Genomic DNA, 57,671 nt, shown 5'->3' on the forward strand with positions numbered 1-57,671 from the left:
GGTCGAACCAGTGCCGGTGCAGGCGCCATTCGCTGCCGGGGTCGATCAGGCGGTACGCCACCAGGGTCTTGAGGACATTTAACCAGCGTGTGCCCTTGCGGCTGGGTGGCAGTCGCGACGCCCAGAAGGTGTCCAGTTGCAACAGATCCCACAGCCCACACGCCACCCAGCACGCGCCCCACTGCCGCGGCCGGCGCAACTGCAATTCGCTCAGCTTGACCTGGACCACCGCACAGGCCAGCTCCGGCGCCTGGCGATCCTCCGGAAACAGGGCCAGCTGGGTGGCGGCGCCCGCGTCCTCGTCAAAGACGGCAATCGAACGGCACCAGGCCGCTCGCTGGGCGTCGTTGATCTCCCCGAGGTACAACACGTGGCGCTGTACGACCCGCCCGTCCGCCACGCGGCGGTTCTCCACCACGCTCCAGTAGCGGTGCTCTTTGCCGTCTTTCTTGCGGGTCTTGGATCGCAGAAACATGCCGAATAGTGTCAGAAAAACGGCCGCCCGGATCAAGGACCAAAGTCGGCACTACAGCCGTTTTCGCGCGCCATGGTCTCGCTTGCTCAGGTACTTACCCTAGCATCAAGAGCCAAAATGGCCCCAAAATGGCGGAATCCTGGGTCGAATAGTCGAAGTCGGGCTAGCATTCTGTGTTCCGGCTATCTTCAAGTATCGCAGAACGAGCTAATCGGGGGTCGGCCATTCGTCGCTATGCGACACACCGTGTCGCGTGGTTCCGTTATCCTCTGTAGACGCTTCAGCACAGGAGTACATCGATGCAGCGGTTTCTTGCCGGTCACTGCCGGCTTGGTTGGATGGTGTTGATCCCGCTGGCGAGTCTCGCCGATGGGGGCATGACACCACAACCGGTGGTCAAGCTTGGCACCTGTCCGAGCGGTTACAGCACCAGCGGTCAGTATTGCATCCCCGGCCCCCGGGCCCGTCTGGCTCTGGAAAAGCGGGGGCGTTGTCCAAGTGCCTATGGGACCAGCGGGGCCTACTGTCTGGCAGGTTCACAGGCGCGGCCGGCGCTCCCGAAGATCGGCGCGGCCTGCCCGTCCCAGTGGTCAACGAGCGGCGATTATTGCCTGTTGAATCATTGACCGCCAACCCGTCCGCACCGTCATACCTCATTGACAACAGCACCTTGGGTATCCGCACATGCACCGACGTCAGATTCTGCAAGCCTTCGCGATGGGCGCCACGCTGAAGGTTACCGGCGGACTGGCCGACATCATCGGCGAACCGGGCAAACTGGTCCCGCCGCCGGCATCCGCAGCGCCGACCAAGACCGAGGCTTGGCTCGCGAATCTGGGACCCTTCGATGATAGGCCGCCAGCACCGGCTTGCATCGCGCTGGGTCCGGAAGCGGATGCGGTGATCGATGCCTTGCGCGTCCGGGCCAAGTCGTCCTGGGACGCCGCCAGTCACATGACAGGCTGGGATGTCGACTGTTTCCGCACCGGCCGGGATGATCCGGCGGGGCTCGATCGCTGGATCGAGACGCGCCTGCGTCCCTGCGATCTTATCGCGCTGGTGGTCGATGCCAACGACCCCGCAGCGCGCGCCCAGACACCCGGACCGCCTGGCCGGACTGAAGGAGGCGGCCCTGCGCATCGCGTTCATCGTCGGCGATGACGCCCGCGACCCCGACGCACCTTGGCGCGCCCCCCTGCACTCAGCCCTGGATCGCGTGTTCGATATCAGCCCCCAGCGGGGGTTCCTGCGCGCCGCGGCGATCACCACCCATGTCGATGGCCTGCTGCGGTCCGTCGGCGCGTGCCGGGGCGCGATGCGCCGACCGGCGCGGGCTCAAACGCCCGTCAGCGCTCCGGTCGCGGCGATGCCCGCCGCGCCGGTCCAGTAGCCGTCCACCAGCCCACCCGGTGCCAGGTCGCGCAACCTGACCAAGCCGTTCGCGGTGGAGAGGTCGCCGCTGAGACAGGCGGCATAGGTCCTGACGATCTCCGCGGTGTCGTGGGATTGCGGGCTGATGCGCAGCAGGTCGATGCCCAGTGCGGTCACGTCATCGAGTGACGCGAGCAGGCTGTGGGCCGCGGCGGATTGGGTCTGGATGCCGTTGAGTGCCAGGAAGGGCTGACCCTCCTGGGTGGTGATCAGCAACCCGTCCGGGTGCTCGCCGCAGCGGAATTCGCACTGGTCCTTGCCCTGGCCGTTGTTGTAGGCCGTGAAGCAGCGTGCCGAGTAGGCGAGCGGCAGCCGACCGAAGGCGAAGACCTCGCACTCGACACCGGCCGGCCGGACTCTGAGCAGCTCAATCGCCGTTGCGCGGCCCAGTTCGACCGGCAGCACCCAGCGCTTGAGACCGCGCGCGGCCAGGAAGCTCAGCGTGCGCTGGTTATAGAGATTGATGGACGGACCGGTGACGAACGGACGGCCCTCCAGGAAGTCCAGGGCGGCCAGGTCGTTGGCTTCGATCAGGAAGCGGCGGTCGGCACACTGCCGTTCCAGGGTCTTGAGTTCCCCCTCGGATTCGATCAGGGCGAGGGTGGAGATCACGGGTTCGCGCCCGCTGGCGGCCACGCGCTCCGCCAGGTCCCACCAGTCTTCCGGGCGCAGGAGGCGGCGTTTGGAGCAGATGGTCTCCCCCAGGTAGATGACCTCCACCGGGGTCTCGATCATCTCCGCGTAAAAATCCAGCACCTGCTCGCGCGGCCAGTAGTAGAGCAGCGGCCCGAGCGACAGGCGCGGACGCGGTGGGGTGGCTGAGTGGATGTCCGTCGGCATGGCGTTCGCTCGATGTTGACTGTACTTTGAATTCGGGGTGAAAACGGAACCGGCCGCGCGCGGTGTCGGCCGGCTTGCGGCTGGCCGGCCCGAGCATGCGGAGTGGTCTCGCCGGCGCTTGGGGCTGGCAGCGGCGCCCTCAGTGCCAGGTCCGCTCGTAAGGTCCGATGGTCGTCTGGGTGCCTTCGGAGACCCGCGCCAGGGTGTCCATCCAGTCGGCCTTGGGCTTGAAGGCCGCGGGGTTGCGCCGGCAGGAATCGATGGCGTCGCGCCACACCCGGGTGACGTCCGACACGTAGCGCGTGCTGCGCTGACGGCCTTCCAGCTTGATGGCGGCGACCCCGGCGCTCATGATCTGCGGCAGCAGATCCAGGGTGTTGAGGCTGGTGGGCTCCTCGATGGCATAGCGGGTCTCGCCCTCGACCTCATAGCGGCCTTTGCAGATGGTCGGGTAGCCGGCCGGTTCGTTCCGGTCGCGCCGCTCGATCAGGATGCCGCCCAGGCGGGTCTCCTGGCCCGCCGGGGTGTCGCTCCACTGCACATGCGCGGCGGGGGAGCAGGCGCCGAAGGTGTTGGGCGACTGGCCGGTGGCGTAGGAGGACAGCAGGCAGCGCCCCTCGACCATCACGCACAGACTGCCGAAGCCGAAGATCTCGATCGGCACCGGGCTCTCTTTGATCAGATGGGCGACCTGGGCGATGGACAGGACGCGCGGCACCACCACGCGGCGGATGCCGAAGTGCCGGTGCATGAAGCGGATCGCCGCCGGACTGGTGGCCGACGCCTGCACCGACAGATGCAGCCGCAACTCCGGGTGGCGCTCCGCCGCGTAGTCGAGCACCCCCATATCGGCCAGGATCAGGGCATCTACGCCCAGGTCGGCCGCCCGATCGACGGCATTGGTCCAGCGTTCCCAGCCCTGGGGCTGGGCGTAGGTATTGACGGCGACGAAGACCTTGACCTGGTGATCGCGGGCATAGCGCAGACCCTCCTTAATCTGCTTGTCGCCGAAGTTGAGTCCGGCGAAGTGACGGGCGTTGGTGTCGTCGCGAAAGCCGATATAGACGGCGTCGGCGCCGTTGTCCACGGCAGCCTTGAGTGAGGGCAGATTGCCGGCGGGGCAGACGAGTTCCATGATGATTCGGTTCTCTGAATGAATGGAGAGAGTCAGGCGGTGCGGGCCAGCAGGGGCTGCGACGGTGGTGCGCAGCGTTCTCCCTGGCGCGTGCCGCGGCGGTATAGTTCGGCCTCGATACGGTTCAACACCGCCCATTTCAGTGCGCACCAGTCCGGCGCCAGCAGAATCGACCGGGCAGCGGTGCCGGTCAGGCGGTGGAAGATCACGTTCGGCGGCGTATGCTCGATCAGGTCGGCGCAGATGGCGACGTAGTCATCCAGTTCCAGCGGGCGGTAGTCCCCATGCTGCCACTCCAGGGCCAGGCGGGTATGCCGGACCACATGCAAGGGGTGCACCTTGAGACCTTCCACCCCCAGTTCCAGCACGCGTTCCAGGCTGTACATGGCGGCGTCGCGGCCCTCGCCGGGCAGCCCGATGATCAGGTGGGCACACACCGGCAGGCCGCGCCGATGGGCCGCGCGGGTGGCGGCGCGGAACTCGGCGAAGCCGTGGCCGCGATTGACTCGCGCCAGGGTGCGGTCGTCGGCCGATTGGAGGCCGAGCTCCAGCCACACTTCCTTGCCCTGGCGGCGGTAGCCGGCAAGCAGGTCCAGCACCGGTTCCGGAACACAGTCCGGGCGGGTGCCGACCGAGATCCCGATCACGTCCGGCAGTGCCAGCGCCTGGTCGTAGCGTTCACGCAGCCGCTCGATGTCGTCGTAGGTGTTGGTATAGGCCTGGAAGTAGGCGATGAAGCGGCGCGCTCCGGTGCGGCGGGCGAGCACGGCGCGTCCGGCGGCAATCTGATCCGCGACCGACGGCGCTTCCTGCGCGTGGGGGCTGAAGGATTGGTTGTTGCAGAAAGTGCAGCCGCCACGCCCTTTGGAGCCGTCCCGGTTCGGGCAGGTGAAGCCGGCATTGATCGCGAGCTTGTGCACCCGCTGACCATAACGCCGCAGCAGGTCCTGTCCGAGGGTGTTAACTCGCGCGCTCAGGATGCGCGCAACGGGGAACGCATTCGGATGGGCATCCGAGTGTGCGTCGGGACGAACGACGGTAGGGGCGGGATACATCAGCGGAAAGCTACCCCGTCGAAATGACTCGTGTCAATCGGCGGATCGCGGCGCCGTGCCGACGGGCGGGCAAGCGTCACCGCGCGGGTCGGTTGGGTGTCGTTGCACGTGACTTGCATCCAGTGGTTCGTGTAAGCTTTCAAGTCATTGTTTTCGCTGTTTCGTCGAATGGCGTCTCGGCATCTTGAACATCACCCGCCGCGGGTCTGTCGGCGCGGCCGAGGGCGACTGAATTGGGCTACTTTTACGTTTTTCTCGGACTCGGAGTGCTGGTGCTCCTGGCCTTCATACTCAGCTTACGCAAGCGTCTGGGGCGTCGCTATCGGTTGCCGTACGTGGTGGATGAATTCCTGTTTCCCCCGGCACAACGCGCCTTCCTGGCGGTGCTCGAACGCGCGGTGGGCCGTGATTACCGGGTCTACGGCCGGGTGCGGGCGGTTGATGTGATCGGTCTGCGGCGTCGTCCGCGTCTGGATCGGCGCAGCCGGCGGCGCGCCCTGGAGCGGCTGTGGAACTGGCACTTCGATTTCCTGATCTGTTCGGCGCAGACCGGTGCCATCCTCTGTGCCGTCAATCTGGCGCCGCGCTCGCGACTGCGCCGCGGGCCGCCCCGCACTGCCTTGGATCAGATCTGCGCCGCTGCCGAGTTGCCCTTTGTGCGCTTTTCCGAGGCCGATACCTACCGGGTGGCCGACATAGCGCCGCCGGTCCTCGCGGCGATCCGGTCCCGGCAGCCGCGCGCGGCCAAGGTCGAGGTGCCGTTGCCCGCGGAGGTCCCGGGCGAGTTGCGGGAGGTCCTGCATGGTCTGTCCCAGGTGATGGTAGACGACGCCCGGCAGGCGCGCGACGAACCGCTGCCCGCGCCGGCCAAACCCACGCAGCGCACCACGCAACCGCCGGGCACGCCCCTCGAGGTCGTGGTGTCGCGTCGCGAACCGACCCTGGTCGGCGACGGGGATGTCGACCTGGGGCCGGAATTCAGTATCGACGACGACCTGCACGAGGACGAGCGGCCGGTGCGGGTGCGGCGGTTCTGAGCGTTTCAGCTGGCGGTCAGGCTGACCCGATTGCGGCCCGATCGCTTGGCCACAAACAACTGGCGATCGGCCGCGTCAATGAGATTGACCGGCGGCTCGTGTCGCGCCGGTTGGCAGACCGCGGCGCCGATACTGACCGTGACCCAGGGGGAAACGGCTGACGCGCCGTGCGGGATCTGAAGCGCCTCGATGTCGGCACGCAACTGCTCGGCCACCACCGACAACCCTTGGGCATGCGGGCCGATGAGTAGGCAGATGAATTCCTCTCCGCCGTAGCGGGCGATGAAGTCCCCGGCCCGCTTGATGTCCTGGCTAAGGGCGTCGGCGACCCGGCGCAGACAGTCGTCCCCGGCCAGATGACCGTGGCCGTCGTTGTACTCCTTGAAAAAGTCGATGTCGACCATCGCCGCCGCCAACGTCTGACCGGAACGGAGCATCCGCCGCCATTCCTGATCGAGCCGTAGGTCGAAGGCCCGTCGGTTGGGGATGCCGGTCAGGCCGTCCAGACGGGACAGTTGGTCGAGGAGGTCCCGCTGGCGTTTGAGTTCCAGGTGGGTGCGCACCCGCAGTCTGACGATGGCCTCCTTGAACGGCTTGGTTACGTAGTCCACCGCTCCCAGCGCCAAACCGCGGGTCTCGTCCTCGGCATCGGCCAGGGCGGTAATGAAGATGACCGGGATCATGCTCAGCAGGGGGTCGGCCTTCAGCGCCGCGCAGGCCTGGTAGCCGTCCATCTCCGGCATCATCACATCCAGCAGAATCAGGTCCGGCGCACAGGACTCGGCGAGCTTCAGCGCCTGTCGGCCGTTGGTGGCGGCGGAGATCTGGTGCCCCTCGTCGGCCAGCATCCGGCTCAGCACCCGGATATTGTCCGGAACATCGTCTACGATCAGTATGCGCACGCGCGGCTCCAGGGTTGCGTTACAGCGGGGTGCATGAGAACTCGTCGATCGCCTTATCATATCGCTCAATAACGCAACCATGGCGCTGGATTTCGCATCAATGTTCCACCGGGTCGGGTCAGTGATCCGCCGGTGCCGTCCGAACCAGGGAGCTGGCCTATGCTGTCCAAAGTGACTGATCCGTGGTCCGCGCGGCGGATGTTTCAGGTCTTGCCCTGGCTGATCCTGGCCGGCGGTTTGGCGCTCACCTGGCTGTTGGGATCGCAGTTGCGCCAGCGGGAGATCGCGATCGAGCGGGCCGAGTTCGCGCTGCGCGTCAACGAGGTGGTGAGCGGTTTACAGCACCGGATGACGGCCAACGCCCAGATCCTGCGGGGGGTCGCCGGTCTGTTCGAGAGTACCGGCGAGGTCAGCCGCGAGGGCTTCCGCCGCTATGTGGAAGGGCTGCGGCTCGATCGATACTATCCCGGCATCCAGGGGGTCGGCTATGCCGCTGTCGTGCCGGCCGCCGACCAGGCGCTCCATGTGGCCCAGATGCGCGCCCAAGGCCTTCCCGACTACGCGATCCGGCCGCCCGGCGACCGCGATCCTTACTCGGCGGTGATCTATGTCGAGCCCTTCGATTGGCGCAACCAACGCGCCATTGGCTTCGACCTGTTGACTGAGCCGGTGCGGGCCGCGGCCGCGGCCCGCGCCCGCGACCAAGACGGGGAGGCCATGTCCGACCGGGTGACGTTGAAACAGGAAGCGGACGGGGAGGTGCCGGCGGGGGTCCTGCTCTTCGTGCCGGTCTATCATACCGGTCTCCCACTGGATACCGTCGCGCAGCGGCGGTCGGCCCTGCGGGGCTGGGCCTACGCGGCGCTGCGGATCCAGGATGCGGTTGATGCGTTTTTGCTCAGCGACTATCGCGAGCTGTCAAAGCGCCTCTCGCTACAGATCTTTTCGACAGAATCCCAGACCCCTGAGACCTTGCTCTATAACCTGAATCCGGAGCCGGATGCCGCACTCGATCACCTCGAAATCGTGCGTCCGGTCACCATCGCGGGGAGCGACTGGATCTTCCGGGTCGCGCCGCGCGTGGCCCACCCGGCCGGTTGGCGAGCACATGCAGTCAGCCTCATCGTCATGGTCACTGGTGCATTGCTGAGCATCGCGCTCGCCCTGTTTTTGTACACGCTTACACGTAGTCATCTCCGGCTCGCCGCCGCGCTCGACGAAGCCGGCCGCGCCAATCGCGCCCTGGCGGACCGGACCGGCGAACTGGCCGACAGCGAGGGGCGCGTCCGGGCGAAGCTGGCCGCGCTGTTGGACCCGGCCGGGGATCTGGAGACGCTGAACTTGGCCGATATCGTGGATTGTCACGCGATTCAACAGATCATGGACGAGTTTTTCCGACTCACACAGATCGGCGTGGCCGTGATCGATCTGCGGGGTCAGGTGCTGGTGTCCACCGGGTGGCAGACGATCTGCACGCGGTTTCACCGGGTCCATCCGGTCACCGCCGGTAACTGCGTCGAAAGTGACACGCTGCTCTCGCGGGGCGTGGCGCCGGGCGCCTATCGCACCTACCGGTGCAAAAACGGCATGTGGGAGATGGTGACCCCGATCATGGTCGGCACCAAGCACATCGGGAATCTGTTTCTCGGCCAGTTTCTCTTTGACGACGAACCATTGGATTTGGAGGGATTCCGGGCCCAGGCGCGCCGCTATGGATTCGACGAAGCGGCTTATCTCGCCGCCTACACCCAGGTGCCGCGCTGGAGCCGCGTTAAGGTGGATACGGTGATGCGGTTTTACGGGCGCTTCGCGGAGCTGATCTCCCGCTTGAGTCATGCCAATATCCAGTTGGCGCGGACCTTGACCGAACAGCAGCGCGGCGAGCAGGCGTTGTTTGTGGCCAAGGAACAGGCGGAAGCGGCCAATCGGGCCAAGTCGATGTTCCTGGCCAATATGAGCCATGAAATCCGCACGCCGCTGAACGCCATCCTCGGCTTCGCCCAGGTCCTGGTGCGCGATCCCGGTTTGAATGCCATGCAACGGGACGGCCTGGTCACGATCCAGCGCAGCGGCGAGCATCTCCTGACCCTCATCAACGATATCCTCGACCTGGCCAAGATCGAGGCCGGGCGCATGACCCAACAGGCGGCGCCCTTCGAACTGCCGGGACTGATCGCCGATATCGAGGCGTTTTTCAGGCAGCACGTCCGCGACCGGGGACTTGAACTGACGATCGAGACCCGGGGGCTGCACCGGATGGTGGTCGGAGACAAGCTGCGCCTGCGCCAGGTCCTCATCAACCTGGTTGGCAATGCAGTCAAATTCACGCCGGCGGGACAGGTGACCCTGCGCGTTGAATGCGCGAGCGGCGACGAGGTCCGGTTCAGCGTTCTGGACACGGGCACGGGGATCGCCGCTGAGGATCTGACGCGGGTCTTCAAACCCTTCACCCAAACCGCCGCGGGTCGAAAACTACAAGAGGGTACCGGGCTGGGTCTGGCCCTGAGTTCCCAGTTTGTTCGCCTCATGGGGGGGGATCTGGCCGTCGACAGCAGGCCGGATCGGGGGAGCTGCTTCACCTTCACGATCGCGCTGCCCTCGGCGACCACTGCTGAACCAGACGAGGCCCGCGGCGAGCTTCCGGTGGTTGGTCTGGCCTCGGGCCAGCCGGTCTGCCGAGTGCTGATTGTGGATGATCAGCAGGACAACCGGCAGCCGCTGCGGGCGCTCCTGGAAACCTTGAATCCGCAACCCCCGGTGCTGGAGATTCGGGAAGCGACTGATGGTCAGGCCGCGCTCGCGGTCTGGGAAACCTGGCAACCGCAGGTGATCTTTATGGACATGCGGATGCCGATCCTCTCCGGCGAAGCGGCGACCCGGCAGCTCAAGGCGCGGATGCGCGCCCGGCCCGATGCGGTCCGCTCCGTCATCGTGGCGCTCAGTGCCAGTGCGTTCGACGAGAACCGCGATCAATTCCTGGCCAGCGGCTGTGATGCGTTTGCCTGCAAACCCTTCCGGGCTGAAGACCTGTTCGCCATTCTGGAACGCTGCGCCGGGCTCCGGTTCATCCGCGGCGCGGCGCCGTCAGTACCCGACCGCGGGTTGTCCCCCCAGGCTTTGGCCGTCCATCTGGCAGCCTGTCCGCCTGGATGGCGCGCCGACTTGGGTGCGGCGGTGGCCTTGGGGGATTTTGACCGGATCACCACGCTGCTGGAAACCCTCAAGGACCAGCAACACGCGCTCTATGCGATGCTGACGGCTTGGGCCTACAACTACGATCTGGATGCCTTCGTCACGCTATTGAACGCGGGTGAATCGGTTGGCGGTGACGCCGGGCAACCGGTCCCTTAGTAAGCGCGAGTATTGACGCCGAGTGAAAACATGACAAGAAGGCACGTATTTTGGCTGGCTCTCCTCGTCCTCCTCGTCCTCCTCGCCGCGTCCCTCGTCTTGTGGCGGCAGTTCCGCTCGGCCGAGCGCATCCCGGTGGGATTAGTCGCCTGGGCGGCGTCCGGGGCGGTGGTCGGTTCCCGTGAGTGGAATGCCGGGGACCTGTTCCTGGAGGAACATCCGAACAGCCGCATCCGATTGCTGCCACTGGACGATGAGTGGAAACCGGACAAGACGGCCCCAGTCATTCAAGGCGCCAAGGACGTCGGCGTGCGCTTCTTCATCGCCACCCACCCCTCTAACTGTGCGGTGGTCAGCCTGCCCCTGTTTGCGGACCCTGGGGCACTGCTCATCAATCTGGCCTCGACCAGCCCGGCCCTGAGTGGTCAGGACGATTTCTTCCTGCGTATCATCCCCGATGCTGTGCAGGAGCAACAGGCCATTGCCCGCTATCTCCACCAGTTGCCAGGGCAACGTCTGCTCGTGTTGCAGGATACCGGCAATCCGGCCTATACCGACCCGGCCTTTGCGGCCTTTGCCGCGGAGCTGGCCGCGCTGGGCCACTGGCAGATCGTTCATCGCCCGCTGCGGGTTACTGAGTTCAAACCAGACGACGAGCGGCCACTCATGGCTGAACCCTTCGACGCGCTCTATATTCTGGCCGGCAGCTTTCAGACCGCCATCGGCAATATCGCCCAGCTTTTTCACTACCTGCATCCGCAGGCGCCGATTCTGCTGACCCCTTGGGCGCGCTCACCGGCCATCCTGGAGACGGCGGGTGACGCCGTCGACCGGATCATCCTTCCCAGTCCTTACCGCTCACGGCGCCAGGACCCAGCGCTCGACAACTATTTCCGGCGCTTTCATGCGCGCTTCGGCTATGAGGCTCACGCCATGACCATCGGGGTGCGGCAGGCTCTGGAATTGCTGGATCGCGCCTTCGCTCAAGGCGCTTCAGAGCCGCTGGCGGTCAAGCGGTTCCTGCTGTCCGTGCCGGTTCACCAGACCAGTCTGGGCCCCATCGCGTTCGACCGCACCGGGGATGTCGGCGGCAGCTACAGCTTCATCACGGACCTCAAGCAAGAACTCCAATGACCTGGGCGCGCCGGACCACTTTTTGGCGCTACAACCTCTTCTTGGAGGTTGTGTCGCTCGCGCTCGCGTCCGCCATCTTGTTCGCCGGCATCTGGTTCACTCTGAACCGGATCAACCAGGACTATCTGGATCTGCGCCTGGCCGATGCCGCCCGCGTCCATGTCTTTCTGGAAAGCCAATTGGATGAAGCGCGGGCCGGTCTGGCCACGTTCGCGGACCTGCCCGCGACGCAGCGCTCGCCCCAGGTAATGAAGCTCTTTACGGCGTTTTCGGATATTTATTGCCTGGATCGGGCGTTGCGCGTGGTGCAGATCCACAAAGCGGTGCCGAACAGCAAGGTATTTACCGGTTTTTCGTTTTCCGGGGGCAAACTCGCGAGCTATCTCCAGTCGGTCGGAGAATCCACCGATGCGTCGGAAATCCTGCGGGGATATGAAGACGATGCGCCCAGTGTCTATATTGGCATCCACCGCGGCGACGAGTTCTGCATGGGGCGCCTGAACCTGGACTATGTTCGCAAGTTTCTGATCCAGTTCTCGCAGTTCTCGGGGGCACCCCTGATGCTCACCGCCAGCGATGGCTTCGTGATGCTCTCCGGCGATCCCGCCTTGCAACTCCCCGCGATCGATCTCAAACGGTGGGTAGAGACGCCCAACGCCAGTCGGACCCTGACCACCGGCAATCGCCGATGGATACCCCTGATCGCACCGACCGGCGCCATTGGCGCCCGAATAGTCATGCTCGTCCCCACCGAGTTTCTGGACACCCAGCGCAACACGCTGCTGGCCTTTGGGCTCGCCTTCATGAGCGGCTGGTTCCTCCTCGTTGTGCTCAAGAATCATCGGCTGAACCGGCTGGTCATGCAGCCGCTGCGCGCCTTTGCCGGAAAGCTGCGCGACTTGGAACTGGGCAAGTTGCGAACAGCAGATGCGGACGCGGATCAGCGCTTCACGGAACTGGTCGAGATCCACACCCGCTTCCGGGCTATGGCCGAGGCCATCAAACAGCGTGAACAGGCCCTGCGCGACAGTGAAAAACAGTATCGCATCATCACCGAGAGCATGAAAGATGTGGTCTGGATATTCGACATGGAAACCCGGCATTTCCTTTATCTCAGCCCTTCAATCGAGGAACTGGTTGGTGTTACGCCACAGGACTACCTGGCCGCACCTTTTGGCGCGTTGTTGACGCCGCAGGTGACCGACCAGTTGCAGTTGCTCTGGGGCCAGCGGGCCGCCGTCCTATTATCCGGTGGGAGTAAGCCCGGTCAGTCCTATGTCGACGAGGTGCTGCATCCGCATCGAGATGGGACTCTGATCTGGACGGAGGTTGTCAGCACTTATTGGTTGAATGAGGAAACCGGTCATGTCGAGGTTCGCGGCGTCTCACGCGATATTCGAGAACGCAAGCAAGCCCAGGAAGCACTCTTCATTGCCAAGCAACAAGCGGAGGAGGCCAACAAGGCGAAATCGACCTTCCTCTCCAACATGAGCCACGAGATCCGCACCCCCCTGAACGCCATCCTTGGCTTCGCCCAGGTGCTGATCCGCGATCCGCACCTGACGGCCCCCCAGCGCGACAGCCTGACCACCATCCAGCGCGGTGGGGAGCATCTGCTGGCACTGATCAACGACATTCTCGATATGGCCAAGATCGAGGCGGGACGGATGAGCGTGCAGGTCGTCCCCTTCGATCTCATCCAGCTTCTGTCGGAGACGGAAGGGTTGTTCCAGCAACGCGCCCGCGACCGGGGCCTCAATCTGACCTTCGCGCTATCCGCAATTCCCCGCGGGGTCATCGGGGATGCGCAGAAGCTCCGCCAGATCCTAATCAATCTCGTCGGCAATGCCATCAAGTTTACCCGCGCAGGCGGTATTATCCTGAAGGTCGAGCCAGCCGGCGCCGAGCAATTCCGGTTCAGTGTCAACGACACCGGAGTCGGCATCGCCCCCGAGGAGATGATGCGGCTGTTCGAACCCTTCAGCCAGACGGCCAGCGGCCGGGAACTGCAAGGTGGGACCGGACTCGGTCTGGCCTTGAGCTACCAATTCGTCCGGCTCATGGGGGGGCAGTTGAGCGCGCAGAGCAGTCTTGGTCAGGGGAGTTGTTTCGCCTTCACCCTGCCGCTGCCCGCGGCTGCCGGTGCGGAAACGGGCACCGATCAGGCGCGCCGCGCGGTGCTGGGCCTGGAGCCCGGCCAGCCGGTTTGTCGCGTGCTCATTGTCGATGACCTGCCCGACAATCGGGCACCGCTGCGGGCGCTGCTGGAGTCGCTGAATCCTCAGCCGCCGGTCATCGAGTGCCGGGAGGCGGCCGACGGCCGAGAGGCGGTAGCGCTCTGGGAAGCATGGCAACCGCATGTGATCTTCATGGACATGCGCATGCCGGTGCTGTCGGGGGAAGCGGCGACCCGCCGGATCAAGGCGCGCGCGGCGACGCGCCCTGCAGCCGTGCGGTCGGTGATCGTGGCCTTGACCGCCGGTGCCTTCGACGAGAATCGTGAACAGGTTCTGGCCAGCGGTTGCGATGCGTTCACCCGCAAACCCTTTCAGGCCGAGGAGCTGTTCGGCATGTTGGAGCGGCTGGCCGGGCTGCGGTTCCGGCGCGCCGGGGACGCGCCGCCGCCACCCGATGTGTCGCCGGAGGATCTGATCCGGCGCCTGTCCGCCAGTCCCGCCGACTGGCAGGCCGAATTCAAGCAGGCAGTGGGGTTGGGCGATTTCGGGCATATGGAGGCACTGTTGGAGCGGATACGCGATGACGATGCGATACTGCACGAGACCTTGGCACGGTGGGCCTATGACTACGATCTGGAAGCCCTTGCGGCCGTGTTCAAGCTGGGGTGATCCGGGTACGGCCGAAATCCGCACCGGGGCGGCTGGCGAGGCGCGGCGGAAAGGGGACGGACATGATTGCGGTTGAATTGCTGATCGGCCTGATGTGCGCGGTGCTGCTCCTGCACTTGAATAGCACCCGCCTTGCTCAGCGTGCCCTCAGGGCCCGTCTGGAACAGCAGGTTCAAGCTCTCCGGGCCGAACTCGGTCAGTCCTGGACGACTGCGGAGCAGATGGCCGGCGAACTTGCGAGCAGTGATCAGACGCTGCTCTTTTCCATCATCCATGACATCACCGAGCGCCGGGAGGTGCAAGAAGCCTTGCGCCAGAGTGAGGAACGCTTCCGCACCATTTTTACCTCGGCAGCGATCGGCATTGTCCTGCTGGATCTGGACAAGCGGCCGCTGCTGATCAATCCGGCCCTGGAACGGTTTATCGGGGTCTCGGCAGCGCAACTTCAACAGACCGATGTCCAGACCGTGACGCATCCGGATGACTGGGAGGAGGACGCCCGGTTGTTCGGCGAGTTGTGCGCCGGGCAGCGGGACAGTTACGCCATCGAAAAGCGCTATGTTCGTGCGGATGATCAACTGCGTTGGGGGCATCTGACCGTGTCGGCCATTCGCGGTGCGGACGGTGCCGTCACCGGTGCCATCGGGATGGTGGAAGACATCACCGAGCGTAAGGACACGGAACGCCGGCTCCGCGACGATGAGGAGCGGTTCAAGGCCCTGGCGGAGACCTCGCCGCTCGCGATTTATGTGTCGACGGGCATTGAGCAGCGGGCACAATACGTCAACTCGACCTTCGTCAGGCTGTTCGGTTATACCCTCGACGAGGTACCGACCGTGAACGATTGGTGGCCGCGCGCCTACCCGGATCCCACCTATCGCCGACAGATCGTCGACGCCTGGCAGCGCCGGGTGGAGCGTGCCATCGCCACGCAGTCCGAAATCGCACCGATGGAGACCGTGGTCACCTGCAAGGATGGCTCGCAGAAGACCGTCGAGTGGGGTTTTAAGACCATTGGCGCACAAAATTGGAGCTTCGGTCTGGACCTGACCGCGCGCAAGCAGGCGGAAGACGCACTGGCGCGGGCCAAGGAAGCGGCGGAGGCGGCTAATCGGGCCAAAGGTGAGTTCCTCGCCAACATGAGCCATGAAATCCGTACCCCACTGAATGCCATCCTGGGCTTTGCCCAGGTGTTGGAGCGCGATCCCACGCTCGATTCCGGCCAGCAGGAAAGTCTGGCCACCATTCGGCGCAGCGGCGAGCACCTGCTGACCCTGATCAACGACATCCTGGATATGGCCAAGATCGAAGCGGGCCGGATGGTCTGCCAGGCGGTCGCCTTCGACCTGGGCGGGCTGATCACTGAGACCGAGGCGTTCTTCCGCAAGCGCGCGCACGACAGTGGGTTGACGCTGACCGTCGAGACCCCGGCGCCGCTCGGGATGGTGATGGGCGACGCCATGCGGCTGCGCCAGGTCCTGATCAACCTCGTGAGTAACGCGATCAAATTCACGCCGGCCGGACAGGTGACGCTGCGGGTCGAGGCGGAACTGGGTGACCGACTGCGTTTCAGCGTCGCCGATACGGGAGTCGGGATCGCCCCGCGGGATCTGGAGCAACTCTTCGAACCCTTCAGCCAAACCGCGAGCGGCCTGCGGGTGGAGGGCGGGACCGGTCTTGGTCTGGCCCTGAGTCGGCAGTTTGTGCGGCTCATGGGAGGGGAGTTGAGTGCGTCCAGCACCCCCGGCCAGGGCAGTTGCTTCGCCTTTCTCCTGACGCTGCCGCCCGCCGACTGTCGTGAACCGGGCGCCGGACCGGCGGCGCCACCGATCGTCGGTCTGGAACCGGGGCAGCCGGTGTGCCGGGTGCTGATCGTCGATGACCTGCCGGACAACCGGACCCCGCTGCGGTTGCTGCTGGAGTCGCTGAATCCGCTGCCGCCGGTCATCCTGTGCCGGGAGGCGGCCGACGGCCAGGAGGCGGTGGCGCTCTGGGAGGAATGGCAGCCGCATGTCGTCTTTATGGACATGCGGATGCCGGTGCTCTCCGGGGAAGCGGCGACCCGCCGGATCAAGGGGCGGATGGCGGCCCGGCCCGCGGCGGTGCGGTCGGTGGTCATCGCGCTCACCGCCAGCGCCTTCAATGATCACCGCGACCAGTTCCTGGCCTGCGGCTGTGACGACTTCGCCGCCAAGCCGTTTCGTGCCGAGGAGCTTTTCGCGATCCTGGAGCGACTGGTCGGGTTACGGTTCATCCGGGCCGGGGAAGCACGGAGCGCCGATGACGCGTTGTCTGCCGACACGCTGGCGGTTTGCTTATCCGCCTGCTCCGCGCAATGGCGAGCCGAGCTGCGGGGCGCGGTGGCACTGGGTGATTTCGATCGGATCACCACGCTCATCGAGCAACTCGACGCGCGCGACGCCGCGCTGCGCACGGTACTGTCGCGGTGGGCTTACCGTTATGACCTGGATGCGTTTTCGCAACTCCTGAGCACCCGCGGGTAGAAACAGACGATGAGGCATGGCATGGACAGGTCTTGCACTTTGCCGCCGTTTCTGAAGCATCGGCTGCTCGCGATGGCGCTGCTGTGGTGGGCTTGCGCACCCGCCGTTTGGGCGCAGCCGGCTGAAACGGTGATGCCGCCGACGCCGTTCCAATTGACCCAGGAAGAGCGCGCCTGGCTGGACGCGCAGCATACCGTCCGCGTTCGCATTGTCGACTGGCCTCCATACATGATCGCTACGCCGGAGCCCTCGGGGGTGGTGGTCGACTATATCCAAGCCATCGCCAAGCGCTTCAACTTCGAGGTCGCGTTTGTGAGCAGTGCCATGCAGTGGGCCGAGGCGATGGCTGATGTCCGGGGCGCCCGCGCGCAGTTCGATCTGCTGCCGACCATGAACCGGACCCCGGAACGTGAAAAGGAGTTTGCCCTGACCAACGATTACCTGACCGCGCCCTGGGTCGTCTATACCCGCAATGACAGTCCCTACATCGCCGGTCTCGAAGGTCTGAGCGGCAGCACCCTGGCTTCGGAAAAGGGCTATGCGATCACGGACAAGATTCGGACCGACTATCCCGCGATTCGCATCCTCGAGGTGGGGCGGTCGCAGCAGGCCCTTGAAGCTGTGGCCACCGGCCAGGCGGATGCCTATGTCGGAAACCTTGCCGTTGCCAATTTCCTCATCAAACGGAATCGCTTAACCAACCTGGTGGTCGCCGCCGGCACGCCCTACGGTCAGCATACGCACGGGATGGCGGTACGTCCGGACTGGCCGGCGCTGGCCTCGCTGATCAATAAAGGGCTTGCGGTCATGACCCCGGCGCAGATCAATGCCATCAACCAGAAATGGGGCGCGGTGGAGATCCGGCCGCAAATCGACTATACGCTGGTATGGCAAGTCGTCGCCGGCGCCACGTTGATCTTTCTCGCGGTCTTCTACTGGAACCGGCGGCTGGCCCGTGAAGTCGCCATCAGACAGCGCATTGCGGCCGATCTGCAGGTGTCCGAGGCCGATCTGACGGAAGAAAAACGCCGCTTGCAGCAGGCGCAACATGCGCTGCAACACTTGAATCAGACGCTGGAGGATCAGGTCCGGCACCGGACAACGGAACTGGAATCCGCCAACGAGACCCTGCGGCGCAGCGAGGAGCGCTACCGGCTGTTGGCCGACAATGCCAGGGATGTCATCTGGACCATGGCGCTTGACGGCACCATTACCTCGGTCAGTTCAGCCGTCGAGACGGTGCGGGGCATCACCCCGGCCGAGTCGCTGGCGCAACCGCTCGACGCGATCCTTACACCCGATTCCTGCGCCATTGTGGTTGATTATTTCACCCGGTTGCGCGCCGCCGTTGAGGACGGCCGGACACCGGAGCAGTTCCGGGGAGAACTCGAATACCAGCGTAACGACGGCTCCACCTATTGGACTGAAGTCATGGCCTATCCGCTGTTCAGCGCGGATGGAGCCTTTTTGGAAATCCTCGGCATGACCCGCGACATCGATGAGCGCAAGCGCTACGAGCATATGCTCCAGCAAACCCGTGATCTCGCCGATGCGGCCAACCTGGCCAAGAGTGAGTTCCTGGCCAACATGAGCCACGAGATCCGCACCCCGCTGAATGTGATTCTTGGCTTCGCTCAGGTGCTGGTCCGCGACCCTGCACTGAATGCCAACCACCGCGACAGCCTGATCACCATCAAGCGCAGTGGTGAGCACCTGCTGACCCTGATCAACGATATCCTGGACATGGCCAAGATCGAGGCCGGCCGGATGACCGTCCAGCCGGCAGCCTTCGATCTTACGCGGCTCATCGCGGAGACTGAGGCATTTTTCCGGCAAAGTGCCCAGGATCGCGCACTCAGGCTGACCGCCGAGTCCGTTGTCCCCGCGCGACTGGTTGTCGGCGATCAGACGAAGCTGCGTCAGGTCCTGATCAACCTGGTCGGCAATGCCGTCAAGTTCACCACCCAAGGATCCGTGACGTTGCGGGTCGAAGCCGTTGCCGGTGACGGGATCCACTTCAGCGTCAGCGACACCGGGGTGGGGATCTCGCCGCAGGAGATGGCGCGCCTCTTCGATCCCTTCATCCAAACCGCCAGCGGTCGGCAATCGCAGGGGGGAACCGGGCTCGGCCTGAGTCTGAGTCACCATCTGGTCAAGCTCATGGGAGGGGAGCTGACCGCCGTCAGCACGCTGGGGCAGGGGAGTTGCTTCTCCTTCACCCTGTCACTCCCGGCGACCGCCGCCGTCGTACCCGCCGCGGACCGGACCGAGGTCCCGATCGTTGGTCTGGAGCCGGGCCAACCGGTCTGCCGCGTGCTGATTGCCGATGATCTGGCGGACAACCGAGCGCCGCTGCGGACGCTCCTGGAGGGGCTCAATCCGCAACCGCCGGTGCTGGAATTGCGTGAGGCAGCCGACGGCCAGGAGGCCGTGGCCATCTGGGAGATCTGGCAGCCCCAGGTGATCTTCATGGACATGCGGATGCCGGTCCTGTCCGGTGAGGAGGCAACGCGCCGGATCAGGTCCCTGACGGCGGAGCGGCCCGCGGCCGTGCGCTCCGTGGTGGTGGCGCTCACCGCCAGCGCCTTCGAGCAACAGCGTGATCACTACCTGGTCTGCGGCTGCGACGCGTTTGCCCGCAAGCCGTTCCGTGCCGAGGAAGTCTTCGACATCCTGGAGCGGTGTGCCGGACTGCGGTTCGTGCGCGCCGGGACACCACCCGCGTGCCCCGCATTGTCGCCGGACGACGTGGTCCAGTGTCTGGCCGCGTGTTCCGCCAGGTGGCGCGCCGATCTGAAGGCGGCGAGCGAATTGGGTGATTTTGACCGCATCACCGCGGTGTTGGAGGAGATCCGCGATCCGGACCCCGCGCTCTATGGGGCACTCGCGCCGTCGGCCTACGCGTATGACCTGGATTTCTTTGCGGACTTGTTCAGTCGGGTTGAGGCCGGCGATATCCGAGAGCCCGAGGCGGTCGCGTCGGCTGACCGCCCCACGGACGCGGACCCCAAGGTCCCCGGCCGATGAGCACCGGAGCCCAGGCCATTCAATTTGCCGGAGCACTGGGGTCGATCCAGACCCACCCATCGGCATCCCGGCAGCGGTAGGTGTGGATCGGCGAATCGGCCGGTTCATCCATCGGCGCGCCGGTCAGCAGGCTGAAGCGGCTGCCGTGCAGCGAGCATTTGATCCGGTCTCCGTCCAGACAGCCGTAGGACAGCGGATAGTCCTCGTGGCTGCAATTGTCCTCGCAGGCGTAGTAGCGGCCGTCCAGGTTGGCGACCACGTAGGCGCGATCCTCTACGACGACCTTGAGGAATTTGCCGGGGGCGATGGCGTCGGTGCGGGCCACGGCGACATAAGGCTTGTCCATCCTGTTTCCTCCTCAGCGTACGCGCAGCGCGGCGCGGCCCGAGTCCAGGGCCTCGCGCGCCCGGCCGGCGGCGGCGGCCAGGGAGGACTCCCGGCCCAGGTGCCACAGGACCAAGGCGGCGGAGAACACCAGGCTGTCGTAGGTCGTCCCGCGGGTGCCCGCCAGGGCGGCCATCCCGGCCGCGGCCGCGGCGCGTGCGGTGGCGGGCACGTCGACCGCGACCGCGATGTCATCCCCCGGTCGGGTGGTCTGGGGCAGGTCGGCCGGCAGCGCCACGGCACGCACGGATTGTTCGATCCCCAGGGCGGCCGGGTCGATCTCGAAGGGTTGTTCCTCGCCGCGACCCTGATAGTTGAAACAGGTGCCGACCTGACGCAGGGACGGGATCACACCGCCCTCCACCCCGCGCACCAAGAGCGCCGAGTCATAGCCGGCGTGGCGGGCGAGCAGCGCATAGATACGGGGGTAGGGCTTGTGCACATAGCCGGTGACCAGATGGGTGCGGCGGCGGCCCTGGATCGGCCGCGCCAACACCTCCACCGTGGTGAGGGCCTGGCGTTTGACGACGGTGGAGCGCAGGTCGACCAGCCCATGCAGGGCGGGGCAGAAGGCGCGCTGATCGAGGTAAGTCCAGCCGATCTGCGGGTCTGCCAGACGGGCGGCGGCGGTTGCCGTGTCCAGGCCGACCGGGACCCCAGCCGCCTCCAGGCAATGGCGGTGGGTGACCCCGAACTTGGGTCCGACCGCGTCCGCCCCATGCGTGAGGGCGGGCACGCCGCACTCGGCCAGCAGGGCCGGCAGGAAGGGCGCGGCCGGCAGACAGCGGTTGTAGCCGTCGTAGGGGTCGGCGATGTCGACCACGTCGTCGACCGCCGCGACCACCGGCGTGGTCGCGTCGCGCACCGCGTCGAGGATGCCGCGCAGTTCATCGTCCGACTCGCGTTTCATGCGCAGGGCAATCAGAAAGATACCGGCCTGAACCGGGTCCACCTGGTGAGCGAGGATGGCGTTCATCCCGGCGCGCGCTTCCTCCGCGGAGATATCTTTGGAGAGTTCCGGGCCGGTCGCGATGCGCTGGATGATCGAGCGCATCGCAAGCCTGGGGTCCGTGGCGATTTGGGTACTGCTCATGGCGTCCTCTTGATGATTGGGTCGGGTCAGTTGACTGCTGATTGCGCGCGATCGGGCGCATCCGCCAACCCGCCGCGCCGGGTTTCTGGGGTCGACAGCGCGCTGGTTCAATCGCGGCGGGCGGTCCGGGTTGCGGGAGAACCGCAGGTCGCGGCGGTTGGCCGGCGGCATCGATCGTCACGGACGTCTCGCGCTCGGGCCTATGATCGGAGATTGCGCAACCCGCCGCAATTGACGATCTGCGCCCGCGGCATCTTGTACGTGGGATCGCGACTTGACAAGGTGCGTCGTCGCGTCTAAGGCACCCGCCGCGGTTGTGCACAGCCGGTGCCGATCGGGCCTGGACCTTGCCGCGTGGGCGGTCGTTCGGGTCAGACCCCTGGGTGACTTCTGTAACTTATTGTATTATAAATCTAAGCGTTTGTCTTTTCGTGGTGAGTCAAGGAGAGTGCCGGCCGCAACGGGCGACCTGAGGATCATCTGTCGACACTGATCCACAGAGTTATCCACAGGTTTATCCAGGGCGGCTGGTTTCTCGCGGTACCGCGATCACTGCTATCCCGGAAGGTCCGCCGGTCGCGGCCCGAGCCGGTGTTCCGAATTTGGGCAGCAGCAACCAGCATGGAGCCGTCGGCGGGGCTGATGGTGGATGCGCTGCGCTTATCCACCCTACAAAACCGGCACTGCTGTAGGGTGGATAAGGCACGCCGCACAATGGTCGGGACGCGGCATGTCGGTCGTGCGCGCCGCATCCACCAAGGGTCGGACGAGGCCCTCAACTTTGGCGTTGCCGGCCGCCGCACGGCACGCGTGGCAGCCATGCCAGTCCCGTGCTTTAATGTCACGAGTAACCGACCGCTAACCGGAGTCCGACGATGCCGCAGACGGTGCTGGACACGCCCATGGGTCCGATCGGATTGCACTGGACCGGGCAGACCTTGACCGCCGTGGACTTGGCGCCTGATGCCGCCTGCTGCGCCGCGCGCGGCGCGGCGGATCTGCCGACCGCGCTGAGTCGCCAATTGGCGGCGTATCTCGCGGATGGCTCCGCGTCCTTCGATCTCGCGCTCGACCTCGGCGGCACGCCCTTCCAGCAGCGGGTATGGGCCGCCATCCGCGCGATCCCCGCGGGTGCGACGCGAACCTATAAGGACCTTGCCGCGCAGGTCGGCAGTGCCCCGCGCGCGGTCGGTCAGGCGTGTCGGGCCAACCCCTGTCCGATCGTCGTCCCCTGTCATCGGGTCGTCGCGGTCAAGGGTCTGGGTGGCTTTGCGGGTGATCGTTCCGGCCGTCAGTTGGCGATCAAGCGCTGGCTGCTGCGGCACGAGGGGGTTGCGGTTGATTGAGGGAGCAGCGCCGGCCGACGACCGGGCGGTCATCGAGGGGTTCGCCGATATCCTCTGGATGGAGCGCGGCCTGAGTCCGAATACACTCTCGGCTTATCAGTCCGACCTGCGTGCGTTCGCCCTCTGGATCGACCGCGAGCGGGGACGTTGCCTGCTGGCGGCCGAGCGTCTGGACCTGCTCGATTACCTTGCGGTCTTATCCGTGCAGGGCCGCAAGCCGCGCTCCGCGGCGCGGCTGCTGTCGTGCCTGCGCCAGTTCTACCAGCATCTGGTGCGCCAGGGTCTGATCGAGGAGGATCCGAGTGCCCGGGTGGATGCCCCGAAGCTTGGCCGCCCCCTGCCGCAGAGCCTGACCGAGGCCGAGGTGGAGTCGCTGTTGACGGCTCCGGATACGACGGATGCACGGGGATATCGCGACCGCACCATGCTGGAAGTGCTGTACGCCAGCGGGCTGCGGGTGACCGAACTGGTGACGCTCACCCCCGGTCAAGTCAGCCTGACGCAGGGCGTGGTGCGGGTGCTGGGGAAGGGCAGCAAGGAGCGGCTGGTGCCCTTGGGGGAAGATGCGGTCACCTGGCTCGCGGACTACCTGCGCGGTGCGCGCTTCGACCTGCTCGGCGGGCGGCTGAGTGACTTCCTGTTCCCGACGAGTCGCAGCGATTGCATGACCCGTCAGGCGTTCTGGCAGCTCATCAAGCGTTATGCGATCCTGGCCGGCGTTGTGAAGCCGCTCTCGCCCCATACCTTACGCCATGCGTTCGCGACCCACCTGTTGAACCACGGGGCCGATCTGCGGGTGGTGCAGTTGCTGCTGGGTCATAGCGATCTGTCGACCACCCAGATCTATACCCACGTTGCGCGTGAGCGGTTGAAACAGTTGCATCAGCGACACCACCCCCGTGGCTGATGGGGACTGCCGACCGGTTCGCACCGGCGACGCTCGGGACCAGCGGCTGCCGGCGACACGGGCGTCGCGGCGGGTTTTTCTGGAAGCGCGTCGCGGCTTGATTTATCGTCACGCGACCGGGCGCCGACCGACGGCGCAGAGGCCGCTTTCGCAGCCCCGCCGAACGGGTGAATGCCCGCTGATTTATTAGGGTAATTGCATGCCTTCCTTCGATATTGTCTCAGAGACCGACCTGCAAGAGGTGCGTAACGCGGTCGATCAGTCCAATCGGGAGACGTCCACGCGGTTCGATTTCAAGGGCGTCAAGGCGACCTTCGAACTGGCCGACGACAAGATTCTGATGGCGGCTGAATCGGAGTTCCAACTTCAGCAGATGATGGATATCCTGCGCCAGAAGTTGGTCAAGCGCGCGGTCGATCTGACGGCCATCGATCCGCAAGACCCGGTCACCACACTCAGTTCCGCCCGTCAGGAGGTCCTGCTCAAACAGGGCGTCGATGCCGACACGGCCAGGGACATGGTCAAGTACATCAAGGCCGCCAAGCTCAAGGTGCAGGCGCAGATCCAGGGCGATCAGGTGCGGGTTACCGGCAAGAAGCGTGACGATCTGCAAGAAGCGATTGCGCTGCTGCGGGGTAAGGACTGGGGCCTGCCGTTGCAGTTCAACAATTTCAGGGATTGATGCAAATCCCAGGCGTCGGCGGGCCCGCGAATGGCCCCTGCCGCCGACCGCTCCCCCATTTTTTCGAATCCATTGCTGAGGAATCACAGGTTATGCCTATCTATCGTTCGATCGCCGCCGCTGTACTGATGCTCACCACGGGCAGTCTGCTGGCCGGTCCGGAGGACAATATCCGTGCCGCACTGAAGAAGGTCGTGCCCGACATCAAGGTCGAAAGTATCACTCCGGCACCGGTCAAGGGACTCTATGAGGTCTTGGTCGGCACGCAGATCATGTATGTGACCGGTGACGGCCGCTACTTCGTTGACGGGCGCATCGTTGACCTCAACACGCGCGAGGACGTGACCGAACCACGACTGTCCGGCGCGCGCAAAAGTCTCGTAGATGGTGTCGGCGAGGCGGAGATGGTGATCTTCGAGCCTTCGATCGCGGCGAAGCACACGGTGACTGTTTTTACTGATATCGAATGTGGTTATTGTCGCAAGCTCCATAGCCAGATTGCGGATTACGGCAAGGAAGGCATTCGTGTGCGCTATCTCTTCTACCCGCGTGCCGGCAAGGGAAGTCCAGCCTACAAAGAGGCCGTTTCGGTGTGGTGCGCCGGCGACGCATCCGCCCGTCGCGAGGCGATGACCGCCGCCAAGTCCGGCCAGACGATCGAGGAGAAGACCTGTGACAACCCGGTGGATGCGCATATGACGGTCGGTGAGGACCTCGGTCTGCGTGGTACTCCGGCAATCGTCACCGACACCGGTGAACTGATCCCAGGCTATGTCGAGCCGAAGAAACTGGCGGCCCAACTCGCGGGTGCACCCGCGGACGAAGCCGTACGCTGAGCGGAGCTTAGGCGATTTCTTCATCGTTGTGGACTGACTGTTGACCAGGAGTTGTCATGTGGGCATACAAACTGGACTATGCCTGGCGCACTGACCGGGGGCGTGTGCGATCTCACAACGAGGACGCGGTCACGGTCCATGCCGATCTGGGTCTGTTGGTTGTCGCCGACGGGGTCGGCGGGGCCAGCGCCGGGGAGGTGGCCAGTACGCTGGCGGCCGATACGATTCGGGAGTGTTTCAGGCGACAAGCGCTTCCCCGAACCGATAGCGAGCGGGCGAAACAGCTCGCGGCGGGGGCCGTCGAAGAGGCCAATCGGGCGGTCTGGGAATTGGCGCAGAGCAAGACCGACTGCGTCGGTATGGGGACCACGGTGGTGTTGGGTTTCGTCGGCGAGGATTGGCTCGCCTATGCCAATGTCGGCGACTCCCGGCTCTATCGCTTGCGGGACGAGGCACTGGAGCAGTTGTCACACGACCACTCCTTCATTCAGGAAGTCGTGGATCAAGGGTTTTTCCGGAGTCTGGACGACGCCCGCCGCTACGGCATTGGCGACAATATTCTGACCCGCGCGCTGGGGTCAAGCGCCGAGGTGCGCGTCTCCTGCGGTCTGACCGAGATCAAGACTGGTGATACCTATCTGTTTTGTACGGACGGCCTGACCGGCATGGTGCCCGCTGATTGGTTGCGGCAAATCCTGATCGCCGCCAGGGCAAGCGATCTGGGGTTGGCCGCCGAGGCGCTGGTGCGCCTCGCCAACGAGCGCGGCGGGACGGACAATATCACCCTGGCACTGCTGCGGGTCGGCGCACGGTTGGACGGGGAGGGGCCAATCACCCCGCCTTCGGCCGGTTGATCGCGCGTCCGGAATAAAGAAAAAACGAATACCATCGTTGTCGTCGTGATCTGGCTCCCACGCTCCAGCGTGGGAGCAAGTTGCGACGCTCCGGCGTCGCGTAGCGCCACTGTGGCCGCTGGAGCGGCAGGACGGCATTCCCACGCTGGAGCGTGGGAACGAGAAACGAGAAATGATCGAATCATTCCTTATCGCGTTCGACGCCTCTATCAGGATGAACCATGCTCGAGCCCACCATGATCCATCATCAGGTTGCGCCTTTCTTCGAGCGGCGGGCCACCGGGCACTATGGGGTGCAACTGCGGATGGACGCCGCGGACGCGCCGACCGCGGTCTTTTTGCGCAGTGAGCCGGACAATGAGGAGCGTCTGGTCCCCATGGACCTGATCGCGGAATACGGCCGCTATCGGGTCTACACGGCCGAACTCATCCCCAACCCGGCCGCGGCGGTCACCGTCTATGCCTTCAAGGCCCTGTGGGCAGACCGCCAGTGCTGGCTGGACGCGGCCGGCATCAGCCCGCGCATGCCGCTGGGCGAGCGCTTCTTCCGCGTCAACACCGAGGAGTCGCCGCCGGACTGGGTGCCCGATCAGGTGTTCTACCAGATCTTTCCGGAGCGTTTTCGCAATGGCGATCCGGCGGTGAGTCCCCGGTCCGGCGCCTATGTGCTGCGTGAAGACGGCCCGATCCGGGCTAAGGCCTGGGGCGAGCCGATCGACCCACAGCACCCCAACAGCGAGTTCTATGGCGGTGACCTGATCGGGGTGCGCCAGTCGTTGGACTATTTGCAGGACCTCGGCGTCACCGCCATCTATCTGAATCCGATCTTCACCTCGCCGAGCGTGCACAAGTACGACACCGAGGACTTCGCGCACGTCGACCCCTATCTGGGCGGCGATGCGGCCCTGGCGGATCTGCGTGCCGCCGCCACGGGTCGCGGCATCCGCATCCTGCTGGATGCGGTTTTCAATCACACCTCGGATACCCACCCCTGGTTCAATCGCTGGGGAACGCATCCGGACAAGGGGGCTTATCAGGATGTGGCGGCACCCTACCGCGCCGCCTACACCTTCCATGATGCGGCCGACCCCGACAGCTATCACTGCTGGCAGGGGTCCAAGGTTCTTCCGGTACTCGACCTCGGCGATCCGCAGGTGCGCGCCTATCTGATCGACGGCGAGCACGCCATTGCCCGTCACTGGCTGCGCCCGCCGTACTGTGTGGATGGCTGGCGGATCGATGTCGCCCACATGATGGGGGAGGGCACCGGGGCGCGACATAACGACCGGGTCCTGCGCGCCTTACGGCTGGCGATCAAGGATGAAAGTCCGCGTGCCTATGTGCTCGGTGAACACTTCGGCGAGGCGACCCGCTGGCTCCAGGGCGACCAGGAGGACGCGGCCATGAACTATTACGGCTTCTCCCACCCGGTACGCGCCTTTCTGGCCGGCCAGGATGTGAACTATCACCCGATCACCCTGGACGCCGCCGATTTCGATCAATGGCTCAACGACGCCCGCTCGCGCATCCCCTATGCCAATCAACTGTGCCAGTTCAACCTGCTCGGCTCGCACGACACCGCGCGCTTTCTGACCCTGATCGGTGAAGACCGCGGTCTGATGCGTCTCGCGCTCCTGCTCCTCTTCACCTATCCCGGCGTGCCCTGCATCTATTACGGTGACGAGATCGGCATGACCGGCGGCAACGATCCCTACAACCGGGCCTGTTTCGATTGGGATCCGAAACACTGGGATCAGGACCTGCGCACCTGGGTGCGGACGCTGGCCGGCATCCGCCGTGCCCATCCGGCGCTGCGTCGCGGCGCCTATCAGACCTTGCTGGCGGACGGCGACCTGTTCGCCTGCGCGCGGATACTGGAGGACGAGGTGGTCCTGCTGATCCTCAACCGCGCGGCCGATCCGCGGTCCGGGGTGCGTATCCCGCTGGCGGTATTGCCGGGCTGTGCCGCGCGGCTTGCGGTCCTGGTTGGTGAGTGCCCTTGGGGATTGGGCGGGGATATTTTGAGTGTTGATCTGGGGGGCAAGGAGGCATTGTTGTTGCGGGGGCAATTGAGTGACGTGCCTGGTTGAGCCGCGACCGGTCGTGCGTTTTCGGTGCGATCACTGCATACCAACACGACCGGGAAAGGCCACGGAGCCCGGATTTCCTGGCAAGATCTGCCCGCGTGGCCACCGCCAGGGAGCATCCCGCTATGCTTATGCCCAGATGCTCGACATCAAGAGCGGGGTGCGCCACAACCGTCAGAGCGCGGCCATGCGCCCGGTGGTGAACGTGGTGAGTGAAGCGGAGATGCGGGCCATCGCCGACTGGCTCGCGGCGCTCAAATAACGATCCCTGCCCAACCCGTCGATTCCATGCCGTATTTCGTCTTGGCTTCTTGTGCGCAACGATCGCTTTCGGGGCTCGTCAGCGCCTCGCACTTGGCCTTGGCTACCGCATAGTTTGCATCACGCAAGTGAAAGGGAACGCAAGATATTAGGGCACAAGGTGCCCAGGTAGCATCTTGGCAATCAGCGGACTCAGGGCGGACGCGCGTCATCGCGCCGTATCGCAACCTTGATCATCAGTCTAAAGACACATGACGGGGGTCGTCGGTACGCTGGCACACAAATAGCGAGCGACGGCGATAGACGACCAAGGCGAGCCTGCCCAACGATCGGCGTCGAACGCGATATCCGGACCTAGGAGCGGGTTTATAGCGTTCGCACCTGATATCCAGACAGACCTTCGTGTAGTAGGGGCGGGTTTGAAACCCGCCCCTACGTCCGGTTATCACGTCCGAACGCCATATACGGAACGGTCTTGGGTTTTCTGTTTTCGTTTTTGGTTAATTTTTATCAAGCATCGGGTTACGAAAAGCGATAAACGAGAAACCAACAACGACAGGTATAACACCCGCCCCTAGGCTAAGGCCAAATCTGGATGTCAGTGTGCGCTACCGTACTGAGCCGGTTCAGTCTGTTGTGTAGAGTGTCGCTGTAGCGATGGAGACAGACACTCCACGTTCGGGTCATGACCAGACTGGTCACGGCTCAATGCAGCAGCAGGAGATTCACATGAACAAAGAACAAGTCAAAGGCCGCGTCGAACAGGGATTGGAGGAGTCATCGACAGCCGGCACCGCGTGTCGACCGAAACCGGAGTGATGGCGCGTCATCCGGCGCTTTCCTGAAGATGGCGGATGGCGCGCCGGCACCAGATGTACCACTGACTGAAATAAAAGGTAAGGGTTATGAGAAAGCTCCTCACTCTGATATGTCTGATCACGATCGTCGGGTTGCTCGGCTGCAATACCATGGCGGGTGCCGGCAAGGATATCCAACGGGGCGGCCAGGCCGTCAGCAATTCGGCTGAACACGTCAAGAGCAAGATGTGATATCGCTCTCCGAGCTCGCGAGGCTGCCTTGGATCTGGGGCCTCGACGCCTTGTGCGTTGCGCTCCTGATCGGCTACATGCTCTATTCGCGCGGCGTCTCCCGCCGGCATCCCGAGTGCACGCATCAGGGCCGATCCAATCGGCTGCGTCGGGCCTGGATAGAGAGTGTGCGTGCCGGCAGTAAGGACGCGCTGGCGATCGAGACGTTGCGCAACTGGGTGATGTCCACAACCTTGTTTGCGTCGACCTGCATCCTGATCGGCCTGGGGATCATCAGCGTGACGTTCGGCGGGCTCGATGTGGCGGATCCATCGCAGGCGCTGAGCTGGATGCCGAGCAATGTGGACATCGTGCGCGTCAAGCTGTTACTGCTCGCAGCACTCTTTTTTGCCGGATTCATGCAGTTCCTGTTGGCCTTGCGCTACTACAACCAAGCCGGCTTCGTTATCAATCTGCCGGACGGGTTCTTCAACGGTCCCCCGGCCCAACCCATTGCCGATACGCTGGATCGCGCCGGCGATTACTACAACCGAGGCACGCGGGTGTTCATCCTGGCCGTCCCCTTCGTGCTGTGGCTGATCGGGCCGGACTGGTTTCTGGGTGGGGTGCTGATCGCACTCCTGCTGCTCTATCGCTTCGATTTCCACGACGCCCGCGCCTTTGCGCGCGAGCCGGCGGCCCCGCTCGCCGGGCTTGGCGTCGGCGCGCCGCATGCGCTGCCCTTTGCCGAGGTCTTCAAGGCCCTGCACAGTCGGCCCGAAGGCCTCTCCGACGCCGAGGCGGCCAAACGCCTGGCTGCGGTCGGTTCCAATCGGCTGCAAGCCGCGCCCCGGGATGGGCCGATCAAGCGCTTCTTCAAGCATTTCAATGATAGCCTCATCTACATTCTGCTCGTTGGCGCACTGGCGACGGCACTGTTGGGGCAGTGGGTCGATACGGGGGTGATTCTCGCGGTCACGCTCATCAATGCCGTTATCGGGTTCATTCAGGATGGCAGGGCCGAGCAGGCGTTGGCGGGAATCCGCACGCTGCTTGCGTTGCGTGCCCGGTGTCGGCGCGACGGCCAGTGGATCCAACTCGACGCGGCCGACCTGGTGCCGGGTGACAGCGTGCGGCTGGTCGCCGGTGACCGGGTGCCCGCCGACCTGCGCCTGAGCGAGGCCGCCGGTCTGCGTATCGACGAGTCCGCCCTGACCGGCGAGTCGATGCCCGCCGACAAGGACACCGACCCGGTGGACCTGTCGGCCGGCATCGGCGACCGGCGCGGCCTGGCTTATGCGGGCACGCTGGTCGCGGCCGGCTCCGGGTCCGGAGTCGTCACAGGCACCGGGCCGCACACCGAGTTAGGGCGGATCGGCCGGATGATCGCGGAGGTGGAGACCCTCTCCACCCCGCTGACCCGGCAGATGGCCGCTTTCGGCCGCGTGCTGTCGTTCGTGATCGTCGCCATGGCGGCGGGCATGTTTCTGATCGGATGGTGGATTCACGAGTTGCCGCTGGGCGAGCTCGTCATGGCCGCGATCGGTTTCGCCGTCGCCGCCATCCCGGAGGGTCTGCCGGCCATCCTGACGATCACGCTGGCGCTGGGGGTGCAGCGGATGGCGCGCCGTAATGCCATCACCCGTCGCCTCCCGGCGGTGGAAACCCTGGGATCGGTGACCGTGATCTGCACGGACAAGACCGGCACCCTGACCCGCAACGAGATGAAGGTGCGGCATGTCGTCACCCGCGTCGCCCAGTACCAGGTGTCGGGGGGCGGCTATGCCCCGGACGGTCTGGTCCGGCACGGGGGGCACGCGGTCGCGCTCGCCGAGACCCCGGACCTCCTGGCGTTGGTCGAGGTGATGGCGCTCTGTAACGATGCCGGGATCACCGAGGAGGACGGCCGCTGGAAAGTCGTTGGCGAGCCGACCGAGGGCGCGCTCTGCACCCTGGCGCGCAAGGCCGGTTTCGCGCCCGGTAAAGCCAGGCGTCTGGCGGTCATTCCCTTCGATTCGACGTCCAAGCTCATGGCCACACTCCATCAGGTGCCGCGGACGGGGTTGCGGATTCTCGTGAAAGGCGCGCCTGGCCCGCTGTTGGAGCGTTGTGCCGGTCAGCGTGCCGCCGATGGCGGCGGCGAGCCGCTGGACCGCGACTTCTGGGCCCGTCAGGTCGATGCGCTCGGCGCCCAGGGACTGCGGGTGCTGGCTGCCGCTGCGGGCACGCCCGCGGACGGCAAGACCGAGCTGACGCCCGCCGATCTCGCTGGGGGTCTGGTCTTCCTGGGTCTGGTCGGTATCGTCGACCCGCCGCGTCCGGAAGCGGTCGCGGCCATCGCCGCTTTCCGGCAGGCCGGCATTCGCGTCAAGATGATCACCGGAGACCATCCTGGTACCGCGATCGCCATCGGTCGGGAGATGGGAATCGGGGATGGCCGCCGGGCGGTGACCGGGGCCGAACTGGAGGCTGCCGACGACGCGACCTTGCGCCAGATCGTGCAGAACTACGATGTCTTCGCCCGGACCAGCCCAAAGCACAAGCTGCGTCTGGTGCAGGCGCTGCAGGCCAACGGCGAGGTCGTGGCCATGACCGGCGACGGGGTGAACGATGCGCCCGCCATCAAGCGTGCCGACGTGGGCGTGGCCATGGGCATCAAGGGCACCGAGGCGACCAAGGAGGCGGCCGCGATCGTGCTGGCCGACGACAACTTCGCCTCGATCGAGCACGCGGTGGAACAGGGTCGCACCATCTATGACAACCTGCGTAAATCGATCTTCTTCCTGCTGCCGACCAACGGCGCCCAGGCACTGGTCATCCTGGTTGCGGTGTTGTTCGGTTTTGCCCTGCCGCTCGCGCCTGTCCAGATCCTCTGGGTGAATATGGTGGTCGCGGTGACCCTGTCGCTTGCGCTCGTCTTCGAACCCGCGGAGGCCGGGCTGATGCTGCGCCCGCCGCGGCGTCCGGATGCGCCCATCCTCGAACGCCTGCTGCTGTGGCGCGTCGGCCTGGTGTCGCTGCTGATCGGCGGGGCGACCATCGCCGTCTTCCTCTTCGAGCGCGGGCAGGGCTTGGCGGTTGCTCAAGCGCAGACCATGGCCGTCAATACCCTGGTGCTGGGGCAGGTCGGCTTCCTGTTCAATTGCCGCTCACTGTACGAATCGAGCCTGCGGCCGCGCCTGTGGTTTACCAATCCGGCGGTCTGGATTGCGGTCGGGGTGCTCATCCTGCTGCAAGGCCTGTTCGTCTATGTGCCGGTTATGAACCTCTGGTTCCACACCGCCCCCCTGGCGGCGCGTGACTGGCTGCTGCCGACCGGCGTCGGCATCGGTATCTTTCTGTTGATCGAGAGTGAGAAGGCGGTGGTCCGGTGGCTCAGGCCCAAGCCGAGTCCGCGTCCGACCGGTCGATTGATCACGCGTCTGCCCGCTAGTGGCGAACCCTCGAGTCGTCATGAGTTGAATTATCTCGAGGCGTCCCATCCGCGATGAAGGATGAGCTGGACAAGTCCATTCGGGAGTGTCTCTGGCGTCTCGGTCGTTGTCGTTGTCGTAATCGAGGGTATGATGCCCGCGATGGCCTTGATCATCGTTCCGGCCGTAGGGTGGACAAGCGATAGCGCAGTCCACCGAAGCCCCTGAATCGCTTGTTCGATTACGACAACGACAACGATTACGACAACGATGGTAGTCGTTGCTTATCCGTTGCTTACGGCGTCTGTTGTGCCTGAATTGCCGTCAGGGCAATCGTGAAGACGATGTCATCCACGAGGGCGCCGCGCGACAGATCATTGACGGGTTTGCGCAATCCTTGCAGCATCGGACCGACCGAGACGACGTTGGCACTGCGCTGTACCGCTTTGTAGGTGGTATTGCCGGTGTTCAGGTCGGGAAAGATGAAGACGGTCGCCTGCCCGGCCACCGGGCTGCCCGGCGCTTTCTGCCGCCCCACGTCGGCGGTTGAGGCCGCGTCGTATTGCAACGGGCCATCGAGCACCAGATCCGGGTATTTCGCATGGGCGATTTCGGTGGCCATCCGCACCTTGTTCACGTCATCGCCGGTTCCCGACAAACCGGTGCTGTAGCTGATCATCGCTACCTTGGGTGTGATGCCGAATGCGGCGGCACTGTCAGCGCTCTGCTGGGCGATCTCGGCCAACTGGTCCGCGGTGGGGTCCGGATTGATGGCGCAGTCGCCATACACCAGCACCTGGTCCGGCATGAGCATGAAAAAGACCGATGAGACAATCGACGCACCGGGCGCGGTCTTGATCAACTGCATGGCCGGACGCACCGTGTTGGCAGTGGTGTGGACCGCGCCTGAAACCAGACCGTCCACATCGCCGACCGCGAGCATCATCGTGCCCACCACGACGACATCTTCAAGCTGTTCGAGCGCTTGGGTCGGCGTCAGGCCTTTGGCCTTGCGCAGCGTCACCATGGCATCGACATAGTTGGCGCGGATGGCGTCGGGATCCAGGATTTCGAGACCGGCCGGCAGGGTGATGCCCTGGGCAGCCGCGACCATCTCAATGGCTTCACGCTTGCCCAGCAGCACGCAGTGGGCAATTCCCTTCGCCTCGCAGATCGCGGCGGCGCGCAGGGTGCGGGGCTCTTCCCCCTCCGGCAGGACGATGCGTTTTTGCGCGGCACGGGCCTTCTGAATGAGTTGATAACGAAAGGCCGGCGGGGAGAGTTTGGTATTTTCCCGCAGGTGAAAGGCGGCTGAAATCGTCTCGGCGTCCAGATGCTCGGCCACGCAATCGAGCACGGTGTTCATACGCGCGATGTCATCCTTGGGGACTGTTCGTGGAATATGGCTGACCTGGCGCGCTGTTCCATAACTGTCATCGTCGGAGCCCAGGATCGGCAGCCCGGACGTCAGTGCGGGGCCTGCGAATTCCATGACCCGCGGGGCAATCGCGCTGGCGTGGGTGAGCAAGATTCCGGCGAGTTCGATGCCGCGGCTGGCCGCCAGCGCGCAAGCCAGAATCACGTCGTCCCGGTCACCGGAGGTGATCACCAGCACCCCTGGACGCAGTCGCGGGATCACTTCGGCGACGGACCGCGCGGCGGTGACGAACTCGGTGACACGGCGGGTGTCGAGTTCGCCCCGCCAGACCAGGTCGGCCTTCAGGTGCTGCGCGATGTCCAGGGTCCGCGGTGCGCGCAGGATGGGGTTTTCCGGAACCACACCCCAGATGCGGACTTGGCCCAGCTTGTTCTGGGCCAACACCGGGTCGAAACGCTTGGGGGCCTTGTTGAAGATGACCCCGGCCACGCGGCAGTCCTCGTTTGCGAACTGACTGGCCGCCAGGCGTGATTCGGTGACGGCTTGCGGCAGTGAGGCGTCGGCGACCAGGACGACCTCGGCCTTGAGGCTGCGCGCCAGATCGACATTCAGTTGGGATGCAAAGGGGTGCTCCGCGTCAGTGTGCAATCCCTCCACGACGAGAACGCCGACACCCGTGCTCGCGTTCATGCACAGGGCCACCACGTCCTCGAGCAATTGGCTGGTCTGGTTGGCGGCGATCCGTTCTGCCGAATCCGCCAGCGCAAGCGCCGCGGGTACCGGGATCTGAAAGATCTCCCTGGCGAAGTGATCCGAGTTGTCTTCTGGTTCCTGGGCGATCGGTTTGACGAATCCGACCTCCACGCCGAGTCGCTGCAGTGCGCGCACGATGCCAAGCGCCGCTGACGTCAGCCCCACGCCCTGCCGAACCGGTGTCACAAGGAAAATCTGCGTGAAGCTGGAATTCATAGGATCAAGTCTCGATTGCGGCCAATGTTACGGATGCCCTTCCTGCCAGACTTGAGTGTAACGAGTCGGCTGCCGTGTGCGTCGTTGTTTATCGCCTTCGTACCTGATATCCGGACACGGCCTTGGTGTAGGGGGCGGGTTTGAAACCCGCCTCGACATCCGGTGATCGCGTTGAACACCCATATCACACGACCTGGCGTGTTGGTCAGGTCTGGTTGATCGGCACGCCGCCGGCCCAAGGCCCGCTCAAATCCTGCCCAAGGCGGTCATTGCAGACCAGCGATGACCTTGCGGATCAGTCCGAGGAAGACCACGCGCTCCTCCGCCGCGAGCCCCGCCAGCGCCTGGGCGTTCACCGCCTCGGCCGCCGCCGTCGCCACGCCTTCGAGTGCGCGCGCCTGTTCAGTCAGCCAGATACGCTGCGCGCGTCCGTCGGTGGGGTCCTGGCGGCGCTGGATCAGCCCGTCGCGCTCCATGCGCGTCAGGGTGTTGGCCATGGTGGGCTGCTCGATGTCCAGGCGCTCGATCAGCTCGCGCTGGGTCAGGCCGTCGCCCTCCCACAGCACCAACAGCGCCGGAAAGGTTCCGGTGCTCAGGCCGAGCGGCTTGATGCGCGCCTGCAGTGCGCGCGCGAACAGCCGTGCCAGATGGTTGGCGAGATAGCCCGCCGAGTCGTCTTTGCTGAAGCTCATACCCCTGAATAGCACTTGCATAGCTTGGTATGCAATATTGTATAGTATGCTATCTTTATTACCCGGAGACCATCATGCCGATGCTGAACCGCATCCACCCCTTCGCCGGCGCTCTCGCGCTACTCACCATCCTGACCTTCTGGATGGCCACGATCCTCGCCGAAGCGTTCAGCGATACGGCCACCATCGTCGCCGTCAAGACCGCCATCCCGTGGGGATTTCTGCTCCTGATTCCGGCCCTCGCGGCGACCGGCGGGTCCGGCCTTGCGCTGGCGCGCCATCGCGCCGGGCCGCTGATCGAGCGCAAGCGTCGACGCATGCCCATCATTGCCGCAAACGGATTGCTGATCTTGGTCCCGAGCGCGCTCTTTCTGTCCTTCAAGTCCCAGTCGGGCGAGTTCGACGGACTGTTCTTTGGCGTTCAGGCGCTCGAACTGATCGCCGGTGCCGTCAATATCGCGTTGCTCGGTCTGAATCTGCGCGATGGTCTACGCGCGCGCTCGCGCGCTCACCAGATCACCTGAGCCCGGAGAACGCGCCACCCGAGGCGGGAGACCAGGATCATCCCCCCAGCTCCCGCCTCTTTGCTCCGCCGCTTCAACCGTCGAGGCCTTGTGCAGGGTCCGCGGCGGGCCTAGGTCACGACTCCGACCACGCGGCAATTCTCGTTCGCGAACCGGCAGCCAGGCGTCATCCGGCCCTGTGACAGCGCGGCGTCGGCGACTACGATGACGTCGGCCTTGCGGGGTGGTGTTGCGGCATTACCCGAGCGGTTTTCAGGCGCTTCAGGCGATGCTGGACGGCGGCTGCGCACTTGCGGCTGCCGCCGTTCCCCCGGTGGTGTACCAGGCACTGCGTCGCAGTGACTTTCGCATCCTGGCGGCGATTTCGACCTCGGGTGACTATGAGCGCATCGTCGTGCGTCGTGACCGCGACATTGTGTCGTCCCAAGACCTGCGCGGACGGCGCATCGCCGTCGCGTCGGCCACGTCCGCCCATTATTTTCTGGACATGTTCCTCGCGGCGAACGGGCTGACACCAGGCGACGTGACCGAGGTCTATCTGCCTGCCGAGGAGGTCGGCGCGGCCTTTCTGGCGGGAACGGTCGATGCGGCGGCCCATTGGGAGCCCAACATCCGCGCTGCCCGCGCTGTTCGGGCTGATGGTCGCTGTCGCTCTCTGGGTGTCCTGGGGGCAGGTGGAGCGGACCCGCGCGCGGGCCGTGCAGGCCGAGTCCATCGTCCGCGACCTCTCGGAGCTGAACGCCTTGACGCAGGAATACCTGCTGTTCGGCGGGGCTCGGGTGTCGGACCAACTGACCAAGTATCAGGTGTCCCTGGCCGCGGTGTTGGCCGCCGCTGACTTTGCTCGACCCGCGGAGCGGGCGCTGGTGCAGTCGCTGCGGCGCGGCCAGCGGGATCTGGAGCGGTTGCAGGCCGTCTTGCTGAGTGGCTCGGCCGTCAGTCGCGAGCAGGTGGCGGGGGCCTTGCTGGTCAAGGTGCAGGATCTCCGCTTCAAGGCACGCCGGCTCGCCGCGCTCCAGGACCGGGAGGTCATCGCGATTCAGCGGCAGGTCGACGCCCTCGTGCTGATCGCCTTGGGCGCGCTGACGGTGCTGAGCATTGCCCTGTTGACCTGGGTCAGCCGGCGTCTGATCCGGGGTCTGGATCGCCTGGCCCTGGGGATGCGTCGGGTCGAAGACGGCGAACTCACTCACGAGATCCCGGTGGGGCGCGGTGATGAGCTTGACCGCCTGGCGGTCGTCTTCAACGGCATGACGCGCCGCTTGCGCGAGTCCTATACTTCAATCGATCGGTTGGGCCAGGAGATCGAGGAGCGCCGCCGGGCTGAGCAGGAGGTGCGGCGCTACCGCGACCATCTGGAGGACCTGGTGGCGGAACGCACGACCGCCCTGAACCACCGTACCGCCGAGTTGGAGGCCGCCAACGCCGACTTGGAAGGTTTCAGTTATTCCGTATCGCACGATCTGCGCGCCCCGTTGCGCGCGATCGACGGTTTCGCCGCGATCTTGCGGGAGGATTATGCCCCGCGCCTTGACAAGGAGGGGCGCGATCTGGTCGCCACCTACCAGTTGGGCGTCAACAGCTTCGTTGCCAAGCCGGTGGCCTTTGACGAATTTGCCCGGACCGTGGCGGACTTGGGGCTGTATTGGATGCTGATCAATCGGGTTCCGCCGGGGGTCGAGCCGGCGTCATGAGTGAGCCATTGCGACTCTTGCAGGTGGAGGACTGCCTGGCGGATGCGGAACTGAACCAACGAATGCTGCGGCAGGCGGGGATCGCCGTCATCGGCTTGCGGGTGGAGACCGAGGAGGCCTTGGCCGCGGCCCTGGTCGACTTCCAGCCGGACCTGATTCTGGCGGACTATCACCTGCCTAAGTTCGACGGATGGCGCGCCCTGGCTTGTGTCGCGAGCGGGCGCCGACCGTCCCCTTCATCTTCGTCACCGGTGCGATGGGCGAGGAACTGGCGGTGGAGAGCATCAAACAGGGTGCGACTGATTACATCCTCAAGGATCGCTTGGCCCGTCTTCCCGCCGCGGTGCAGCGTGCTCTGGAGGAGCAACGGGTCATCGCCCAGCGCGCGCTCGCGCAGGCGGCCCTCGGCGCGAGCGAGGAGCACATCCGCCGTTTGAACCGGACGCTGCGCACGATCTCGGCCTGCAATCAGGATCTGGTCCGGGCCTGCTCCGAGGACGATCTACTGCAAGCGGTTTGCCGTGACCTGGTCGAGGTGGGTCAACACCTGCTGGTGCGGACGAAGGGCTCTACTTCGGCGGGATGATCCACGACATCGGTAAGATCGCGGTGCCGGCCGAAATCCTCAATAAACCGACCAAGTTGACCTCCATCGAATACCAGTTGATTCAACAGCATTCGCGCGGGCGGGATGCGTCTGCCCGAGCAGGTGTCCGTGCCGGTTTGAGGGTGCGTGCGCGGCGGTTTCGATCATCGTGCGAAGGCTATACTTGTCACACCGATCTAAGGCAATTTCTGCCTGATCCCTGGAGAAACACAAGTGTCAATGAAGCATCTAATCGTCCCCTTCGCCGCGGCCATGACGCTCTGCCTGTCCAGCGCACTCTGCGCCCAGACCGCCACGGACGAGGCGGCCGCCGCCCAAGAGTACAAACGCATGAAGATGGACGAGGCCACTGCCGCGGACGATAAATTTCATGCGAATCGTACCCAAGCCAACATGCTGGCCCGCGACAAGGCGGAGGCGGAGGCCGCGCAGGCTGTCAAGCAGGCGCACGCTGCCGAGGACCGGGCGAGGGCTGACAGGGACAGCGCAGTGCCGGCCGCCAGTCCACGGTAGGCATCGCTGTTCAGGGTGCGAACCGGAGGGCGATGCGATGAAAACGGCGCATGATGCGCAATGGGCCAGGTTCGATGGACGGTTGTTGATGCTTGGCTTCGGTTGTATCGGCCAGGGTGTGCTGCCGCTGCTGCTGCGTCATCTCGGTCTGCGGCCGGACCAGATAACCATCATTGCGGCCGGGGTGAGCGGTGCCGGGATCGCGACCAGTCAGGGGGTCGCGGTCGTGGATCAGCCCGTCACGCGCGAGAACTATCGGCGGATTCTGGCGGACGCTCTGGGTGCCGGCGATTTCCTGCTCAACCTGTCGGTCAACGTCGGCAGCATCGACCTGATTGCCTGGTGCAAGGAACATGACTGCGGCTATCTCGACGCCTGCATCGGTCCCTGGGCCGGTGGTCATTTCGACGCTTCGCTGGACCCGGAGGAGCGTTCGAACTATGTACTGCGGGTCGCCGCCCGGTCCTTGCGCGGCGTCGGCAACACCGGCCCCACCGCGGTCCTGGCCCACGGGGTCAACCCCGGACTGGTGTCCCTCTTTGTCAAGCAGGCGCTGCTCGATCTGGCGCGCGACCTGCTGCCCGCCGCCGAGGCGCCGCGTGATCGCGCGCACTGGGCCGCACTGGCGCAGCGGCTGGGTGTGTGCACGATCCACATCGCGGAGCGCGACACCCAGTGTGCCCTTCAGCGCAAGATGCGGGGGGAGTTCGTCAACACCTGGTCGGTCGAGGGCTTTGTCGGCGAAAGCTGTCAGCCGGCCGAACTGGGCTGGGGCAGTCATGAGCGGCACTGGCCCGCCATGGCCCGGCGCCACGCCGGATACCGGGGGGCCGCGATCTGGATGGAGCAGCCCGGTGCCGCCACCCGGGTGCGCAGTTGGACACCCCTCGAAGGGCCTTACCACGGCTTTCTGATCACGCACGAGGAGTGGCTCTCGATCGCTGAATATCTCACGGTCAGCGACGGCGGTCGGCTGCTGTATCGGCCCACCGTGCATTACGCCTATCACCCCTGTGATGATGCCGTCATGTCGCTGCACGAACTGGCGGGGCGCAACTGGCGGATGCAAGCGCAGCAGCGCGTGCTGGGCGCTGCTGATATCAGTTCCGGCATGGACGAACTCGGGGTGCTGCTGCTGGGTCACGCCCGTGGCGCCTATTGGTACGGCTCCCGGCTGACCATCGCGCAGGCCCGCGCGCTCTGTCCGCACAATACTGCCACCAGCCTGCAAACGACCGCCGGCGTGCTGGGCGGTGTCGTCTGGGCGTTGAACCATCCGCGGGCCGGGATCGTCGACCCCGATGAAATGGACTTTCGTGAGGTGCTGAATGTTGCCACGCCCTATCTCGGTGAGCTGGTGGGCGTCTATAGTGACTGGACACCCTTGCAGGACCGCTGCGTCCTGTTCCAGGAGGATGTCGATCTTGAGGACCCCTGGCAATTCAAGAATGTCTTGGTTGCTTGATGGGTGGGCCTGGTGTGACTGATCGGCGCCGCCCGTTGTCGTTGTCGTTGTCGTTGTCGTTGTCGTAATCGTAATCGTAATCGAGGTGATCGCAACGCTCCGGATGCTCTCGCACCGAGTGACTGCGCCGGCCGCATTCGGTCAACATCGCCGTCCGGTGTTCGGACGCCTCGTGACTGAACGAAAAAACTCCAGATAGGCCCTGGCGGCAGGTACCAGCCCGAACGGCGTTGCGGCCCGCCGCAATACCTCGCGATCCAGGTCCCCGGCGGCGAGCCGGGTGAGTTCGGCGTCGATGGCGGCGGCCAGGGCGGCGGGGTTGCCGATCGGGACCAAGGGACCGAGTTGCCCGTTCCGGAGCAGGTCGCGCACGCCCCCGGTGCAGTCGGTGGCGACCACGGGGGTGCCCAGAGCCATGGCCTCGACCAAGGCGTTGGGCAGACCCTCCCGCCGTGAAGACAGCACCAGCAGGTCGGCGCGGGCGAGCAAGGGGAAGGGATCGGCGACGAATCCGGGCAGCTCCAGTCGCGCGTCGATCGCCAGTCGGCGGGCGAGCGCGGTGAGGCGCGCGCGTTCCTTGCCCTCGCCGATGATCAGCAGTCGCGCCTGCGGCTGCTCCAGGCGCGCGAAGGCGCGCAGCAGGGTCGCAAAGTCCTTCACCTTGCGCAGTCCGCCCAGGGCGATGATGACGGGCGGGCGTCCGGCGCCCCGTGGTGCGGTCAGCCAGGGGTGGGTGCAGGGGGCGGCGGCCAGGGCTTCGAGGTCGTCCGGGCAGATGGGATTGTTCAGCACCGCGATCGGCACGTCCGTCACCCCGAAGGTCCGCCGCAGATCGTCGGCGACCGCGTGCGAGACCGCGGTGAGGCCGTCCAGCCGCCGGTAACAGGTACGGATGCGGCGGGTCTCGCTCAGGGTCTTGAAGGGGTTCCAGCGGTGCGCGGAGAAGCGTCCGGACATCAGGGTCCCCACCGCGGCCACCAGCCGGGGGCCGCCCCCGGCCGCGGGCGGCAGCGCATCGCGGGCGGCCAGGGCCGCCAGGTCGTCCTTGAGTTTGCCGGTGACCAGCCAATCCGGGCGCTCGCGGGCCATGAAGTCGCGCAGGAACTCCACGCGCGGCGCGGTGACAGGCAGAATGCGGATAGCCGGGTCCAGGTCCTGCAGATAGGCATGCCGCGGGTCCCCGACCAGGAACCAGGTCTCGACCCCGAGGCGGGCGAGTCCGCGGGCGAGGTTGGTGAAGTTGCGTTCGACCCCGCCGTCCTCGAAGTCGCTCGCCACCAGCGCGATGCGCTCAATCCCCATGGTGGCCGAGCACGTCGGGGCCGAGCATCAGCCGCAGGTAGAGGTCGGCATTGCGCTGGGCCTCATAGCGCTCGCCGCCCTGGCGCAGGGTCGCGGCCGGGAGCGGGTCGGCGAGTGTGGCGGCCAGCGCGGCGGCCAGGGCTTGCGGGTCGCGGGGCGGGACCAGTGGACCGAGCCGCCCGTGCTGGAGGATTTCGCCCGGACCGGCGCCGCATTCGGTGCTGACCACGGGGGTGCCGAGCGCCAGGGCCTCGATCAGCACCGTGGGCAGGGCGTCCCAGAACGAGGACAGGACCACCAGGTTCGCCCGCTGCAGGAAGGGGTAGGGGTTGGACGCCCAGCCGGGCATATCGACCGCTTCGGTGAGCCCCAGCGCGGCGCGTGCGGATTCGATCTCGGGGCGCAGCCGGCCGTCGCCGATGATCAGCAGCCGGCAGTCACGCTGTTGGCGTAACCGGGCGAAGGCGTCCAGCAGAGTGGGCAAGTCCTTCTCGTACTCGAGTCGGCCGGCGAAGACCAGGACCGGAATCTCCCGCTGCGCGCGGTCGTCGCGGAACCAGGGGTGGTCGATCGGTGCCTGCGCCAGTGCCGGCATTTCCGGCGTCACGATCGGATTGGGGATGGTGGTTACCGGTGCCCCCGCGCCCAGCAGGGTGCGCAGGTCTTGCGCGGTATCTTCCGAGATGGCGACGATGCCCTGATTGCGGCGGTAGTAGCGCTGGAATTCGGCGCGGCGGCGGTGGCCCTTGATGCCCTTGAGGTGGTCCAGCTTGACACTCATGCGCCCATGCACGGTGACAAAGACCGGGGTGTGGGTGCCGGCCAGGCGGGCGGCTTTGAGCGTGAACACATCCTCGCGAATGCGATGGGTGAGGATGGCCGCCGGTCGGCGGCGGTGCAGATAAAGGGCCATGGCCGGCACCCGGCTCCAGGGTGTCATCCGCCCCATCTGGACCAATCGCACCCCGGGGTCGGTCGCCTCGGGGATGGGGTCAGGGGCGGCGGTGACCAGCAGGTCCGTCGGGAAGCCGCGCGCGACAAAGCCGTTGGCCAGCCGGGCGGCGATCTTGGCGGTGCTGCCGCCGTCGAAGGGACCGCAGTAGATGGCCAGTGTTGGTTGCTCAGTCATGCGCCGGCTCCGCGCCGTCAGCCTGCCGTACCCGCCCCAACTGAAAGCTGTAAAGCACTCCCAGGAACAGAATGCAGAAGAACCGCAGGTCCAGATTGACGACGCGGAAGTCGTACAGACAATAGAGCAGCAGCATGATGCCGCCCAAGGTCAGGAAGGCGCGCAGGTCCGGGGCCGCGCGCGGGTCCGACCAGAGGCCGCGGTAGGCGCGCAGCAGCACCCACAGCAGCAGGGTCGCGATCAGTACGCCGACCAGACCGAAGCGCGTCAGGATCTCCATCGCCACGCTGTGCAGGTGCGAGGCCGCCGGTGCGTTGGCCAGTTGATAGGCGTCGACCGCGACCACCCGCTCCGGGACCAGGAACTCGGTGGTACTGGTGCCGGGACCGAAACCCAGCAGCGGCTGCTGGGCGAAGGTCTGGAACCCCACCTTGATCAGGTTGAGGCGGATCGTCACGGACCCGGTGTAGCTCAGTTCCTCCTGGCTGCCGACCGTGATGGCTTGCCAGTCCTCGACCTGACGGTGCTTGGTCACCCACAGCAGCGCTCCCGCCAGCGCGATGGCGAGTGCCGCGGCGGCGAGCGCGAGACGCAACTGGCGCGGTGATTGTTGGCCGCGGCGCCGCGCTTCACGGCGCCGAATGATGGCATAGAGCACCCCCGCCAGCGCCAGGCTCATCGCCGCGCCGCGCGACTGGGTGACCACCAGCACGAACAGCGACAGAACGATACCCAGCGACCAGAATATCCAGCCGGCGCCGGGACGCGCGCGCCCGCCGATGCGCAGCCCCGTGATGCGTGGGCAAAAGAGCACGAGCCCCACCAGCACGACCGAGGCAAGGAACGCCAGTCCCAGCGCGGCAAAGCCGAAGTCGTAGCGCATCCCACCCAGGATTTCGGGCAGTAGCGACCAGTCGCTCTTGCGCAGCACGCCGCAGGCCAACCCCAGGGCCGCGGCACCCAGCACCGGCCAGATCCGGGTCGGGTCGCGGCGCAGCCACCAGGCGATGACGAAGAACAGCAAGGGTGCGCTCCAGGCCGAGATCGCCCGCCATTGATCGGTCGCGATGGCGGGAAAGATCCAGGCGGCGCGCACGGCCAGCAGGCTGGTCACCAGCACGACGGCGAGCAGCAGCAGGAAGGCCGGCTCCCGGCGCAGGTGGCGCCACTGGCCGGGGATCTCCGTCAGGAATAAGGCGACCAGCAAGGCCAGCGCGACATTGGCCGGTCCGGTAATCGACCAGGCGGTGAAAGCAAAGATCAGGAGCAGGCCCCGTGCGATGACGGGTTTACTCAGGATGGGTCTTGATGTGCGTTCAGTTGCGTTCATTGGCGGACGACTGCTCGGTTTCGATCGGCGCGGACCCTGGTTTGCGCGGCACCAGCGCGCGCACCCAGCGGGACCAGGCGCGCGGGGTCCAGGGGCGCAAGGCCAGCGCGCGGGTGTGCCATGATAAGGCTTCACGGCGGCGGCCTTCGCGGGCGAGCAAGAGTCCCAGTTCCGAGCAGCGGGCGGCAAGCTTCTTGTGCGCGGCCGGCAGGTAGGGTGCCAGGCCGGGATCAGCGGACCAGCGCGGATGGCGGGCGATGCGCGCGAGTGCGGCCTCCTGGACCGCGACGCTCTCTTGTAGCAGGGCGATGCGCCCGTGGGAGAGATTGGCCCCATGCCAACAATAGTCGATCAGGACCTCCGGTACCGCCGCGACCGGGAAGGCCTCCACGAGCCGCAGCCACAGGTCCCAGTCGCCCGCCAGGTGATAGGCCGGATCGAAGACTCCGATCTGCTCCAGCGCGCAGCGGCGCACGAGCACGGTGGACGCGGCCATCATGTTGACCCGCAGCAGCCGGCCCAGCGCATCGGTGTGGTCGCTGGGGACCTGGAGCGGGTTGTGCCGCTCCGCAAGCTCGTGCCCCTGAGCGTCGACCCCGCGGGTGTCGGTGTAACAGAGCCCGAGCCGCGCATCGGCAGCGTAGCAGGCGAGCTGGCGCTCCAGCTTGCCCGGCCGCCAGGCGTCGTCCTGGTCCAGCAGGCCGATGAACTCGCTGTCGCACGCCGCGATGGCCGCATTGCGGGTCGCCTGGGTGTTACCGTTGGCGACCTGGATCAGGCGCACCGGCGGACCGAAAGATTCGACAATGGCGGCTGAGCCGTCATGGCTGCCGTCATCCGCCACCACGATCTCCAGATCGCGGTCGCCTTGGGCGAGCACGCTGTTGATCGCCGTGCGGATGAAGGCTTCGCCGTTGTGACAGGGGATGATGGCAGCTACGCGGGGCATCGGTGTAACCTCATGGCATCCAGATAGGCGTCGGTGGCGGCCTCGATCGCGTAGGGCCGGGCGGCCGCGTGCAACCGGGCGGCCGGGAGGGGTGCGTCCAGTGTGTCGAGCATGGCCTGCGCCAGCGCGGCCGCATCGTCCACCGGCACCAGCGGGCCGTAACGGCCATTCTGAAGCACTTCGCGCGGGCCGCTCGGGCAATCGGTCGCGACCGCCGGGGTGCCCACCGCCAGCGCCTCGATCAGCACGAAACCCAGCCCCTCCCAGCGCGAGGTGAAGGCAAACAGATCGGCATGCGCCATGAAGGCATAGGGTTGCGGCACGTAGCCCGGCAGCGCGAAGTCCTGGGCGACCCCCAACTCGGTCGCCAGCGCGAGCAGGGCGGCCCGCTCTCCGCCGCGCCCCAGAATCATCAGCCGGCACGGACGCTGGGACCGGACCCGGGCAAAGGCGCGCAGGAGGGTATCGAAGCCCTTGCGGTGGCACAATTCTCCGGCACTCAGGATCAAGGGCGCCGCCGGGTCACCGAGCCAGGGATGGTCCGGGCGCGGCAGATCGGCGGTGAACAACGATTCCGGCACCACGGGCGAGGGCACGACCCGAATCAGCGCGCGCGCGAGCCCGGTATAGGCCGCCATGTCATCGGCGACCCCGGCGCTGGTGACGATCACCTGATCGGCGAATGGATAAAGCCGGCCCATGGAATTGCGTTGCACCCAGCGCTCCAGGGGCCCGCGGGTGGCCAGATCGATGGAGATCGTCGTGCCCGAGCTGAAGACCAGACGGGTCGGCAGCGGCGTCCCGATCCGCGCCAGGGTGCGGGCGAACAGGGCGGTCCGATTCACCCGATCCTTATCCGAGAGCAACACCGCCGGGCGTTCGCGCCGCAGGTAACCGACGAGCGCGGGCAGGCAGCCATAGGTATGACGGGAGCCCAGGTCGATCACCCGCACGCCCGGCGGAATCTCCGGCAGGTGCGGCCCGTGACGGCGCACCTTGAGCAGATCGACCTGATAACCGCGCCGGGCCAGTGCCGGAATCAGGTGCTGCGCCGCCCGATCGACACCGCTGTGACCGGAGGTGGAAAAGAAACAGGCGATGTTCATGCTCGCATCCGTGCGTGTGCCATCGCGTGTGCGCTCAGTGATGTCGCGAAGCGCCTGAAGCTCAACTCAGGATTGGGCTCAGTGTATTTCCCGTGCTGACCAGCGCTCGCGTCCGAGAGTATCAAGCAAGCAGAATTATAGAGGCGCTCCCTGACGAGTCGCTCGCAGAAGATCTCGTAACGTCGGGCGTAGGATGCCCCATTAAATTCCTCAAAGACTTTGAAATGCGGTTCGTTCACTTTAACCGGTGATGTGGAGTTGGGGCAATCCTCAAGCAACATGAGCCAGCCAATCCAGGGTGGAGCAGAAGGCGCGAACTTTCCTTCCCGATAGGCGGTCAGCAAGTCAGTTGAATTGCCTATTGCTTCTTCAACGCGGTTATTGAAGTTGTTACCGAAAGATGGGCCGACATGCGCTTTGAACTCTATCGATGCCACTAAATCACCGGCGTCCACGACGACGATATCCCAGTTCTTGGTGGGTCTGAAAAAGCCTGGTAGGGTGGTTTCTTTTGTGTGAATCGAAGCCTTAGGAAGCCCGGATTCCTCCAGAATCTGTGCAAGTAGAGATACGAACCCGTCGAGATGTTTCCCGCCGGTTACGGCACTGCGGTTTCCGGTATCCTTCTTGCCGGTTACGGCCCCCTGGTTCGTCGTTTGCTGGGTCCTGAAACGCCAGAAATGGCAAATGGCATCCGAAAGGCGATTACTATAATCCATGGTCTACCTATAATTTTTTCACTTCAATCGTGGCGCTTGAGAATAGCGATTGAGTCGCCCCGCGAATGCGCTGTTCGGCCATTTCAAAATAGTGAGGGTCGATCTCGACTCCGATCGAGTGTCTGCCCCATTTTGCGGCCGCGACAGCGGTAGTGCCTGTTCCCATGAAGGGGTCCAGCACGGTATCTCCGACAAACGAGAACATTCGAATCAAGCGCTCCGCCAGTCCCTCCGGGTAGGGTGCCGGATGGTTCCGGGTCGAAGCTCCGGTTAATCCGGACCAGATGGATTGAAACCATTGTTTATGGTTCTCGCCGGAAATCACCGACAGGACACGCGTGGCAACAGTTGGCTTGCGATATCCGCCGGGCTTCCGCTCCATCAGAATAAACTCGATATCGTTCTTGATGACCGCATTCGGCTCGAATGGTTTTCCCAGAAATCCTCCACCATTGCCGGTCGCTTCAAAAACAGCGTTCGCAATCTTGTGCCAGATAATCGGCGACAGATTGTCGTATCCAATCACGCGGCAATGCTCCTGGATCGAGGCATGGAGTGGAACGACGGTGTGTCTGCCGTCATTCTTGCGCCGCGAGAGACAAACATCGCCGACGACACACACGAGGCGCCCGCCAGGGACCAGTGCGCGAAAGCAATGGCTCCATACCTTATCGAGTTCCCGTAGAAATGTCTCGTAGTCTTCAATTTCCCCGAGCTGATGCTCGTGGTCCCGGTACTTCTTCAAAGTCCAATAGGGTGGAGACGTCACAATCAGATGTATCGATTGGTCGGGGAGAAACGACAGGGTGCGGGAGTCGCCGTGCACCAATCGGTGCGTTGTTGGCAATTCTTGAATAGCCGACTCGATCTGCCGGAGTAAGTCCACATCCTTCGCAATGCGAGGAATGTCGGTCTGCGGATTCTCCAGATTGGCAACGGCCGGCGGCAAAAACTGCTGGTGATCGATGGCAGCGGTCATGATACGACAAGAATGCCTATACTGTCTTCATCTGTATTCATTTGTGGGTAGGTCTCCCGGCTCGTGAAATAAGTCATTGAAAGATCGGTTCAGCAAACAAGAAATCTTGGCGGTGGTCATCATTCCGATCAGCGTGGTGACCGCGATGACGTTGGTCCGCACAGCGGACCCTACACCCACTCCAACGGATCTTCCTCAGGCCCCGGCTTGAGCCCCGGCTCTTCGATGAATAACCGGTGCCAGATGGCGAACTGCATGAGCCCGAAGAGTTCCCGGGCGCCGCCCCGGCCGGCCTGTCGCGCGGCGACCAGGGTGGGGATGGCGGCGGGTTCGAACCACTCGCGGATGCCGCGGTTGGCGATCAGCCGTTCGCCCAGGCGGCGCGTCAGATCACCCGTCAGCCAGTCGCCCACCGGGACATGGAAGCCGCGTTTTGGCCGTTCCAAATGGCCGGGCGGCAGCAGCGGTGCGGCCCACTGTTTCAGCAGCCACTTGCCCTGGTGACGCCGCACCTTGAGCGGGTCCGGCAGGGACAGGCCGAATTCGACGACACGGTGGTCGAGGAAGGGCACACGCCCCTCCAGCCCAAAGGCCATCAGCATCCGGTCGGTTTTGACCAGCAGGTTGTCGGGCAGGGCGGTGACCAGGTCGGTGTACTGGCGGCGCTGCATGTCGGACCAGGCCGGCGGGGTCTCCTGCCAGGCCGCGACGAAGGGCGCGCGATCCGCCCCTGGTGCCCCGTGCAGGGCCGGACCCATCACCCGCCGGGACCAGCGGCCCGACCACTGGCCGCGGGTGCGGAAGCCGCCGCTGCCGGGGTGCAGCACTGACTTGAACCAGCGTTCCAGGGGGCGCGGGTGGTAACGGCGGTAACCGGCGAAGGCCTCGTCGCCGCCCTCGCCGGAGAACACCACCTTGAGTTCGGCGGCCGCGGTCTGGGCGAGGATGGCGGTGGGCAGGCTGGCGTAATCGCGCATCAGTTCATCTGCTGCCCACACGGTCAGCGGGAGACGGGCGAAGACCTGCTCCAGGGTCAGTTCCAGCGGGCTGTGGTCGAACCCGAAGTGGGCCGCCACCCGTGCCGCCTCGGTGAGTTCATGGGCCATGGCGGTGCCGCGATAGCCCACCGAAAAGGAGCGAATGCGTCCGGCCCCGTGCTGATGAAGCAGCGCCGCCAACACTGCCGAGTCCACCCCGCCGGAGAGAAAGAGCCCGAAGGGCACGTCGGAGCGCATGTGCTCGTGCATGGCCGCATGCATCAGCCCATCGAGTTCCGCGCGCGCCGTGTCGGCGTCGATGGTCCGCGGGGTGACGTCCAGGGCCGACCAGTAACGGTGCCGCTCGATGCGCAGGTCCGGGTGGATGATCAGGGCTTCGCCGGGCAGGACCCGGTGGATGCCGTGCAGCAGGGTGTCCTCCCCGCCGGCGAACTGGTTTTGCAGGAAGCGGCGCAGTGCCCCCGGGTCGACCTCGGGCCGCCCCGGCAGGACCGGCAGCAGGGCCTTGATCTCGGAAGCGAAGGCGACCCGATCCGACAGCCGCGCATAGAACAGCGGTTTGATGCCGAGCCGGTCGCGTCCGAGGATCAGGCATCCCGTGCGGGCGTCGTGCAGGGCGAAGGCGTACATGCCGCGCAGTTGGCTGAGGAAGTCGAGCCCATGGACCGCATAGGCATGCAAAATGGTCTCGGAGTCGGAGTCGGTGAGGAGTTGTCGCCCCTGGCGACGCAGATCGGCATTCAACTCGAGATAGTTGTAGACCTCCCCGTTGGCCGCCAGGGCCAGGGATCCATCGGCCGCGACCATGGGCTGATGCCCGGTCGCGAGTCCGATGATCGAGAGTCGGGTCTGGGCCAGTCCGACCGGTCCGGCACAGTAGATACCGCGATCGTCCGGTCCGCGGTGGGCCAGCACGGCGGCCATGGTGCGCAACTGGTCCGGGTCCGGGGTCAGTCCGGCGCGCATCAGCAAGCCGGTTATGCCGCACATGGGCGCGTCCTCGTCGGTCCGTTCACGGCGCCGTCCCGCGAGGACCGCTCTCGTCCAGCACGACGCCGTTCTTGGTTTCCAGGATCAGTTGCGGCACGGTGGCACCCAAGGGGTGGATGCGGATGTCACCGAGCGCGGTCCGGACCTCGATACGCTCCCAGTCCGTCGGGTCGATGCCGACGGTGAGCGTGGTGTCTTTCTCGGTGAAGAGGCCGGTGTGGGTGACGGTGTAGGTGATAGTGTCGTCCGTACGGTCGAGGGCGCCCAGGACGCGACTACTCGGCAGACCAAAGCCCCGGCCCTTGAGTCGGATGGAGGCCGCCGCGGCCGTGTCGCCGAGGGGGAACAGGGTCAGGTTCGCGGCGTCCGCGGCCAGGCGCAGGGTTCGCGGCCCAGGTGCCGCCGCCAGGGTCTGGACTTCCAGATTCCGTGTTTCCTGAACGGGGGTGGAGAGCAGCACGCCGAACAGCATGGCCGCCGCGGCGAGCCCATAGGCACCCACTGTCAAGGCCGGATAGCGCAGCGGACGCGGCGCCGCCGGCGGACGTCCGACTGCCGCGGCCTCCCGTTGCGGAATGCGCAATACCAGATAATAGAGCGCGAAGGCGACACCATAGGCGAGCACCGCGGACCAGATGACGTCCGACAGGAAGTGATCCCCGGCGCTCATCCGACCGATCCCCAGCAGGGTTCCCAGGACCATTGAGGAAAGCAGTGCGGCCAGGGCGAGCCGCGGCCGGCGACGCTGCCAGATCATGTAGAAGACCCCGAGCAGATAACCCACCGAGCTGTGTCCGCAGGGGAATGACTTGCCCTTGCCCTCGGCGGTGCGCGCCAGCGGCGGAACATACGCCTGGGTGCCGCCCAGGGCGAGTGTCTGATGCGGGCGGGGCCGGCCCCAGTGGTCTTTGAAGACGCCATTGATGATCAGACCCGGACCGAGCAGGGTCGCGGCCAGGATCAAGGTCGCGTAGATCTGCAGCCGTCGCAACCGCGGCCAGATCCGGGCAGCCCCGATGGTCAGCAGGCTGCCGATCAACAAGAGCCCGGCGATCAGGGGAGAGGCCTGGTAGAGCAACACCCAGAACCAGCGGCCGGACTCCCACCAGGGGTCTTCGGCGGCGGGATGGTAAAACAACGCGGCGGCCCGGGTGTCCAGGTCGGTCCACCAAAAGGGCAGAGTACCGACCAGGGCCAGCAGCACCAGGACGATGAGTTGAGCGGGCCAGGAGCGGCGCGGGGTCGCGAATGTTTGCACGGAATCTTTGCTCGGGGGCGGGCGGGATGGCGGAGGACAGGCGCGAGGGTAGCCGTCCGGCACCGGAATCTCAATTAGCAGATGATTGGCGCGTCAGTGGCGCTGCGAACAACCGGGTGATTTCGGCAAGTCATCCTTGGTACGCATTGCCGCAGGAATGCTTCCGATCGTCCCGGCCGACGAGCGGTCAGGGAAGGCGGGCGGGCCTTGATCGTAATCCCGGCCGGCGGCCTGCGTAGTCAGGGCTTCCAGCCCTGACGGTGTCAGGCCAGGATGGCCTGACTACGCACCAGGCGAGCCCAAGTGACCGGGATCTTGATCGAGGCCGTTGGGCGGGGTTCAGGACGCGCCGCCGCGCAGCCAGCGGCGGATTTCCGGTAGATGGCGACGGCTCACCGGGAGGCGTTCCGGGCAGTCACGCAGGTGGACCTCGAGGTTGCCGTGGGCATCCTTGTCAAGCGCGCTCAGCCGGGAGCGCGCCACCAGCGCGTTGCGGTGGATGCGCACGAACAGGTCCTGGAATTCGTCCTCCAGTGACTTCAGGGATTCATCTACCAGAAGTTCGCCACCGATATGGTGAACCGTCACGTACTTGTGTTGGGCCTGCAAATAGAGGATGTCGTCGAGCGGGACTGTTTGCAGTCCGCCCCGATAGTGAGCGCTGAGCGAGTGTCGACGTCCTTGGTGCGCCTCGTCGCGGGTGATCAGCGCGGCCTGTTGGGGTCGGGTGGGGATGCGCGCCCGCTCCAATGCCTCCTGCAGTCGCTCACGTCGTACCGGTTTGACCAGGTAGTCGTCGACCCGATGCTCGAAGGCCGCCAGGGCGTACTGTTCATACGCGGTGACCAGGATGATCGCCGGCGGCGGTTCGAGCCGAGCGATCTGCTCGGCTGCTTCCAGGCCATTGATACCAGGCATCTGTACGTCCAGGAGCACGACATCCACGGGCTTGGTGCAGCACAGCTCCACCGCCTCGATCCCATCGCTTGCCTCGCCCACCACTGCGTAGTCGCCAGGCAATTCCGCGAGCATGCGTGCCAACCGCTCCCGTGCCGGAGCTTCATCATCGACGACCAGGATGTTCATTTGCGTTGCCAGGGATAGGGGAATACCAAACGGACCTGATAATCACCTTCGATTCGCGAGACGATCACCCGTGCCTCACCCTCGAACATCGCGTCCATGCGTTGCTTGACGTTATCCAGCGCGATATGGTTTCCGCCCGTGTGGCGTTCGCCCGGCTCGTCTTCGTCCGGCAGGCTGTTGCGGATGCTGACATTCACCTGCGCGCGGCGATAGCGCCCGCTGATCCGGATCAGCCCGGGCCGGCGTGATGCCGCGATTCCGTGATAAACCGCATTCTCCACCAAGGGTTGAAGGATCAAGGGGGGCAGCATCGCGTCGCCCGGCAGGTCTTCGACGTCCCATACGACCTGGAGTCGGTCGCCGAGTCGCTGCTTTTCGATATTGAGATACCGATAGGACAATTCGAGTTCCTTGGCCAGGGTCGAGGCCGAGTTCGCGTTCGCGAGGGTGGCGCGGAACAGGTCGGCCAGGTCCTGTACGACCTCCTCGGCCACCCGCGGGTTGGTCTGCGTCAGGTTGGCGATGGTGTTCATGCTGTTGAATAGAAAGTGGGGTCGGATCCGTGCCTGGAGCTTTTGAAAGCGGGCTTCCGCCTCCGCCTCGACTTGCAGCCGCCACATGTGATGAAGATAAAGATAGCGCAGTAACATCCCCCCGAGGATTGCGCTGATGCCCAGGCCGCGGCCGAGGGTCGCGACGAGCCCCTCGTCCGGGAAGACGTGAATCCGCAGTGTCTCTTGCGGAAATGCATACGCGCCCCAGGTCACCAGGGCGGCAACGGCCATCAGCATCAGCCAGGCCAGCAGCGCCGCGGTGCGATCCCCGACCCGCCTCAGTACCGGGCGCAAGCCGCAGAGCGCACCGCAGGCGAGTAACGAGAAGATCAGCATGAACAGTGACATGGGGCCCAGGCGTCCCCAGACCTCGGCGACCCGGCAGTGGGATGCCAAGACCAGGCTGATGCCGAGCAATTGGGTGGCCAGAACCACACCGACGGTCATGTCCAGCCGACAGAAATCGGGCGAAAACCCGCGGTGTGGCGGGGGTGGTTCGACATCATCAAAAGGGTTTTGCACGCCTTCCGGTCCAGCCCCGACGGGGCGCATGTAGAATGCCTCATTTCCCACCGGTCGGACTTCTCGATGCACGAGCCAAGCCACAACTCCAGCGCCGGGGCCGCAAAGCCCTGGGCCGGGCGTTTTAACGCCCCTACCGATGCCTTTGTCGAAGCGTTCACCGCCTCGGTTGACTTCGATCGCCGTCTCTATCGTTACGACATCCAGGGCTCCATTGCCCACGCCACCATGCTGGCCCGGCAAGGCATCCTGGGCCAGGCCGAGTGCGACCAGATCGTCACTGGTCTCGAGGCCGTGCGGGCGCGGATCGATGCCGGCGCGTTCACCTGGTCGATTCCCCTGGAAGACGTCCACATGAACGTGGAAACCGCGCTCACCGAGGCGATCGGCGACGCCGGCAAACGCCTGCATACCGGCCGCTCACGCAACGACCAGGTCGCTACCGACGTGCGGCTGTGGCTGCGCGACGAGATCGACCTGATCCGGATCGCCATCGCCCGCCTGCAGGCGGCCCTGCTGACGCTGGCCGAGCGTGAGGCGGATACCGTCATGCCCGGCTTCACCCACCTCCAGGTGGCCCAGCCGATCACCTTCGGCCATCACATGATGGCCTGGTTCGAGATGCTGGAACGTGACCGCGCCCGGCTGGCCGATTGCCGCGGTCGCGTCAACGTCATGCCGCTCGGAGCGGCCGCGCTGGCCGGCACCACGTACCCCATCGACCGTCACCTGACCGCCCGACTGCTGGGCTTCGACCACCCGGCCGAGAACTCACTGGACGCCGTGTCGGATCGCGACTTTGCCATTGAGTTTACCGCCGCCGCGGCCATCCTGATGATGCACCTGTCGCGTTTTTCAGAGGAACTGATCCTCTGGGCCTCCGCGCAGTTCGCTTTTGTGGACCTGTCCGACAGTTTTTGTACCGGCTCCTCGATCATGCCCCAGAAAAAGAACCCGGACGTGCCGGAGCTGGTGCGTGGCAAGAGTGGGCGGATCTTCGGCCACCTGATGGGCCTCCTGACGCTGATGAAGGGTCAGCCGCTGGCCTATAACAAGGACAATCAGGAGGACAAGGAGCCGCTGTTCGACACGGTCGACAACCTCAAGGGCTGTCTCAAGGTGTATGCCGAGATGATGGGGCAGGTCACGTGCAGACGCGAGCGGATGCGCACGGCCGCGGCCCAAGGTTTCAGCACCGCCACCGACCTCGCGGACTATCTGGTGCGCAAGGGCATCCCCTTTCGCGACGCCCACGAGATCGTCGGCAAGGCGGTGGCGCTGGGGGTGCGCGAGGGGCGTGACCTGGCCGAGCTGACCATTGATGAATTGCGGGGATTCTCCGAGCGCATCGAACCCGATGTCTATGCCGTGCTGACCCTCGAAGGGTCGGTCGCCGCCCGCGATCATTTGGGCGGCACGGCGCCCGCCCAAGTGCGTGCCGCAATTGGCCGCGCCCGGTTGCGGCTGGCCGAGGGCTGAGGGTCATGGATTGTCTGGACGATCTGAACGCCCGCCTGGTCCGCTTCGCCCAAGAGCGCGACTGGGAGCAATTCCATTCGCCCAAGAATCTGTCGATGGCGCTGGCGGGGGAGGTCGGTGAGTTGCTGGAACATTTCCAATGGCTCACCCAGGAGCAAAGCCGGACGCTCAGTCCGGAGAAAAAAGAGCAGGTGGCGCAGGAACTGGCCGACTGCCTGATCTACATCCTGCGTCTCTGCGAGCGTCTGGACATCGACCCCATCGCCGCCGCTTACCGCAAGATCGCCATCAACGAGCAGCGCTATCCGGCGGACCGGGTGCGCGGGGATGCGCGGCGGGCGGGGGAGTATCATGACTGATCCGTCGTGCAATCCGCTTGTTGAGTCAGCCGACCGCAGGTACGATCGACCGCACGGCGGCGGACCCGGCGCCCGGCGCTGCTCGTTTCGGTCTACAGTCTGGTCTTATCGGGTTAAACGGCGATGAAATATTATTTTGGGGCGGTTTGTGTGCTCTTCGGCGCCTGGTTGGTTTATCGGGCGCTGGCCCATCGCAAGGCGGTGCTCGGCGCGCGCGAACGCGTCGGGGGCGTCCCGCGCGAGCGACCGGTCTCACGGCAATTGCAGGGGTTGCAGTCGCTGCGTGCGGGTTTGGCGCCGCTCTTTGTGCTGGGTGTCCTCCTGGCCGGTATCGCCTTGTCCATCCTGTGGTTCGTCATCGATCAGCAGGGGCTCTTCTCGGTTGTCGACATCCTGGGCTTCCTGGTGGCGATCTTTGCCTATGCCTACTCGATGTTCGTGCGCCTGCGGTACAGCAATCTGGGTTTGGATCTGAGTCCGGCGGATTGAGGCCGGACAGCAGGGCAGACTTGGGTTCGGGTGACGGCACAGCGTGGCCGTCCGGACCCCGGCCTGCCTTGCTTCCCGACCCCCTAAGCGCCGCGCTGATGTCCTCATGAACGCATCGGCAAGACCCGCGGGTTTACGCGGCTGCGCCCGAAGTCGGCACGCCGGGCGGCGGCCGATCCTCGCAGTGAGTCTGGCGCTGGTCGTCGGCGCGGCCGATGCAGGCAGCGCCGAAGCCGACGATGACCGGGATCTCCAGGACCTGCTGGCACTGCTGGACGATCAGACCCAGTTGGCGACCAAGACCGGCATGAATGCGGATTTCATTCCGGGGATGGCCACGGTACTGTCGGGTGACGATCTGCTGGCGCGGGGGGTGCGGACGGTCTGGGAGGCCCTGGCCCTGGTCCCCGGCTTCAGCCAGGGCCTGGAGGCGACCGGGGAGCGGCAGGTGTTGAGTCGTGGCGTGGGCTTTGGCTATGCCTCGGGTGACATCAAGATTCTGCTCGATGGCGTTTCCATGAACACCAGTCTCATGGCGACCGCCAACCCGGTGCTCAATATCCCCATCGAGCAGGTGGAGCGGATCGAGGTGATCCGCGGCCCCGGCGCGTCGGTCTACGGTGAATATGCCTATGCCGGGGTGATCAATGTCATCACCCGGCGGCAGGAGCGCACCCTGCATGTCCAGGCCGATCAGGGGGCGACGGCTGGCGGCGGCGGCATCTGGTATTGGCAGGATCCCGCGCGGGACCTGACCTTGTCACTGAACGCGACCGGCCTCACCGGGGACGGCGGAGCGGTCCGGGTGGCGCAGGACGCCTTGTATGGCGTCGGCCGTTCGACCCTGTCCCAGGCCCCTGGCCCGGCCAACGACGCGCATCGCTATGGCGGTCTGTTTGCCGAGTTGCGGTGGCAGGGCACCTTCGCCACGCTCAAGCTGCTGGATGACGCCTACGGGGATCAGTTCGGGATCAACCACTTCCTGCCGCCGGCTGATCAGGGTTTGGTCACCCATCAGCGCGATCTGGCCATCGAGATCGGACGGGATCTGCGCTTTTCCGACACGCTGAGTGCCCGCGTCCGTCTGGAGGGTTTGCAATACGAGCGGGAACGCGACGGGCTCTATGTCTTTCCCGCGGGCTACTTTGCCGAGCAGCCGATCTTTATGAATCAGCGGTACCGCGAGACGCGTTACCTTGGCGCGGCGGATCTGCACTGGCGGCCGGAGCCCCGCCATGACCTGCTGTTCGGTCTGGAAGCCAGCCGGATCGACATCCATGACGCGTCCTGGGACTGGTCCGCGTTGCCCTTCCCGATCGCCGCCACCTGGTTGGACGCGACGCGGGAGCGGCGGATCCTGAGCGGGATCATTCAGGATGTGTTCCGCGCCGGCGAGAATGTCACGCTCACCGGCAGCCTGCGCTACGATGACTACAGCGATCTGGATGCTTACCTGAGCCCCCGGTTGGCCGCGGTCTGGCGACTCGATTCCAGGAACATCCTCAAGTTTCAATACGCGCGGGCGTTCCGCCCCCCGACGTTCTACGAACTGGAATACCCCAGCCGGGAGCCGCTGGTCGCGAGCGAGATCGCCACTTATGAGTTGGGCTACATCCTGAAGCAGCCCACTTGGGAGACGCGCCTGATTCTTTTTCATTCCGACCTGACCGAGCCTATCAGCTTCGATTACGCCGGATTGAACGGCTACGTCAATAACCCCGATGCCCATCTGTCCGGGATCGAACTGGAGTACCAGCAGCGGCTGAGCGCTCGCGTGAAGATCGATGCCAATCTCTCCTACGTGGATGCGGCCTGGACCGGTACCGGCACGGCGCTCCCCGGGGGCACCGATCTGCTTGGAAACTTTGCACTGCTGTGGCGGATGGCGGACGACTGGACGGCGGCCCTGCAACTGCGTTATGTCGGCGAGCGCAGCCGGGTGGAGTCCGACC

General features: G+C 65.2%; 45 protein-coding genes and 2 pseudogenes (1 of these 47 running past the window's edge). 27 read left to right on the top strand and 20 right to left on the bottom strand.

Annotated features, from left to right (window positions below; all coding sequences use genetic code 11):
• Positions 1 to 475 (bottom strand): annotated as a pseudogene (locus tag A39O_RS0117385) (IS1634 family transposase); the annotation flags it as partial.
• A 299-nt stretch (positions 476 to 774) separates the two neighbouring features.
• Between A39O_RS0117385 and A39O_RS0117390 the strand changes: the two are divergent.
• Positions 775 to 1,101 carry a hypothetical protein gene (locus A39O_RS0117390; RefSeq protein WP_020505945.1) on the top strand — a complete coding sequence of 109 codons (327 nt, stop codon included), beginning with the start codon at positions 775 to 777 and terminating at the stop codon, positions 1,099 to 1,101.
• A gap of 58 nt (positions 1,102 to 1,159) precedes the next feature.
• The gene (locus A39O_RS0117395; RefSeq protein ID WP_020505946.1) at positions 1,160 to 1,636 is read left to right on the top strand and encodes a hypothetical protein; all 477 of its coding nucleotides are present in this window, start codon (positions 1,160 to 1,162) and stop codon (positions 1,634 to 1,636) included.
• A gap of 174 nt (positions 1,637 to 1,810) precedes the next feature.
• Here A39O_RS0117395 and ubiV read toward each other — a convergent pair whose 3' ends face one another.
• From ubiV to A39O_RS0117415, 3 genes are all read right to left on the bottom strand, one after another.
• Positions 1,811 to 2,746: a ubiquinone anaerobic biosynthesis protein UbiV gene (gene ubiV / locus A39O_RS0117405; protein WP_020505948.1), complete on the bottom strand. Its 936-nt coding sequence runs from the start codon at positions 2,744 to 2,746 to the stop codon at positions 1,811 to 1,813.
• A gap of 139 nt (positions 2,747 to 2,885) precedes the next feature.
• Positions 2,886 to 3,881, bottom strand: a complete 996-nt coding sequence (gene ubiU, locus A39O_RS0117410; RefSeq protein ID WP_020505949.1) for a ubiquinone anaerobic biosynthesis protein UbiU — start codon at positions 3,879 to 3,881, stop codon at positions 2,886 to 2,888.
• Positions 3,882 to 3,913: 32 nt separating this feature from the next.
• Positions 3,914 to 4,936, bottom strand: coding sequence for a TIGR01212 family radical SAM protein (locus A39O_RS0117415; RefSeq protein ID WP_020505950.1), 1,023 nt, complete (start codon positions 4,934 to 4,936; stop codon positions 3,914 to 3,916).
• 233 nt (positions 4,937 to 5,169) lie between these two features.
• Between A39O_RS0117415 and A39O_RS41765 the strand changes: the two genes are divergently transcribed.
• Positions 5,170 to 5,973, top strand: a complete 804-nt coding sequence (locus tag A39O_RS41765; RefSeq protein WP_051088841.1) for a DUF2726 domain-containing protein — start codon at positions 5,170 to 5,172, stop codon at positions 5,971 to 5,973.
• A gap of 5 nt (positions 5,974 to 5,978) precedes the next feature.
• On the opposite strand, the gene A39O_RS0117425 is transcribed toward A39O_RS41765, so the two are convergent.
• Positions 5,979 to 6,935, bottom strand: a complete 957-nt coding sequence (locus A39O_RS0117425; protein WP_051088842.1) for a diguanylate cyclase — start codon at positions 6,933 to 6,935, stop codon at positions 5,979 to 5,981.
• A gap of 99 nt (positions 6,936 to 7,034) precedes the next feature.
• Between A39O_RS0117425 and A39O_RS36755 the strand changes: the two genes are divergently transcribed.
• The 5 genes from A39O_RS36755 to A39O_RS36770 all read left to right on the top strand — a co-directional run bounded on the left by A39O_RS36755 (position 7,035) and on the right by A39O_RS36770 (position 19,737).
• The gene (locus tag A39O_RS36755) at positions 7,035 to 10,226 is read left to right on the top strand and encodes a CHASE domain-containing protein (protein WP_020505953.1); all 3,192 of its coding nucleotides are present in this window, start codon (positions 7,035 to 7,037) and stop codon (positions 10,224 to 10,226) included.
• A gap of 30 nt (positions 10,227 to 10,256) precedes the next feature.
• Entirely contained in the window at positions 10,257 to 11,360 is a 1,104-nt protein-coding gene (locus A39O_RS0117440; RefSeq protein WP_083924743.1) for an ABC transporter substrate-binding protein, read from the top strand.
• Complete coding sequence (locus A39O_RS36760; protein WP_020505955.1) at positions 11,357 to 14,206, top strand: hybrid sensor histidine kinase/response regulator; 2,850 nt, start codon at positions 11,357 to 11,359, stop codon at positions 14,204 to 14,206. Before A39O_RS0117440 ends, A39O_RS36760 begins: the two co-directional genes overlap by 4 nt.
• A gap of 62 nt (positions 14,207 to 14,268) precedes the next feature.
• The gene (locus tag A39O_RS36765) at positions 14,269 to 16,710 is read left to right on the top strand and encodes a PAS domain S-box protein (RefSeq protein ID WP_157640235.1); all 2,442 of its coding nucleotides are present in this window, start codon (positions 14,269 to 14,271) and stop codon (positions 16,708 to 16,710) included.
• Between the two features lie 21 nt (positions 16,711 to 16,731).
• The gene (locus A39O_RS36770) at positions 16,732 to 19,737 is read left to right on the top strand and encodes an ATP-binding protein (RefSeq protein ID WP_169338460.1); all 3,006 of its coding nucleotides are present in this window, start codon (positions 16,732 to 16,734) and stop codon (positions 19,735 to 19,737) included.
• A gap of 19 nt (positions 19,738 to 19,756) precedes the next feature.
• On the opposite strand, the gene A39O_RS0117460 is transcribed toward A39O_RS36770, so the two are convergent.
• Positions 19,757 to 20,083: a Rieske (2Fe-2S) protein gene (locus tag A39O_RS0117460; RefSeq protein ID WP_020505958.1), complete on the bottom strand. Its 327-nt coding sequence runs from the start codon at positions 20,081 to 20,083 to the stop codon at positions 19,757 to 19,759.
• Positions 20,084 to 20,095: 12 nt separating this feature from the next.
• A complete protein-coding gene (locus A39O_RS0117465; protein ID WP_026199495.1) occupies positions 20,096 to 21,214 on the bottom strand; it encodes an anthranilate phosphoribosyltransferase in 1,119 nt (372 codons plus the stop codon).
• 875 nt (positions 21,215 to 22,089) lie between these two features.
• Here A39O_RS0117465 and A39O_RS0117470 point away from each other — a divergent pair.
• The 9 genes from A39O_RS0117470 (at position 22,090) to A39O_RS0117510 (ending at position 32,706) form a co-directional block, all read left to right on the top strand.
• A complete protein-coding gene (locus tag A39O_RS0117470) occupies positions 22,090 to 22,560 on the top strand; it encodes a methylated-DNA--[protein]-cysteine S-methyltransferase (protein ID WP_020505960.1) in 471 nt (156 codons plus the stop codon).
• Positions 22,547 to 23,467: a site-specific tyrosine recombinase XerD gene (gene xerD / locus A39O_RS0117475; RefSeq protein ID WP_020505961.1), complete on the top strand. Its 921-nt coding sequence runs from the start codon at positions 22,547 to 22,549 to the stop codon at positions 23,465 to 23,467. The genes A39O_RS0117470 and xerD overlap by 14 nt, the downstream gene beginning before the upstream one ends.
• A 199-nt stretch (positions 23,468 to 23,666) precedes the next feature.
• Positions 23,667 to 24,149 carry a YajQ family cyclic di-GMP-binding protein gene (locus tag A39O_RS0117480; RefSeq protein WP_020505962.1) on the top strand — a complete coding sequence of 161 codons (483 nt, stop codon included), beginning with the start codon at positions 23,667 to 23,669 and terminating at the stop codon, positions 24,147 to 24,149.
• A gap of 92 nt (positions 24,150 to 24,241) precedes the next feature.
• Positions 24,242 to 24,985 carry a DsbC family protein gene (locus A39O_RS0117485; RefSeq protein WP_020505963.1) on the top strand — a complete coding sequence of 248 codons (744 nt, stop codon included), beginning with the start codon at positions 24,242 to 24,244 and terminating at the stop codon, positions 24,983 to 24,985.
• A 56-nt stretch (positions 24,986 to 25,041) separates the two neighbouring features.
• Entirely contained in the window at positions 25,042 to 25,839 is a 798-nt protein-coding gene (locus A39O_RS33965) for a PP2C family protein-serine/threonine phosphatase (protein WP_020505964.1), read from the top strand.
• Positions 25,840 to 26,060: 221 nt separating this feature from the next.
• On the top strand, positions 26,061 to 27,929 hold the full coding sequence (malZ, locus tag A39O_RS33970; protein ID WP_020505965.1) for a maltodextrin glucosidase: 1,869 nt from the start codon (positions 26,061 to 26,063) through the stop codon (positions 27,927 to 27,929).
• 136 nt (positions 27,930 to 28,065) lie between these two features.
• On the top strand, positions 28,066 to 28,188 hold the full coding sequence (locus A39O_RS43185; RefSeq protein WP_020505966.1) for a c-type cytochrome: 123 nt from the start codon (positions 28,066 to 28,068) through the stop codon (positions 28,186 to 28,188).
• A 904-nt stretch (positions 28,189 to 29,092) separates the two neighbouring features.
• Positions 29,093 to 29,236: an entericidin A/B family lipoprotein gene (locus A39O_RS0117505; protein WP_020505967.1), complete on the top strand. Its 144-nt coding sequence runs from the start codon at positions 29,093 to 29,095 to the stop codon at positions 29,234 to 29,236.
• 50 nt (positions 29,237 to 29,286) lie between these two features.
• Complete coding sequence (locus A39O_RS0117510) at positions 29,287 to 32,706, top strand: HAD-IC family P-type ATPase (RefSeq protein WP_245561921.1); 3,420 nt, start codon at positions 29,287 to 29,289, stop codon at positions 32,704 to 32,706.
• A gap of 217 nt (positions 32,707 to 32,923) precedes the next feature.
• On the opposite strand, the gene pta is transcribed toward A39O_RS0117510, so the two are convergent.
• Complete coding sequence (gene pta, locus A39O_RS0117515; protein ID WP_020505969.1) at positions 32,924 to 34,975, bottom strand: phosphate acetyltransferase; 2,052 nt, start codon at positions 34,973 to 34,975, stop codon at positions 32,924 to 32,926.
• Positions 34,976 to 35,241: 266 nt separating this feature from the next.
• Positions 35,242 to 35,667 carry a MarR family winged helix-turn-helix transcriptional regulator gene (locus A39O_RS0117520; protein WP_020505970.1) on the bottom strand — a complete coding sequence of 142 codons (426 nt, stop codon included), beginning with the start codon at positions 35,665 to 35,667 and terminating at the stop codon, positions 35,242 to 35,244.
• 74 nt (positions 35,668 to 35,741) lie between these two features.
• Here A39O_RS0117520 and A39O_RS0117525 point away from each other — a divergent pair, with 74 nt between their 5' ends.
• The 6 genes and pseudogenes from A39O_RS0117525 (at position 35,742) to A39O_RS0117545 (ending at position 40,470) form a co-directional block, all read left to right on the top strand.
• Positions 35,742 to 36,191 (top strand): hypothetical protein, encoded by a 450-nt coding sequence (locus tag A39O_RS0117525; protein ID WP_245561922.1) that lies wholly within the window; start codon positions 35,742 to 35,744, stop codon positions 36,189 to 36,191.
• A 268-nt stretch (positions 36,192 to 36,459) separates the two neighbouring features.
• Positions 36,460 to 36,759, top strand: a pseudogene (locus A39O_RS43605) (PhnD/SsuA/transferrin family substrate-binding protein); the annotation flags it as partial.
• A gap of 16 nt (positions 36,760 to 36,775) precedes the next feature.
• Complete coding sequence (locus A39O_RS42220; protein WP_083924747.1) at positions 36,776 to 37,885, top strand: HAMP domain-containing protein; 1,110 nt, start codon at positions 36,776 to 36,778, stop codon at positions 37,883 to 37,885.
• A 190-nt stretch (positions 37,886 to 38,075) separates the two neighbouring features.
• Positions 38,076 to 38,471: a DNA-binding transcriptional response regulator gene (locus A39O_RS41785; protein WP_020505973.1), complete on the top strand. Its 396-nt coding sequence runs from the start codon at positions 38,076 to 38,078 to the stop codon at positions 38,469 to 38,471.
• Between the two features lie 240 nt (positions 38,472 to 38,711).
• On the top strand, positions 38,712 to 39,005 hold the full coding sequence (locus tag A39O_RS0117540; RefSeq protein ID WP_020505974.1) for a hypothetical protein: 294 nt from the start codon (positions 38,712 to 38,714) through the stop codon (positions 39,003 to 39,005).
• Between the two features lie 37 nt (positions 39,006 to 39,042).
• Positions 39,043 to 40,470 (top strand): saccharopine dehydrogenase C-terminal domain-containing protein, encoded by a 1,428-nt coding sequence (locus A39O_RS0117545; protein ID WP_020505975.1) that lies wholly within the window; start codon positions 39,043 to 39,045, stop codon positions 40,468 to 40,470.
• A gap of 141 nt (positions 40,471 to 40,611) precedes the next feature.
• On the opposite strand, the gene A39O_RS33985 is transcribed toward A39O_RS0117545, so the two are convergent.
• The 11 genes from A39O_RS33985 to A39O_RS34000 all read right to left on the bottom strand — a co-directional run bounded on the left by A39O_RS33985 (position 40,612) and on the right by A39O_RS34000 (position 53,392).
• Positions 40,612 to 41,772 carry a glycosyltransferase gene (locus tag A39O_RS33985; RefSeq protein ID WP_020505976.1) on the bottom strand — a complete coding sequence of 387 codons (1,161 nt, stop codon included), beginning with the start codon at positions 41,770 to 41,772 and terminating at the stop codon, positions 40,612 to 40,614.
• A complete protein-coding gene (locus A39O_RS33990; RefSeq protein ID WP_020505977.1) occupies positions 41,762 to 42,901 on the bottom strand; it encodes a glycosyltransferase in 1,140 nt (379 codons plus the stop codon). The genes A39O_RS33985 and A39O_RS33990 overlap by 11 nt, the downstream gene beginning before the upstream one ends.
• Positions 42,894 to 44,231: an O-antigen ligase family protein gene (locus A39O_RS0117560; protein ID WP_020505978.1), complete on the bottom strand. Its 1,338-nt coding sequence runs from the start codon at positions 44,229 to 44,231 to the stop codon at positions 42,894 to 42,896. Before A39O_RS0117560 ends, A39O_RS33990 begins: the two co-directional genes overlap by 8 nt.
• Positions 44,218 to 45,180, bottom strand: coding sequence for a glycosyltransferase family 2 protein (locus A39O_RS36775; protein ID WP_020505979.1), 963 nt, complete (start codon positions 45,178 to 45,180; stop codon positions 44,218 to 44,220). The genes A39O_RS0117560 and A39O_RS36775 overlap by 14 nt, the downstream gene beginning before the upstream one ends.
• On the bottom strand, positions 45,168 to 46,286 hold the full coding sequence (locus A39O_RS0117570; RefSeq protein ID WP_020505980.1) for a glycosyltransferase: 1,119 nt from the start codon (positions 46,284 to 46,286) through the stop codon (positions 45,168 to 45,170). The genes A39O_RS36775 and A39O_RS0117570 overlap by 13 nt, the downstream gene beginning before the upstream one ends.
• Positions 46,283 to 47,005, bottom strand: a complete 723-nt coding sequence (locus A39O_RS0117575) for a PaeR7I family type II restriction endonuclease (protein ID WP_020505981.1) — start codon at positions 47,003 to 47,005, stop codon at positions 46,283 to 46,285. Before A39O_RS0117575 ends, A39O_RS0117570 begins: the two co-directional genes overlap by 4 nt.
• A 7-nt stretch (positions 47,006 to 47,012) precedes the next feature.
• Positions 47,013 to 47,984: a DNA-methyltransferase gene (locus A39O_RS0117580; RefSeq protein ID WP_020505982.1), complete on the bottom strand. Its 972-nt coding sequence runs from the start codon at positions 47,982 to 47,984 to the stop codon at positions 47,013 to 47,015.
• A 170-nt stretch (positions 47,985 to 48,154) separates the two neighbouring features.
• Positions 48,155 to 49,972 (bottom strand): asparagine synthase (glutamine-hydrolyzing), encoded by a 1,818-nt coding sequence (gene asnB, locus A39O_RS0117585; RefSeq protein ID WP_020505983.1) that lies wholly within the window; start codon positions 49,970 to 49,972, stop codon positions 48,155 to 48,157.
• A 22-nt stretch (positions 49,973 to 49,994) separates the two neighbouring features.
• A complete protein-coding gene (locus A39O_RS0117590; protein WP_020505984.1) occupies positions 49,995 to 51,230 on the bottom strand; it encodes a phosphatase PAP2 family protein in 1,236 nt (411 codons plus the stop codon).
• Between the two features lie 339 nt (positions 51,231 to 51,569).
• Entirely contained in the window at positions 51,570 to 52,316 is a 747-nt protein-coding gene (locus A39O_RS0117595; RefSeq protein WP_020505985.1) for a LytR/AlgR family response regulator transcription factor, read from the bottom strand.
• Positions 52,313 to 53,392 carry a sensor histidine kinase gene (locus tag A39O_RS34000; RefSeq protein WP_051088845.1) on the bottom strand — a complete coding sequence of 360 codons (1,080 nt, stop codon included), beginning with the start codon at positions 53,390 to 53,392 and terminating at the stop codon, positions 52,313 to 52,315. Before A39O_RS34000 ends, A39O_RS0117595 begins: the two co-directional genes overlap by 4 nt.
• Positions 53,393 to 53,458: 66 nt before the next feature.
• Here A39O_RS34000 and argH point away from each other — a divergent pair, with 66 nt between their 5' ends.
• The 4 genes from argH to A39O_RS0117620 all read left to right on the top strand — a co-directional run.
• Complete coding sequence (gene argH / locus A39O_RS0117605) at positions 53,459 to 54,871, top strand: argininosuccinate lyase (RefSeq protein ID WP_020505987.1); 1,413 nt, start codon at positions 53,459 to 53,461, stop codon at positions 54,869 to 54,871.
• A 5-nt stretch (positions 54,872 to 54,876) separates the two neighbouring features.
• Entirely contained in the window at positions 54,877 to 55,230 is a 354-nt protein-coding gene (locus A39O_RS0117610; protein ID WP_020505988.1) for a nucleotide pyrophosphohydrolase, read from the top strand.
• 123 nt (positions 55,231 to 55,353) lie between these two features.
• Positions 55,354 to 55,719: a hypothetical protein gene (locus A39O_RS0117615; RefSeq protein ID WP_020505989.1), complete on the top strand. Its 366-nt coding sequence runs from the start codon at positions 55,354 to 55,356 to the stop codon at positions 55,717 to 55,719.
• A 106-nt stretch (positions 55,720 to 55,825) separates the two neighbouring features.
• Positions 55,826 to 57,671 carry the 5' portion of a TonB-dependent receptor plug domain-containing protein gene (locus A39O_RS0117620; protein WP_083924750.1) on the top strand. The gene runs 221 nt beyond the window's last position, so only the first 1,846 of its 2,067 coding nucleotides appear in the window; the start codon lies at positions 55,826 to 55,828; its stop codon lies beyond the right edge, outside the window.

Source organism: Lamprocystis purpurea DSM 4197, from assembly GCF_000379525.1.
Lineage (GTDB): Bacteria > Pseudomonadota > Gammaproteobacteria > Chromatiales > Chromatiaceae > Thiodictyon > Thiodictyon purpureum.

Coding starts and splice junctions, on each gene's coding strand:
- A39O_RS36765 (WP_157640235.1), top strand. CDS start 14,269: ATGATTGCGGTTGAATTGCTGATCGGCCTGATGTGCGCGGTGCTGCTC.
- A39O_RS0117440 (WP_083924743.1), top strand. CDS start 10,257: ATGACAAGAAGGCACGTATTTTGGCTGGCTCTCCTCGTCCTCCTCGTC.
- A39O_RS36770 (WP_169338460.1), top strand. CDS start 16,732: ATGGACAGGTCTTGCACTTTGCCGCCGTTTCTGAAGCATCGGCTGCTC.
- A39O_RS36775 (WP_020505979.1), bottom strand. CDS start 45,180: ATGCCCCGCGTAGCTGCCATCATCCCCTGTCACAACGGCGAAGCCTTC.
- A39O_RS0117390 (WP_020505945.1), top strand. CDS start 775: ATGCAGCGGTTTCTTGCCGGTCACTGCCGGCTTGGTTGGATGGTGTTG.
- asnB (WP_020505983.1), bottom strand. CDS start 49,972: ATGTGCGGCATAACCGGCTTGCTGATGCGCGCCGGACTGACCCCGGAC.
- A39O_RS0117525 (WP_245561922.1), top strand. CDS start 35,742: ATGCCGATGCTGAACCGCATCCACCCCTTCGCCGGCGCTCTCGCGCTA.
- A39O_RS33965 (WP_020505964.1), top strand. CDS start 25,042: ATGTGGGCATACAAACTGGACTATGCCTGGCGCACTGACCGGGGGCGT.
- ubiU (WP_020505949.1), bottom strand. CDS start 3,881: ATGGAACTCGTCTGCCCCGCCGGCAATCTGCCCTCACTCAAGGCTGCC.
- A39O_RS41785 (WP_020505973.1), top strand. CDS start 38,076: ATGGCGCGCCCTGGCTTGTGTCGCGAGCGGGCGCCGACCGTCCCCTTC.
- A39O_RS36760 (WP_020505955.1), top strand. CDS start 11,357: ATGACCTGGGCGCGCCGGACCACTTTTTGGCGCTACAACCTCTTCTTG.
- A39O_RS0117485 (WP_020505963.1), top strand. CDS start 24,242: ATGCCTATCTATCGTTCGATCGCCGCCGCTGTACTGATGCTCACCACG.
- A39O_RS0117615 (WP_020505989.1), top strand. CDS start 55,354: ATGAAATATTATTTTGGGGCGGTTTGTGTGCTCTTCGGCGCCTGGTTG.
- A39O_RS33990 (WP_020505977.1), bottom strand. CDS start 42,901: ATGACTGAGCAACCAACACTGGCCATCTACTGCGGTCCCTTCGACGGC.
- pta (WP_020505969.1), bottom strand. CDS start 34,975: ATGAATTCCAGCTTCACGCAGATTTTCCTTGTGACACCGGTTCGGCAG.
- A39O_RS0117480 (WP_020505962.1), top strand. CDS start 23,667: ATGCCTTCCTTCGATATTGTCTCAGAGACCGACCTGCAAGAGGTGCGT.
- A39O_RS0117520 (WP_020505970.1), bottom strand. CDS start 35,667: ATGAGCTTCAGCAAAGACGACTCGGCGGGCTATCTCGCCAACCATCTG.
- A39O_RS42220 (WP_083924747.1), top strand. CDS start 36,776: ATGCGGCGGCCCATTGGGAGCCCAACATCCGCGCTGCCCGCGCTGTTC.
- A39O_RS36755 (WP_020505953.1), top strand. CDS start 7,035: ATGCTGTCCAAAGTGACTGATCCGTGGTCCGCGCGGCGGATGTTTCAG.
- A39O_RS43185 (WP_020505966.1), top strand. CDS start 28,066: ATGCTCGACATCAAGAGCGGGGTGCGCCACAACCGTCAGAGCGCGGCC.
- A39O_RS0117395 (WP_020505946.1), top strand. CDS start 1,160: ATGCACCGACGTCAGATTCTGCAAGCCTTCGCGATGGGCGCCACGCTG.
- malZ (WP_020505965.1), top strand. CDS start 26,061: ATGCTCGAGCCCACCATGATCCATCATCAGGTTGCGCCTTTCTTCGAG.
- A39O_RS0117575 (WP_020505981.1), bottom strand. CDS start 47,005: ATGGATTATAGTAATCGCCTTTCGGATGCCATTTGCCATTTCTGGCGT.
- A39O_RS0117595 (WP_020505985.1), bottom strand. CDS start 52,316: ATGAACATCCTGGTCGTCGATGATGAAGCTCCGGCACGGGAGCGGTTG.
- A39O_RS0117415 (WP_020505950.1), bottom strand. CDS start 4,936: ATGTATCCCGCCCCTACCGTCGTTCGTCCCGACGCACACTCGGATGCC.
- A39O_RS0117570 (WP_020505980.1), bottom strand. CDS start 46,286: ATGAACATCGCCTGTTTCTTTTCCACCTCCGGTCACAGCGGTGTCGAT.
- A39O_RS0117505 (WP_020505967.1), top strand. CDS start 29,093: ATGAGAAAGCTCCTCACTCTGATATGTCTGATCACGATCGTCGGGTTG.
- A39O_RS0117580 (WP_020505982.1), bottom strand. CDS start 47,984: ATGACCGCTGCCATCGATCACCAGCAGTTTTTGCCGCCGGCCGTTGCC.
- A39O_RS0117610 (WP_020505988.1), top strand. CDS start 54,877: ATGGATTGTCTGGACGATCTGAACGCCCGCCTGGTCCGCTTCGCCCAA.
- A39O_RS0117465 (WP_026199495.1), bottom strand. CDS start 21,214: ATGAGCAGTACCCAAATCGCCACGGACCCCAGGCTTGCGATGCGCTCG.
- A39O_RS0117560 (WP_020505978.1), bottom strand. CDS start 44,231: ATGAACGCAACTGAACGCACATCAAGACCCATCCTGAGTAAACCCGTC.
- A39O_RS0117540 (WP_020505974.1), top strand. CDS start 38,712: ATGAAGCATCTAATCGTCCCCTTCGCCGCGGCCATGACGCTCTGCCTG.
- A39O_RS0117545 (WP_020505975.1), top strand. CDS start 39,043: ATGAAAACGGCGCATGATGCGCAATGGGCCAGGTTCGATGGACGGTTG.
- A39O_RS33985 (WP_020505976.1), bottom strand. CDS start 41,772: ATGGGGATTGAGCGCATCGCGCTGGTGGCGAGCGACTTCGAGGACGGC.
- A39O_RS0117460 (WP_020505958.1), bottom strand. CDS start 20,083: ATGGACAAGCCTTATGTCGCCGTGGCCCGCACCGACGCCATCGCCCCC.
- ubiV (WP_020505948.1), bottom strand. CDS start 2,746: ATGCCGACGGACATCCACTCAGCCACCCCACCGCGTCCGCGCCTGTCG.
- argH (WP_020505987.1), top strand. CDS start 53,459: ATGCACGAGCCAAGCCACAACTCCAGCGCCGGGGCCGCAAAGCCCTGG.
- A39O_RS0117470 (WP_020505960.1), top strand. CDS start 22,090: ATGCCGCAGACGGTGCTGGACACGCCCATGGGTCCGATCGGATTGCAC.
- A39O_RS0117425 (WP_051088842.1), bottom strand. CDS start 6,935: ATGATAAGGCGATCGACGAGTTCTCATGCACCCCGCTGTAACGCAACC.